Origin of the sequence: Aequorivita aquimaris (assembly GCF_001573155.1) — a bacterium.
GTDB lineage: Bacteria > Bacteroidota > Bacteroidia > Flavobacteriales > Flavobacteriaceae > Aequorivita > Aequorivita aquimaris.
This window is the reverse complement of the sequence record NZ_JRWG01000012.1, coordinates 1-57,671: the sequence shown is the minus strand read 5'-3', so window position 1 is coordinate 57,671 and position 57,671 is coordinate 1. Positions and strand designations below refer to the sequence as shown.

Annotated in this window: 53 protein-coding genes (1 of these 53 running past the window's edge); 26 read left to right on the top strand and 27 right to left on the bottom strand. The window is 39.7% G+C overall.

Annotation, left to right across the window (positions count from 1 at the left end):
* The 4 genes from porL to topA form a co-directional block, all read right to left on the bottom strand.
* Positions 1-449, bottom strand: the 5' portion of a protein-coding gene (porL, locus tag LS48_RS13700; RefSeq protein WP_062623063.1) for a type IX secretion system motor protein PorL/GldL. 199 nt of this gene lie to the left of the window's left edge; 449 of the gene's 648 nt are visible here — the first part of the coding sequence; the start codon lies at positions 447-449; its stop codon lies off the left edge, out of view.
* Positions 450-514: 65 nt separating this feature from the next.
* Complete coding sequence (gene porK / locus LS48_RS13695) at positions 515-1,888, bottom strand: T9SS ring complex lipoprotein PorK/GldK (RefSeq protein ID WP_062623062.1); 1,374 nt, start codon at positions 1,886-1,888, stop codon at positions 515-517.
* Positions 1,889-2,001: 113 nt separating this feature from the next.
* Positions 2,002-3,165 carry a formimidoylglutamase gene (locus LS48_RS13690; protein WP_062623061.1) on the bottom strand — a complete coding sequence of 388 codons (1,164 nt, stop codon included), beginning with the start codon at positions 3,163-3,165 and terminating at the stop codon, positions 2,002-2,004.
* Positions 3,165-5,681: a type I DNA topoisomerase gene (gene topA, locus LS48_RS13685; RefSeq protein ID WP_062623060.1), complete on the bottom strand. Its 2,517-nt coding sequence runs from the start codon at positions 5,679-5,681 to the stop codon at positions 3,165-3,167. The genes LS48_RS13690 and topA overlap by 1 nt, the downstream gene beginning before the upstream one ends.
* Before the next feature lie 141 nt (positions 5,682-5,822).
* On the opposite strand from topA, the gene LS48_RS13680 reads away from it, so the two are divergent.
* The 12 genes from LS48_RS13680 to LS48_RS13625 all read left to right on the top strand — a co-directional run bounded on the left by LS48_RS13680 (position 5,823) and on the right by LS48_RS13625 (position 16,633).
* Positions 5,823-6,458, top strand: a complete 636-nt coding sequence (locus LS48_RS13680; RefSeq protein ID WP_235811040.1) for an inorganic diphosphatase — start codon at positions 5,823-5,825, stop codon at positions 6,456-6,458.
* 113 nt (positions 6,459-6,571) lie between these two features.
* Positions 6,572-8,008, top strand: coding sequence for a tRNA (N6-isopentenyl adenosine(37)-C2)-methylthiotransferase MiaB (gene miaB, locus LS48_RS13675; RefSeq protein WP_062623059.1), 1,437 nt, complete (start codon positions 6,572-6,574; stop codon positions 8,006-8,008).
* An 11-nt stretch (positions 8,009-8,019) separates the two neighbouring features.
* Positions 8,020-8,889, top strand: coding sequence for a hypothetical protein (locus LS48_RS13670; protein ID WP_073213751.1), 870 nt, complete (start codon positions 8,020-8,022; stop codon positions 8,887-8,889).
* Positions 8,890-8,925: 36 nt separating this feature from the next.
* Positions 8,926-10,203 (top strand): sigma-54 interaction domain-containing protein, encoded by a 1,278-nt coding sequence (locus LS48_RS13665; protein WP_062623057.1) that lies wholly within the window; start codon positions 8,926-8,928, stop codon positions 10,201-10,203.
* Positions 10,200-10,748, top strand: a complete 549-nt coding sequence (locus tag LS48_RS13660) for an LptE family protein (protein ID WP_062623056.1) — start codon at positions 10,200-10,202, stop codon at positions 10,746-10,748. Before LS48_RS13665 ends, LS48_RS13660 begins: the two co-directional genes overlap by 4 nt.
* Positions 10,749-10,752: 4 nt before the next feature.
* Positions 10,753-11,655, top strand: coding sequence for a DUF8458 domain-containing protein (locus tag LS48_RS13655; RefSeq protein WP_062623055.1), 903 nt, complete (start codon positions 10,753-10,755; stop codon positions 11,653-11,655).
* The gene (secG, locus tag LS48_RS13650; RefSeq protein WP_062623054.1) at positions 11,652-11,984 is read left to right on the top strand and encodes a preprotein translocase subunit SecG; all 333 of its coding nucleotides are present in this window, start codon (positions 11,652-11,654) and stop codon (positions 11,982-11,984) included. The genes LS48_RS13655 and secG overlap by 4 nt, the downstream gene beginning before the upstream one ends.
* A 149-nt stretch (positions 11,985-12,133) precedes the next feature.
* On the top strand, positions 12,134-12,409 hold the full coding sequence (locus tag LS48_RS13645; RefSeq protein ID WP_062623053.1) for a co-chaperone GroES: 276 nt from the start codon (positions 12,134-12,136) through the stop codon (positions 12,407-12,409).
* A gap of 85 nt (positions 12,410-12,494) precedes the next feature.
* Positions 12,495-14,132: a chaperonin GroEL gene (groL, locus tag LS48_RS13640; protein ID WP_062623052.1), complete on the top strand. Its 1,638-nt coding sequence runs from the start codon at positions 12,495-12,497 to the stop codon at positions 14,130-14,132.
* A gap of 102 nt (positions 14,133-14,234) precedes the next feature.
* Positions 14,235-15,026, top strand: a complete 792-nt coding sequence (locus LS48_RS13635) for a prolipoprotein diacylglyceryl transferase (RefSeq protein WP_078056444.1) — start codon at positions 14,235-14,237, stop codon at positions 15,024-15,026.
* Between the two features lie 15 nt (positions 15,027-15,041).
* Positions 15,042-16,436, top strand: coding sequence for a radical SAM protein (locus LS48_RS13630; protein ID WP_062623051.1), 1,395 nt, complete (start codon positions 15,042-15,044; stop codon positions 16,434-16,436).
* Positions 16,433-16,633 carry a hypothetical protein gene (locus LS48_RS13625; RefSeq protein WP_062623050.1) on the top strand — a complete coding sequence of 67 codons (201 nt, stop codon included), beginning with the start codon at positions 16,433-16,435 and terminating at the stop codon, positions 16,631-16,633. The genes LS48_RS13630 and LS48_RS13625 overlap by 4 nt, the downstream gene beginning before the upstream one ends.
* A 190-nt stretch (positions 16,634-16,823) precedes the next feature.
* On the opposite strand, the gene LS48_RS13620 is transcribed toward LS48_RS13625, so the two are convergent.
* Positions 16,824-18,053, bottom strand: a complete 1,230-nt coding sequence (locus LS48_RS13620; protein WP_062623049.1) for a M20/M25/M40 family metallo-hydrolase — start codon at positions 18,051-18,053, stop codon at positions 16,824-16,826.
* 31 nt (positions 18,054-18,084) lie between these two features.
* On the opposite strand from LS48_RS13620, the gene LS48_RS13615 reads away from it, so the two are divergent.
* Together LS48_RS13615 and LS48_RS13610 are read left to right on the top strand one after the other, a co-directional pair.
* Positions 18,085-19,212 (top strand): TolB family protein, encoded by a 1,128-nt coding sequence (locus tag LS48_RS13615; protein WP_062623048.1) that lies wholly within the window; start codon positions 18,085-18,087, stop codon positions 19,210-19,212.
* A 38-nt stretch (positions 19,213-19,250) separates the two neighbouring features.
* Positions 19,251-20,636, top strand: coding sequence for an MptA/MptB family glycosyltransferase (locus LS48_RS13610; protein WP_062623047.1), 1,386 nt, complete (start codon positions 19,251-19,253; stop codon positions 20,634-20,636).
* Positions 20,637-20,654: 18 nt separating this feature from the next.
* Here the strand turns inward: LS48_RS13610 and LS48_RS13605 are convergent, their stop codons facing one another.
* The 8 genes from LS48_RS13605 to folK form a co-directional block, all read right to left on the bottom strand.
* On the bottom strand, positions 20,655-22,193 hold the full coding sequence (locus LS48_RS13605) for a bifunctional GNAT family N-acetyltransferase/carbon-nitrogen hydrolase family protein (RefSeq protein WP_045079043.1): 1,539 nt from the start codon (positions 22,191-22,193) through the stop codon (positions 20,655-20,657).
* A gap of 22 nt (positions 22,194-22,215) precedes the next feature.
* Positions 22,216-22,674 carry an RES family NAD+ phosphorylase gene (locus LS48_RS13600; RefSeq protein ID WP_062623046.1) on the bottom strand — a complete coding sequence of 153 codons (459 nt, stop codon included), beginning with the start codon at positions 22,672-22,674 and terminating at the stop codon, positions 22,216-22,218.
* Complete coding sequence (locus LS48_RS13595; protein ID WP_062623045.1) at positions 22,674-23,162, bottom strand: Xre family toxin-antitoxin system antitoxin; 489 nt, start codon at positions 23,160-23,162, stop codon at positions 22,674-22,676. Before LS48_RS13595 ends, LS48_RS13600 begins: the two co-directional genes overlap by 1 nt.
* A 66-nt stretch (positions 23,163-23,228) precedes the next feature.
* Positions 23,229-24,206, bottom strand: a complete 978-nt coding sequence (locus LS48_RS13590) for a deoxyhypusine synthase family protein (RefSeq protein ID WP_045079040.1) — start codon at positions 24,204-24,206, stop codon at positions 23,229-23,231.
* On the bottom strand, positions 24,196-25,131 hold the full coding sequence (gene speB, locus LS48_RS13585) for an agmatinase (RefSeq protein ID WP_062623044.1): 936 nt from the start codon (positions 25,129-25,131) through the stop codon (positions 24,196-24,198). The genes LS48_RS13590 and speB overlap by 11 nt, the downstream gene beginning before the upstream one ends.
* Positions 25,121-26,518, bottom strand: a complete 1,398-nt coding sequence (locus LS48_RS13580) for an arginine decarboxylase (protein WP_045079038.1) — start codon at positions 26,516-26,518, stop codon at positions 25,121-25,123. Before LS48_RS13580 ends, speB begins: the two co-directional genes overlap by 11 nt.
* Before the next feature lie 309 nt (positions 26,519-26,827).
* Positions 26,828-27,757 carry a pseudouridine synthase gene (locus LS48_RS13575; protein WP_062623043.1) on the bottom strand — a complete coding sequence of 310 codons (930 nt, stop codon included), beginning with the start codon at positions 27,755-27,757 and terminating at the stop codon, positions 26,828-26,830.
* A gap of 98 nt (positions 27,758-27,855) precedes the next feature.
* On the bottom strand, positions 27,856-28,983 hold the full coding sequence (gene folK, locus LS48_RS13570) for a 2-amino-4-hydroxy-6-hydroxymethyldihydropteridine diphosphokinase (RefSeq protein WP_076692483.1): 1,128 nt from the start codon (positions 28,981-28,983) through the stop codon (positions 27,856-27,858).
* Positions 28,984-29,133: 150 nt separating this feature from the next.
* Between folK and LS48_RS13565 the strand changes: the two genes are divergently transcribed.
* Positions 29,134-31,785, top strand: coding sequence for an AsmA family protein (locus tag LS48_RS13565; RefSeq protein ID WP_062623042.1), 2,652 nt, complete (start codon positions 29,134-29,136; stop codon positions 31,783-31,785).
* Here LS48_RS13565 and LS48_RS13560 read toward each other — a convergent pair.
* On the bottom strand, positions 31,782-32,576 hold the full coding sequence (locus LS48_RS13560; RefSeq protein WP_062623041.1) for a DUF2797 domain-containing protein: 795 nt from the start codon (positions 32,574-32,576) through the stop codon (positions 31,782-31,784). The genes LS48_RS13565 and LS48_RS13560 overlap by 4 nt on opposite strands.
* A 144-nt stretch (positions 32,577-32,720) precedes the next feature.
* Here LS48_RS13560 and LS48_RS13555 point away from each other — a divergent pair, with 144 nt between their 5' ends.
* Entirely contained in the window at positions 32,721-34,241 is a 1,521-nt protein-coding gene (locus LS48_RS13555; protein ID WP_062623040.1) for a GH3 auxin-responsive promoter family protein, read from the top strand.
* A 170-nt stretch (positions 34,242-34,411) separates the two neighbouring features.
* Positions 34,412-34,594, top strand: coding sequence for a hypothetical protein (locus tag LS48_RS13550; protein ID WP_062623039.1), 183 nt, complete (start codon positions 34,412-34,414; stop codon positions 34,592-34,594).
* A gap of 68 nt (positions 34,595-34,662) precedes the next feature.
* Here LS48_RS13550 and clpX read toward each other — a convergent pair whose 3' ends face one another.
* From clpX to LS48_RS13510, 8 genes are all read right to left on the bottom strand, one after another.
* The gene (clpX, locus tag LS48_RS13545) at positions 34,663-35,895 is read right to left on the bottom strand and encodes an ATP-dependent Clp protease ATP-binding subunit ClpX (protein ID WP_062623038.1); all 1,233 of its coding nucleotides are present in this window, start codon (positions 35,893-35,895) and stop codon (positions 34,663-34,665) included.
* Positions 35,896-35,923: 28 nt separating this feature from the next.
* A complete protein-coding gene (clpP, locus tag LS48_RS13540; RefSeq protein ID WP_045079330.1) occupies positions 35,924-36,598 on the bottom strand; it encodes an ATP-dependent Clp endopeptidase proteolytic subunit ClpP in 675 nt (224 codons plus the stop codon).
* A gap of 129 nt (positions 36,599-36,727) precedes the next feature.
* Positions 36,728-38,047: a trigger factor gene (gene tig / locus LS48_RS13535; RefSeq protein WP_062623037.1), complete on the bottom strand. Its 1,320-nt coding sequence runs from the start codon at positions 38,045-38,047 to the stop codon at positions 36,728-36,730.
* Positions 38,048-38,132: 85 nt separating this feature from the next.
* Positions 38,133-38,474 (bottom strand): phage holin family protein, encoded by a 342-nt coding sequence (locus tag LS48_RS13530; protein ID WP_062623036.1) that lies wholly within the window; start codon positions 38,472-38,474, stop codon positions 38,133-38,135.
* Positions 38,475-38,555: 81 nt separating this feature from the next.
* Entirely contained in the window at positions 38,556-40,088 is a 1,533-nt protein-coding gene (locus LS48_RS13525) for an SGNH/GDSL hydrolase family protein (RefSeq protein WP_062623035.1), read from the bottom strand.
* A 20-nt stretch (positions 40,089-40,108) separates the two neighbouring features.
* The gene (locus LS48_RS13520) at positions 40,109-41,359 is read right to left on the bottom strand and encodes an OmpP1/FadL family transporter (RefSeq protein WP_062623034.1); all 1,251 of its coding nucleotides are present in this window, start codon (positions 41,357-41,359) and stop codon (positions 40,109-40,111) included.
* Between the two features lie 98 nt (positions 41,360-41,457).
* Positions 41,458-42,219, bottom strand: a complete 762-nt coding sequence (locus tag LS48_RS13515) for an alpha/beta fold hydrolase (RefSeq protein WP_062623033.1) — start codon at positions 42,217-42,219, stop codon at positions 41,458-41,460.
* The gene (locus tag LS48_RS13510; RefSeq protein WP_062623032.1) at positions 42,219-42,932 is read right to left on the bottom strand and encodes a pyridoxine 5'-phosphate synthase; all 714 of its coding nucleotides are present in this window, start codon (positions 42,930-42,932) and stop codon (positions 42,219-42,221) included. The genes LS48_RS13515 and LS48_RS13510 overlap by 1 nt, the downstream gene beginning before the upstream one ends.
* Positions 42,933-43,020: 88 nt before the next feature.
* On the opposite strand from LS48_RS13510, the gene LS48_RS13505 reads away from it, so the two are divergent.
* From LS48_RS13505 to murI, 8 genes are all read left to right on the top strand, one after another.
* The gene (locus LS48_RS13505) at positions 43,021-43,677 is read left to right on the top strand and encodes a CBS domain-containing protein (protein ID WP_062623031.1); all 657 of its coding nucleotides are present in this window, start codon (positions 43,021-43,023) and stop codon (positions 43,675-43,677) included.
* Between the two features lie 47 nt (positions 43,678-43,724).
* Positions 43,725-44,609, top strand: coding sequence for an NAD kinase (locus LS48_RS13500; RefSeq protein ID WP_062623030.1), 885 nt, complete (start codon positions 43,725-43,727; stop codon positions 44,607-44,609).
* A gap of 99 nt (positions 44,610-44,708) precedes the next feature.
* The gene (gene porG / locus LS48_RS13495; RefSeq protein WP_062623029.1) at positions 44,709-45,401 is read left to right on the top strand and encodes a type IX secretion system protein PorG; all 693 of its coding nucleotides are present in this window, start codon (positions 44,709-44,711) and stop codon (positions 45,399-45,401) included.
* 6 nt (positions 45,402-45,407) lie between these two features.
* Positions 45,408-46,151: an undecaprenyl pyrophosphate synthase gene (gene uppS, locus LS48_RS13490; RefSeq protein WP_062623028.1), complete on the top strand. Its 744-nt coding sequence runs from the start codon at positions 45,408-45,410 to the stop codon at positions 46,149-46,151.
* Entirely contained in the window at positions 46,132-48,732 is a 2,601-nt protein-coding gene (locus LS48_RS13485) for a BamA/OMP85 family outer membrane protein (RefSeq protein WP_062623075.1), read from the top strand. Before uppS ends, LS48_RS13485 begins: the two co-directional genes overlap by 20 nt.
* A 39-nt stretch (positions 48,733-48,771) precedes the next feature.
* Positions 48,772-49,653 (top strand): OmpH/Skp family outer membrane protein, encoded by an 882-nt coding sequence (locus tag LS48_RS13480; protein ID WP_062623027.1) that lies wholly within the window; start codon positions 48,772-48,774, stop codon positions 49,651-49,653.
* 55 nt (positions 49,654-49,708) lie between these two features.
* Positions 49,709-50,218, top strand: coding sequence for an OmpH/Skp family outer membrane protein (locus tag LS48_RS13475; RefSeq protein ID WP_062623026.1), 510 nt, complete (start codon positions 49,709-49,711; stop codon positions 50,216-50,218).
* Between the two features lie 88 nt (positions 50,219-50,306).
* Complete coding sequence (gene murI, locus LS48_RS13470; RefSeq protein ID WP_062623074.1) at positions 50,307-51,098, top strand: glutamate racemase; 792 nt, start codon at positions 50,307-50,309, stop codon at positions 51,096-51,098.
* Position 51,099: 1 nt separating this feature from the next.
* On the opposite strand, the gene LS48_RS13465 is transcribed toward murI, so the two are convergent.
* The 3 genes from LS48_RS13465 to LS48_RS13455 form a co-directional block, all read right to left on the bottom strand.
* Positions 51,100-51,612, bottom strand: a complete 513-nt coding sequence (locus LS48_RS13465) for a gamma carbonic anhydrase family protein (protein ID WP_062623025.1) — start codon at positions 51,610-51,612, stop codon at positions 51,100-51,102.
* A gap of 267 nt (positions 51,613-51,879) precedes the next feature.
* Positions 51,880-52,611 carry a LytR/AlgR family response regulator transcription factor gene (locus LS48_RS13460; protein WP_062623024.1) on the bottom strand — a complete coding sequence of 244 codons (732 nt, stop codon included), beginning with the start codon at positions 52,609-52,611 and terminating at the stop codon, positions 51,880-51,882.
* On the bottom strand, positions 52,611-54,806 hold the full coding sequence (locus LS48_RS13455) for a tetratricopeptide repeat-containing sensor histidine kinase (protein ID WP_062623023.1): 2,196 nt from the start codon (positions 54,804-54,806) through the stop codon (positions 52,611-52,613). Before LS48_RS13455 ends, LS48_RS13460 begins: the two co-directional genes overlap by 1 nt.
* A 213-nt stretch (positions 54,807-55,019) precedes the next feature.
* Between LS48_RS13455 and LS48_RS13450 the strand changes: the two genes are divergently transcribed.
* Positions 55,020-56,174 carry a vWA domain-containing protein gene (locus tag LS48_RS13450; RefSeq protein WP_062623022.1) on the top strand — a complete coding sequence of 385 codons (1,155 nt, stop codon included), beginning with the start codon at positions 55,020-55,022 and terminating at the stop codon, positions 56,172-56,174.
* A gap of 57 nt (positions 56,175-56,231) precedes the next feature.
* Here LS48_RS13450 and LS48_RS13445 read toward each other — a convergent pair whose 3' ends face one another.
* Positions 56,232-57,233: a PorP/SprF family type IX secretion system membrane protein gene (locus LS48_RS13445; protein WP_062623021.1), complete on the bottom strand. Its 1,002-nt coding sequence runs from the start codon at positions 57,231-57,233 to the stop codon at positions 56,232-56,234.
* A 9-nt stretch (positions 57,234-57,242) separates the two neighbouring features.
* On the bottom strand, positions 57,243-57,671 hold a 429-nt coding region (locus tag LS48_RS13440), incomplete at its 5' end, for a T9SS type B sorting domain-containing protein (RefSeq protein ID WP_131807732.1).

The window sequence follows — 57,671 nt, the reverse complement described above, 5'->3', positions numbered from 1 at the left end:
AATGCCATTTCCTCGCTATATTTTTTAGTAGAGTTCATTGCTTCAGCAGTAGGCGCCATACTTTTTGTGGCACCTTCAAAAGAACGGATGCTGGTTGAAAGACTGTTCATTAACTCTGAATCGATACGAGCCTCCTTAAGCATTTCATCCAACTTTTTAGAAAGAAGTCCTTGTGCATCTTCAGGCTCTTTCTTTTTTCTTTCTTGTGCGGTTCCACCAGCCAATTCAGGATAAACCAATGACCAATCTAAATCGTCATCTACTGGCTCAAAAGCAGAGATTGCGAAAATAATTGCCTCGGTAATAAGCCCAATTGCCAAAAGAAGACCTCCATTTAAGGGACCTAATTCCCAGTGAAGAATTTTGAAAAGCGCTCCTAAAATTACAATAGATGCCCCAAGGCCATAGGCCATATTAAATAATTTTTTTGATGATCTTGATTGTGCCATAATACTTAAATTTTTAGTTGAGAGTTTTTGATTAAGGTTATTTTAGTTTAGTAAATAAGGGAATATTAGCGAGCATCGCCAAAGTTTTGGTTAAGAACAACATCAGTTCCCATGTAATCCTGTACAGTCCTGAAACCGATATAGCTTCTGGCAGAGTCTGCATATTCATAATCACGGGTACTTACTTGTAAGAAATATGCAACATCTTTCCACGAACCACCGCGTACTACTTTTCGCATATTATCGGGATCATTAACGTTTGGATTCATAGTGGAGGTGTAGTCATATGAAGCGGGATCATACGAAGAAGCCACCCATTCCGAAACGTTTCCTGCCATATTGTATAAGTTGTAATCATTAGGCTCATAAGATTTAGCCTCAACTGTATATAGCGCCTGGTCTGCAGCGTAATCGCCACGTAAAGGCTTAAAGTTTGCCATAAAACAACCTCGGTCATTTTTAGCATACGGCCCACCCCAAGGATAGGTTGCCGACTCCAGACCACCGCGAGCAGCGTACTCCCACTCTGCTTCACCGGGAAGACGGAAAGAGTTTACGAAATTCTTCTTTTTAGATTTTTGGTATGAATTCTTATACAAAGTTCTCCAAGCACAGAATGCTTTTGCTTGCTTCCAGCTAACGCCAACAACAGGGTAATCGCCATAAGCCTCGTGCCAGAAATAATCGTTGTGCATTGGCTCGTTATATGAATAGTTGAAATCCTTAATCCACACTGTAGTATCTGGATAAATATTCAATTCTTCTTTTTTGATGAAGTCTTTTCGTCTCTTGGTTTTGTCTCTTGCTGCAGATTCAATATCCATATAGGTATATTGGAAATTCAACTTACTAACATCAATGGTACGTTGACCATTATAGGCTTCTTCCGTAGGAATATACATTGTATCCATTACTTCAGAATAGTATTCGTCTGGGTATTCTGAAGTGTCCCAAATCAAATCTACTTTATCGTTCAGTTTTCTACCGGCGTAATAATCTTCACCCATCCCAAAGTAATTGTCATACATATACTGTTGGTATGGCGTCATCTCTTCATTCTCTTGATCAACAAAAGCAAATTCACCGATTCCTCCATCTCCAGGGGTTGCACCCACCTCATCGGCCATAATAGCAAGACGCAATCTTACTGTAGAATCTCTAACCCAGTTAACAAATTGGCGATATTCAGAATTGGTTATTTCAGTTTCGTCCATATAAAATGAACGTACGGTAACCGTCTTTGTTGGCGCATCGTTCACGGCAACAAAATCATCATCACTTTTACCCATGATGAAGGATCCACCTGGGATAAGCGTCATTCCGTAAGGCTTTTGAGGATACCATTTTTTACCTTTTGCCCCCACCAGTTCTCCTCGGTCTCCGGAGTTACAACTGAACAAAAAGGCAACGATCGCAGTTAATGCAATAAACTTCTTCATAGGTATTTAGGTTAAATTTCGAGATTCAAGGGCGTAAACCTATCTATAAAATTTCAAAAAAACAATTTTTTTTTGAAAAACCCTTGATCCCCGTTTTTACTTGTGTTGTTTGATTATACTTCATTTTTGTGGCGGGCCTTTAACCACCGTTCAGGAATTTCCTGATTGCATGCACCCAAATATTCGCCATAAGTGCAAGGTAATAACGTTCGTCTTTTTAATTTATTATTAACATTTGAAAGAAAAGGCAAAACAATCCACCATCTTTCAGTTTTATTACTTTTCTTAAATTCCAAAACTTCATCTTCTATCGGTACTTTATAAGTGGTGAAGAGATTTTCGTTATCAAAATCATCATCTTCAACCCTAAAATTATAGCCTTCAATAAAATACCAAAATATTTGCGCTACAAGCATTGCGCCGCTCTTACTTTCAATGGAATCGCTCAATTCATAAACGCCAAAAGATTTCACTTTATTGCTGATTCCGGCATATCGGGAAATGGCGCAAATTTCTCGTCCATCAAAACCATTGGGGCTATCGTTATTTTTATAACTTAATTCTGCACTTTTTATTGCGGAAACATCTAAGGTTACCATATCTGCATCGCGCATTATTGGTTCTACCACTGTAATGTCTGTACAAACTTCACCTAATCTGTAGGCATCGAAGAACAATTTGTCCATCAAAGCAATCTCCTGTGGGGCGTTAAAAAATGATTGATAGCCCAAAACACTGTAATTAAAAAGATTATAGGGCTGTTCAACTACCATTTTTCCTACATAGGATTTATTTGAAATTGGCAGCTCAGCATTTCCAAGGTCAAAACGGTTATCAACATTTACCACATTGACCATTCCTTCCAAACCGTCATACGCCCGATATTGTGCAAAAGCCAAATCCTGGCTTCCACCAAGGACCAATGGTACAATATTTTTTTGTAAAAGGGCAGCTATTACTTCTTTGGCAGCAAAGCGAGTATCTTCGGCTGTCTCACCTCTTTCTATATCGCCAAGGTCAATTATGTTATAATTCCAATTTCCGGGATATAATGAATAAAGAGCTTTTCTATATGGGTCAAAAGATATCTTTCCTCCAATGAAATTCTCATCGGCACGGTTTTCCTTTATGCCGAGAATTGCAAATTTTACGGCTTTCAAGTTAGGTAGCTCCCCTGTTTTGGAGTGGGCCGTAATTTGTTTTCCCAATGTTCCGGGCGGCAGAATTTCCCGGTGTGCCAAAACTTTTTTTGAAACTGGGGTTAAAAATTCTATCATTATTTTTTCTTGGCCGTAGCTTTTTTCTTAGTTGCGGTTTTCTTTTTGGCCGCGGTTTTTTTCTTTGGGCTTTTTTTATCAAGCAAATCCTTGGCCTCTTCCAAAGTTATCTTGTCGGCCTCAGTGCCTTTGGGCAGCTCAACCTTTGTCTTACCTTTTATAATATTGAAACGGCCCCATCGCGCTTTTTCAATCCGTATTTTTTCATCTGGCCATTCGTTGATGAGCTTGTCAATTTCTTTCTGCTTTTTGTCCTCTATCAATTCTTCAATATCTTCATCCGAGAGATTGTCAAAATCATACTTTTTGTTCACGTTGATGAACATATTGTTCCATTTTATAAAAGGGCCAAAACGTCCAACCCCTTTTTGGACTGGCAGATCCTCATACATATATATAGGTGCATCTGCTTTTTTCTTTTCTTCAATCAGCTCCTTTGCAAAAGCCATATCCACGTCTAAAGGATCCATTCCCTTGGGAAGCGAAATAAAGGTTTTTCCAAAGCGTACATACGGGCCAAACCGACCGTTGTTCACCTCAACTTCTTCTTTTTCATAAATGCCCAAAGTCTTCGGAAGCTTGAAAAGGTCCATCACTTCCTCAAAAGTAACCAAATGTAATTGCTGGTCTGGACGGAGACTCGCGAATTTCTTCTCCTCATCCTCCGGCGCACCAATCTGTGCCATGGGGCCGTATTTTCCGAGGCGTACCAAAACGGTTTTGCCCGTTTCGGGGTCTTCGCCCAAAATGCGCTCGCCACTTTCGCGGTCTGCATTTTCTTCAACGTGCTCTACCCGTGGATGGAATTTTCCGTAGAAATCCTTCATCATCTTGGTCCACTCCTCTTTGCCTTCGGCTATGTCGTCAAAATCCTGTTCTACTTTTGCGGTGAAATTGTAGTCAAGAATATTTTCGAAATGTTCTACCAAAAAGTCGTTCACGATCATCCCGATATCTGTGGGAACCAATTTCCCTTTGTCGGATCCAACGGTTTCGGTCAAGGTTTTATCTTTTATGTTTTCCTTTTGAAGCGTTAACTGAAGATATTTTCGCTCTACGCCTTCCACGGTTCCCTTTTCAACATAATTTCTGCTGATGATGGTTGAAATAGTCGGTGCGTAAGTTGACGGACGGCCGATGCCGAGTTCCTCCAATTGCTTTACCAACGACGCCTCCGTGTATCGGTACGGCGGACGCGTAAAGCGTTCGGTAGCGGTGATGTAATTGTTTTCAAGTGAATCGCCGTTTTTCATATTTGGCAACATTCCTTCCTGCTCTTCTTCCTCAAAATCGGTGCCTTCCAAATATACTTTTAGGAAACCGTCAAACTTTATCATTTCACCATTTGCAGTGAAATTTTCTGAAACTTTTTCTTTGGAAAGCACGTCAATCTTCACATTGGTACGCTCCAATTGCGCATCGCTCATTTGCGAAGCCAAGGTTCGCTTCCAAATTAAATCGTACAAACGCGCTTGGTCGTGGTCGCCAGAAATACTGTGTTGCGTCATATCCGTCGGGCGGATGGCCTCGTGTGCTTCCTGCGCTCCCTTGCTTTTTCCCTTGTAATCGCGGGGTTTGCTGTATTCCTTTCCGTAAGAGGAAATAATTTCCTTTTGCGCCGCGTTTTTTGCGTCGTTGCTAAGGTTTACGCTGTCGGTACGCATATAGGTAATCAATCCGGCCTCGTACAAGCGTTGCGCGATGGTCATCGTTTTTCCAACCGAAAAATACAATTTCCGGGCTGCTTCCTGTTGTAAGGTCGAAGTGGTAAAAGGTGCCGCTGGGCTTTTGCTGGCGGGCTTTTTCGTTAAATCTGAAATTTTATAGGAAGCTCCCAAATTCTTCCGAAGAAACTCGCGCGCTTCTTCTTCCGTATCAAAATTCTTTGGAAGTTTCGCCTTGAACTTGCTGCCTTCAAGCGTTGTAAATTCGGCATCGATTCTATAGGAACCTACGGGCGTAAAGGCTTCAATCTCGCGCTCGCGCTCCACGATCAACCGAACGGCAACCGACTGAACGCGCCCTGCGGAAAGTCCACCTTTCACTTTTTTCCAAAGAACCGGTGAAAGCTCATAACCCACCAAACGGTCGAGAACTCGACGGGCTTGTTGGGCGTTTACCAAATTATAATCAATCTGCCGTGGGTTTTCAATCGCTTTTAAAATGGCAGACTTGGTTATTTCGTGAAAAACAATGCGCTTGGTCTTGTTTTTGTCCAGCTTCAATTCTTCGGCAAGATGCCACGCAATGGCTTCTCCCTCGCGGTCCTCATCACTTGCCAGCCAAACCATATCGGCTTTTTTGGACAGCGACTTCAATTCTGCCACCAGCTTCTTTTTGTCGCTGCTCACTATATATTTAGGTGTAAAATCCCCTTCCACGTCCACGCCCAATTCTTTGGATGGAAGATCTGCAATGTGCCCAAAACTGGAAGAAACCTTGAAATCCTTTCCAAGAAATTTTTCAATGGTTTTTGCTTTTGCCGGGGACTCAACTATCACTAAATTCTTTGCCATATACTTATTTGTTATGCGTACAAAAGTATATGAATTTTTTAATACGCAATTTTTGACACCTAAATTTAGTCAACTCTTAACATCGTACTACCTTTAAATTATACTATTTTTAGAAGGCCTGAAAAAAGAAAAATTATTTTTATGAATTTATATTCACCACAAACAATGGTTTTTGTGCGAAACATAGTTTTGTTTCTCTTCCTAATATTATTTCAAAATTGTAACCCCACCTATAAAGTTTTTAAAATAGAAACTTTTTCAGAAGAAAAAAATGTGAATTGCATTATAGAAATTCCAGCGGGAACGAGCAAAAAGATTGAGTTGGACAAAACCTCAAAGAAATTTGCAGTGGATGTTCGCAATGGAAAAGAGCGCATAATAGAATACCTGCCCTATCCCGGAAATTATGGCTTTATTGCTTCCACTTATTCTAATCGCGATGAGGGTGGCGATGGCGACCCGTTGGATGTTTTGGTGCTTTGCGAATCTTTAAAAACTGGGACTATATTAGAAACAAAACCCATTGCAATGCTCCGCCTTTTGGACAATGGAGAAGAAGATTTTAAGGTAATCTGTATCCCCTCAGATAGAAAACTGCAAACAGTTTCTGCGGAAACATTTACTGAATTTTCAGAAAAATATCCCAGCGCAATTGAAATTATTGAAATGTGGTTTATAAATTATAATCCTTCAGATCGTGTAAAAATCATAGGATGGAGCGACGAGAAAGAAGCCCTATTAGAGATTCAAAAACTTTCAATTCCTTTAAAAAATTAAGTGGTTTTGTGATATTTCGAAAATAAATCTGCCACTTTGACAGCGTGACAAATTAATAGTATCTTTGCAAGTTCAGTGAAACCCTTTTGAATTTGCATTGAACAAAGATTTTTATGGATAAGATTATTGACGAAAAAACACAGGGAAACACGCTAACGCTGGAAGCACGCGAAGGCAATTCCCGCAAACTATATATTGAAAGCTACGGCTGCGCTATGAATTTTAGCGATAGCGAAATAGTGGCTTCCATACTTGCCGACCAAGGATATAATACAACAAATTTACTGGAAGAAGCCGATCTGGTTTTGGTAAACACCTGCTCCATTCGCGATAAAGCCGAGCAGACCGTTCGCAAGCGTTTGGAGAAATACAACGCTGTAAAAAGAATAAATCCAAAAATGAAGGTTGGCGTTCTGGGCTGTATGGCGGAACGTTTGAAAGAAAAATTTCTCGAGGAAGAAAAAATCGTCGATTTGGTTGTTGGGCCAGATGCCTATAAAGACATCCCGAATTTGCTAAAAGAAGTTGAAGAAGGCCGTGATGCCGTGAACGTTATTCTTTCCAAAGAAGAAACCTATGGCGATATTTCCCCGGTGCGTTTGGGCGGCAACGGAATTACTGCTTTTGTAAGCATCACCCGAGGTTGCGACAATATGTGTACTTTTTGCGTAGTGCCTTTTACCCGTGGCCGCGAACGAAGCCGTGACCCGCAAAGTATTATGGAGGAAGTGAATGATCTGGCTGAAAAAGGATATAAGGAAATTACCTTGCTCGGTCAAAACGTGGACAGCTATTTATGGTATGGCGGAGGCTTGAAAAAGGACTTCAAAAAAGCTTCGGAAATGCAACAGGCAACTGCAACAGATTTTGCACAATTATTAGATTTGGTAGCAACGGCACATCCAAAAATGCGCATTCGCTTTTCAACCAGCAACCCGCAGGATATGCACGAGGAAGTGTTGTATGTTATGGCGAAACACGAAAATATCTGCAACCACATTCACCTTCCCGTTCAAAGCGGAAGCACACGTATTTTAAAGGAAATGAACCGTCAGCACACGCGGGAGGAATATATGAAGTTGATAGACAGGATTTGGGAAATCATTCCCGGTTGCGCCATTTCACAGGATATGATTGTGGGTTTCCCAACGGAAACCGAGGAAGACCACAAAGAAACCTTGAGCTTGATGGAATATGTGAAATATGATTTTGGCTATATGTACAAATATTCCGAAAGGCCCGGCACCATGGCCGCCCGGAAGCTGGAAGACGACGTGCCCGAAGAAACAAAAAGCCGCCGATTGACTGAGATTGTTGACCTTCAGCAAAAACACAGCGCCATTCGCACCGCGGAATTTTTAGGAAAAACCGTGACTGTTTTAATTGAAAAAGAGTCGAAGAAAAACAAAGACGAATGGAGCGGAAGAACGGAACACAATAATGTTGCGGTATTTCCGAAGTCAACTTATAAACCTGGCGATTTTGTAAAAGTAAAAGTAACCGATTGTACCACTGCAACGCTCATTGGCGAAGTAGTGGAGCATTCATGAACCAATAAATTATGAAACGTATTCTATTTCTTTTTACAGCAAGTCTATTGTTTTTGGCGTGTTCCAATGACGATAATAACGGTTCAGAAAACCCACAAGAACTGAAAATCAAAAAATATACAAGCATCTCTTTTGATGCTAACGGAACTCCAAATGGAGAAATGGTTGAGTATTTTTTTGATGAAAACGGCAAAAAAACAAAAGACCATATTATTGACGCTTTTTACGACTATTTCTGGGAGTATGCCTACAACGATTTTGGGCAAATTACAAGAAAAGCCCACAATCACTTGAATTACCCTGTTGATTTTGTTGAAAACTACTATTATGACCAAAACAGCAGGCCCTGGGTAGTTTTTAGGGATTGGGACGCAGATGGAATTGATATGGATTCCATAAGCTTTAGCTATCAACCGCAACAGATCAACGTGCAATGGTTTACCCCGACACAAGAACGAACAGAATTTTATTATAATACTACAGATGTACTAACCGCAGTAAAACATATAGGTGACCTGGGAATCGTTAGCGATGAAATCATCACTTATGATAGTACTCTGAACATCACCAACCTTAACCTTACCACAGATTATTTTAATTTGGAAATAAACCATACGTATGAATATGACGTAAAAATAAATCCATTCTACGAAGAGTTTCATAACTACCCCTTCAACACTTATTATTATGGGTATCTTTTCGACCATTCATTATTTATATCGCCGAGCAATGCCACGAAAATAACCCGAACAGGGACTGATACTTCGGAAAATTATGTTTTGGAAATTACATTTCAGTATAACGATTCCGATTATCCCATAAGCTCCGAAACAAAAAAGGATGGTGTTTTATTTTCGAGAGCAACCTACGAATATTATTAATTAAAATTTAGTTCCCGCACTTTGCTGGGATAAAATATGGAAAGCATACAAGCAACAAAACAACGATTCGGAATAATAGGCAACGACCCAAAACTGAACCGTGCCGTGGAAAAAGCAATTCAAGTTGCGCCTACAGATATTTCGGTATTGGTTACTGGCGAGAGCGGCGTGGGAAAAGAAAGCATTCCAAAAATTATCCACTCCCTTTCGCACCGAAAACACGGAAAATATATAGCCGTTAACTGCGGCGCAATTCCCGAGGGAACCATTGACAGCGAACTTTTCGGTCACGAAAAAGGTTCATTTACGGGCGCAACCGCAACCAGGAGCGGTTATTTTGAAGTAGCCGATGGTGGAACAATTTTCCTCGATGAAGTGGGCGAATTGCCGTTGCCCACACAGGTACGCTTACTCCGTGTTTTGGAAAATGGCGAATTTTTAAAAGTAGGTTCTTCCCAAGCACAGAAAACCGACGTTCGCATCGTGGCCGCCACAAACGTGAAAATGGCAGAAGCCATCCAAAAAGGAAAATTCCGCGAAGATCTTTATTACAGGCTGAGCACTGTGGAAATCAACTTGCCGCCATTGCGTGAACGGGAAGAGGACATACATTTACTTTTCAGAAAATTTGCGGCAGATTTTGCACAGAAATATAAAATGCCAACTATTAGGTTGACAGATCAAGCAACGGATTTGTTGCTGAAATATCGCTGGAGCGGAAACATCCGCCAATTGCGGAACGTTGCCGAACAGATTTCTGTTTTGGAGCAGAACAGGGAAATTTCTTATGAAACCCTAAAACATTATTTACCCGATATGGGCAGCAACCTGCCCGCAATTGTAAATGCAAAAAAATCTGAAAGCGATTTCAGCAGCGAGCGCGAAATACTTTACAAAGTGCTTTTTGATATGAAACGCGACGTAAACGATCTTAAAAAGCTTACGCTGGAATTGATGAAAAGTGGAAATGCTGCTAAAGTAAAGGAAGAACAATCCTCACTTATAAATAAAATTTATTCCGAAGAAAACGAAGCAGAAGAAGAACTAGCCTCAATAATTGAAGAAGAAACAAACGGAGCACAAACCGACGTCGAGGTTTTCAGTATTCCGGAACACGCTTCCGAACAGCGAAAAGACAAATACGAATACGCTGAGGAAATTGAAGAAGAAGAAAACCTTTCCCTTCAGCAAAAGGAATTGGAACTCATCAAAAAATCACTCGAAAAATACAACGGAAAACGTAAGGATGCTGCAGATGAGCTAGGCATTTCAGAAAGAACTTTATATAGAAAGATTAAGCAGTACGATTTATGAAAGATTTTCGATATACGATTTTAGAATTTAGATTTGCTTTCCTGTTAAAGTTTTCACTTTTGATACTGTCCGTGTTTATTTTGCAAGGTTGCGGCCCATATTCCTTTACGGGAGCCGATATAAACTACAGCACAACAAAAACGGTACAGGTAAATTATTTTCAAAACAATGCTCCGATCGTAGAGCCTGGCATCGCTAGAGATTTTACACAAAAACTTCAGGATTTACTGCTGAACCAAACTAGTTTGGACCTTGTGAACAGTAATGGCGATTTGGTTTACGAAGGTGAAATAACACAATATTATATTGCGCCAATTACTGCTACCGCAAACAGCACTGCGGCTCAAAACAGATTAACCATTGCCGTAAATGTTCGGTTTTACAACACCAAAGATCCGCTGAAGGATTTTGAACAGCCCTTTAGTTTTTATTACGATTATCCGGGAACAACACAATTAACAGGCTCGGCACTTGATGCTGCGGTTGATATTATTTTTGAACGATTGACACAGGATATTTTTAACAAATCGCTCGCAAACTGGTAATATTTTGAACACTTCAAACTTTACATATCTACTCGCCAATCCGCAGAAAATAACTTCGGAGGATATGGCTGCGTTGGATTTGATAATAAAAAAATACCCCTATTTCCAAAGTGCGCGGGCCTTGCAGTTAAAGGGTTTGAAAAACCAAGAAAGTTTTCTGTACAACGACGCATTGAAGCTTACTGCCGCCCACACTACCGATCGCGATATTTTGTTTGAATATATTACTTCGGAAAAATTTATCCAGAATGAAATTTCGCAAACTATTTTGCAGCACGATGCTTCCGTAGGGGAAATAAAAGTTGTGGCCGAAGATGTTTCGGAACAAATAAGTCTTGAAATAGACAGGCAATTAAAGGCCGAAATGCAAAAGGCGGAGGATATTTTGAATCCGGAGCTTTTTCAAAGAAAAGTTGCATCTGTTTCCAATTTGGTTGAAAATAAAGAAGAAAAACCCGAAGACATATTGCAACCGGACAAACCTTTGGAATTCACCAAAAACGATACCCACTCTTTCTCAGAATGGCTAAAGCTGACAAAAGCAAAACCCATTGAACGTTCGGAAGAAACTTCAAAAGAAGAGTCTGAAAAGTCAATAAAAGAGGATGAGAAGGAGCGAAAATTTGAATTGATAGACAAGTTTATCCAAGAGAACCCAAAAATAATTCCTTCGGAGATAGAGAATAAATCCCAAAAAGAAGAAAAAAACAATCTTGCAAAACCTTATACCCAAGCCACTGATTCACTAATGACGGAGACTTTGGCAAAAGTTTATTTGCAACAAAAGAATTATAAAAAGGCAATTCAGGCATATAAAATTTTAATTTTGAAAAATCCCGAAAAAAGTGGTTTCTTTGCAGACCAAATTCGGGCAATAGAAAAATTGATTAATTCAGAACAATCATGAGTACGTTTACAATATTTTTAATTTTAATAATGATAGTGGCCTTTTTGTTGGTCGTAGTAATAATGGTGCAAAACCCAAAAGGGGGCGGACTTTCATCGTCTTTCGGCGGTGGCGGAGGCGCACAGATTGGCGGCGTGCAGAAAACGAGCGATTTTCTTGATAAAAGTACTTGGACACTTGCAACTATTATGTTGGCGTTAATTTTGTTTTCAAACATATTTATTATGGGCGGCAACGTAGTGCAATCGAAAACTTTTGACGAAAGTGCAATTCCTGCGGTTCCAACCACAGAAACTCCTGCTCCAACTACAACAGACCCAGCAGAATAATTACTTTATAAAATATTTAAAAATGCCAGCTTCTGACAAGCTGGCATTTTTGTTTTGTAAACTGTCAGTTTATGGGCAGTGGCACAGTTTCTGCCAATTAGCAATCAAACATTTAAACCCAAGTTTAACAACTAAAAAATAAAATTGAAATGGCATTAAAAATTCAACCACTTGCAGACCGTGTTTTGGTTCAGCCACAGGAAGCTGAGACTAAGACCGCTTCTGGTATTTACATTCCAGATTCCGCAAAAGAAAAACCGCAACAAGGCAAAGTAGTAGCTGTGGGTAAAGGTAAAGAAGACCACAAAATGACCGTAAAGGTTGGCGATACCGTTCTTTACGGAAAATATTCCGGCAGCGAATTGAAATTTGATGGCAAAGACTACCTCATCATGCGCGAAGATGATATTTTAGCTATCATTTAAGTTTTCCAAAAAAATAAATTTATCTAAAAATATAGTTTAACCCAGGCTTAGAGCATACAGCTTAAAGCTTAAAGCATTTAAAAAAATGGCAAAAGATATAAAATTTGATGTAGAAGCCCGCGACAGTATCAAGCGCGGCGTTGACGCATTGGCAAACGCAGTAAAAGTAACCTTGGGCCCAAAGGGTCGTAACGTAATTATCAGCAAATCCTTTGGTGCGCCACAAGTGACAAAGGATGGTGTAACAGTTGCAAAAGAAATTGAACTGGAAGACGCCCTTGAAAATATGGGCGCACAAATGGTAAAAGAAGTAGCGTCCAAAACCAACGACCTTGCCGGTGACGGTACAACAACCGCTACCGTTCTTGCACAGGCAATCGTAAAGGAAGGCCTTAAAAACGTAGCCGCCGGTGCTAACCCAATGGATTTAAAACGTGGAATTGACAAGGCTGTGGAAGCCATTGTTAGCAACCTTGAAAAACAAGCTACCAAAGTTGGCAATTCTTCTGAAATGATAAAGCAGGTGGCTTCCATTTCAGCAAACAACGACGATGTTATTGGCGAATTGATTGCCAAAGCTTTCGGGAAAGTTGGCAAAGAAGGGGTTATCACCGTTGAAGAAGCAAAAGGAACCGAAACATACGTAGACGTTGTGGAAGGTATGCAGTTTGATCGTGGTTACCTTTCACCCTATTTCGTGACTGATACCGAAAAAATGCAGACTGAATTGGACAACCCAATGATTTTGCTTTACGACAAGAAAATTTCTTCAATGAAAGATTTGCTTCCAATACTTGAGCCAGTGGCACAACAAGGAAAATCTTTATTGATTATTGCAGAAGATGTTGATGGCGAGGCTTTGGCTACTTTGGTAGTAAACAAACTTCGTGGCTCGTTAAAAATTGCAGCTGTTAAAGCTCCAGGTTTTGGCGATAGAAGAAAAGCAATGCTTGAGGATATCGCAATTTTAACTGGCGGAACTGTAATTGCTGAAGAGCGCGGTTTCACTTTGGAAAATGCAACCATCGATATGTTAGGTTCTGCGGAAACTGTAACAATTGACAAAGACAACACTACAATTGTAAACGGTGCCGGCAAGAAAGACGACATCAAAGGTCGTGTGAATCAGATAAAATCTCAAATAGAATCTACAACCAGCGATTACGACAAAGAAAAATTGCAGGAGCGTTTGGCTAAATTAGCCGGTGGTGTTGCGGTTCTTTACGTAGGTGCTGCTTCTGAAGTGGAAATGAAAGAGAAAAAAGATAGAGTTGACGATGCACTTCACGCAACCCGTGCGGCTGTTGAAGAAGGTATTGTTGCTGGTGGAGGCGTAGCTTTAGTTCGCGCTATTGAAGTACTTAAAAAGCTTACAACCGATACGCTTGATGAAGCAACTGGAATTAACATAGTAGCTAAAGCAATTGAATCTCCTTTGCGCACTATCGTTGAAAACGCAGGTGGCGAAGGTTCCGTAGTAATCAATAAGGTTTTGGAAGGCAAGAAAAACTTCGGTTACGATGCCAAAACTGAAAAATATGTTGATATGCTAAAAGCAGGAATCATCGATCCTAAAAAAGTAACCCGTATCGCGCTTGAAAATGCTGCTTCGGTTGCCGGAATGATTTTGACTACCGAATGTGCTTTGGTTGATATAAAAGAAGAAAATACCGGTGGCGGAATGCCAGGCGGTATGGGCGGTGGAATGCCAGGGATGATGTAAAATCCCAAAAGTGATTAATAGTTAAAGCCTCACAAGTCTTCAAGATTTGTGAGGCTTTTTTATTTCTGAAATTGACTACATTTATAACCAAACAGTCAAAAATTGGAAATCCCTTTCGAACCCATTCTCTTCGGAATAAAAGTGAATATTCATCTCATTATGGAATATCTCGCTTTTATCGTGGGTTTCCGTTACTATGTTTTTCTTCGGAAAAGAAGTACGGATGAAATTTCCTTAAACAATAGACTTTCAATTATCATCGGCGCTACCTTAGGCGCGTTGATTGGCTCGCGTATTATTGGATTTTTGGAATATCCTTTTATAAACTTTTCTGAAAATACTTGGATTGAATTACTGAACGCAAAATCAATTATGGGCGGTCTCTTCGGCGGACTTTTGGGCGTTGAGATTGCAAAAAAGATAATCGGTGAAAAACGTTCGTCGGGCGATTTGTTTACATTTCCAATAATTCTGGGAATTTTTATTGGCCGTATTGGTTGCTTTCTTTCGGGCACAAATGAATTCACTTACGGAATAGAAACTAAATCTATCTTCGGAATGGATTTGGGCGATGGAATGCTTCGACATCCGCTTGCGTTTTACGAACTGGTTTTTTTGGTACTTTTAGTAATAGCGCTGAAACAAATTCAGAAGAAAAAAATATTGAAAAGCGGCGAATTATTCAAATGGTTTATGATATCCTATTTTGGTTTTCGTTTTTTAATAGAATTTTTAAAACCGAATGAATTTTTCGTTTTGGGATTAAGCAGCGTTCAAATACTTTGTATTATTTGTCTACTGTATTATTATAAAACGATATTTTTCACAAGAGATAAAAGAAGAAAGAACAAAGAAAAAAAACAGCAGCAAGCTCGCATAACGCTTAACCCTTAACTCTTAACTAAAAAGATGCCCGTAAGAAAATATACCTATTACGATTTCACCTTAAGCCTTTGCCCAGAATGCTTAAAACGAATCGACGCCAAAATAGTTTTTGAGGAAAACAATGTTTTTATGTTGAAACGTTGCCCTGAACACGGCAACAGCAAGGTCTTAATTGCCGACGATGCCGAATATTACAAAAACATCCGAAACTATAACAAGCCCTCGGAAATGCCCTATACATTCAACACCAAAACGCATTACGGCTGCCCGTATGATTGCGGCCTGTGTCCGGACCACGAGCAGCATTCGTGCCTGACGATTATTGAAGTTACGGACCGTTGCAACCTAACCTGCCCCACTTGTTACGCGGGTTCGTCGCCAACGTATGGACGGCACCGAACTTTGGACGAAATTAAAAAAATGATGGACGCGGTGGTTCGGAATGAAAAAGAGCCCGATGTGGTGCAAATTAGTGGTGGCGAACCCACAATCCATCCGCACTTTTTTGAGATTTTGGATTATGCAAAAACGCTTCCCATAAAACATTTAATGCTCAATACGAACGGAATCCGGATTGCGAAAGAGAAGGATTTTGCAGAAAAATTGAAAACATACGCGCCCGATTTCGAAATATATTTGCAGTTTGATTCTTTTGAAGATTCTGTTTTGCAAACCCTTCGCGGTGCAGATTTAAGCAAAATCCGCCAGCAAGCGCTCGCAAATTTGAATGAAGTGAATCTTTCAACAACTTTGGTAGTTACGCTTCAAAAAGGTTTGAATGATGGCGAAATGGGTAAAATTATCGACTTCGCCTTAAAACAAAAATGCGTTCGTGGGGTAACTTTTCAGCCTACCCAAATTGCAGGTAGATTGGAAGATTTTAATACTGAAACCGATAGAATCACTTTGACGGAAGTCCGAAGAAAAATCCTGGAACAGACCGATGTTTTTAATGCAGAGGATTTACTGCCCGTTCCTTGTAATCCTGATGCTTTGGTGATGGGTTATGCATTAAAATTGGACGACGAAGTTTTTCCGTTGACGCGTTATATCAAGCCACAGGATTTGTTGGACAACAGTAAAAACACGATAGTTTACGAACAGGACGAAATGCTAAAAGGAAAAATGATCGAGCTTTTCAGTACGGGAAATTCGGTAGAATGCGCTGAAGAAAACTTAAAATCGATTCTATGTTGCCTCCCAAATATTGATGCTCCAGAATTAGGGTATGACAATCTTTTCAGAGTAATAATTATGCAATTTATTGATGCATACAATTTTGATGTTCGCAGCATAAAAAAATCCTGCGTCCACATTGTGAATAAGGATAATAAAATCATCCCCTTTGAAACGATGAATCTTTTTTATAGGGACGACAAAAAAGAGTATTTGGAAAAACTTAAAACCGAAGCGTTATGATATTTTTAGAAGTTGGTGATTTAACAGGATTAGTCGTTATTATTTTAGCAATTATGTTTTTACCTGCAATCATATTATTTATTATTGGTGTGGTTTTACTTGCAAATCAAAAGAAAAAAGCAGGAAAAATACTTATGATTCTTGGGGTAGTTTATCTTTTAATAAGTCTTGGGATTTGTGGAAGTATGATGATGTAATATTTAAATCAAAAAAATGATCTTATTTCTTTTATTTGTTTTCGCTCCGTTCGTTACTTTTATTTGGGGTCAAGTTCTTATAAGAGCAGAAGCAACCGATAAAGAAAAGAAAACAGGCAAAATCTTAATTATTATTTCAATCGTTTCCGTAATAATAGGCCTTGGTTTTTGTGGGATGATGCTGTAAAAATTAAAATGTTACCTCAACCTCCTTCAATTCCCCACCCCTTTCGATAGTTACTTTTGCTGTCTGCCCCTTTTCAAATTTTGAAAGGCTCTTCATATAACTCATCATATCGGTTACTTCAAAATCGCCCATTTTTACAACAATGTCGCCTTTTTGAAGTCCTGCTTTTTGGGCTGGTTTGTCTTCACTTACACCATCAATTCGCATCCCTTTTCCGCTGAAAAGATAATCGGGAACCACGCCCAACGTCACTTTAAATTCTGGCACCACTTCGCTTTCATTTTTGGTTTTTTTGAAAGGAAGTTTGGGCTGGTTATCCAAATCTTTTATTATGCTGAAAATGTAATTTGAAACTATTTTCATTCCCTCAAAATTCACCTTTTCAGCGTCATCGCTGGGTTTATGGTAGTCTTCGTGCTGCCCAGTGAAAAAATGCAACACGGGAATATTTGCCAAATAAAACGAAGTGTGGTCGCTCGGACCTACACCGCTTTCGTTTTCGGCAATTTTTAATTCCCTGGCATTCGCATTTACGGCTTGTTTAAAAATAGGCGAAGTTCCCACGCCGTAAACTGCTAAAGTATTTTCAGAATTAAGCCTTCCCACCATATCCATATTCAGCATATAAGTTACTTTTTTAGTATCAATAGTTGGATTTTTAACGAAATAATTTGAACCCAATAACCCCTCTTCTTCCCCAGAAAAAGCAATGAAAAGGTAGTTGTTATTTTTCGGGGAACCTTTCTTTTGAAGCGAATCTGCCAAATGCAGCATCATCGCAACACCACTCGCGTTATCGTCCGCACCGTTGTGTATTGCTTTGCCTTCGCGATACAGCGAACCTTCGCCGCCCATTCCCAAATGGTCGTAATGGGCGCCGATTACTACGGTATTTTCCGCTTTGTTATCTAAAAATGCAATCACGTTTTGACCCGTCTTGGTACTCTCGTTATTTTCTGCAGTAAATTCGGCCTCCTGATGTGGATTTTTACTGGCCTTATAAGTGAATTTTTGAAAAAACCCTTCCAAACGTTTGGGTTGCAACCCTAAATCTTCAAACCGCTTGGCTATGTAGTCTGCAGCCTTCCTTTCGCCATCAGAACCGGTCTTTCTTCCGTTTAAACTATCGTTGGCCAAGATGGCAACGTCTTCTTTCATAGATACGGAATTCACCTGAGTTTCTTTACAGGAAAAAACTACTATTGCTATTAATATTACTAAAATTGCACGCATATCATTACTTTTGCTCAAAAGTACATTAAAAATGAAAATATTCTATACCCTGCTTATCGTTTCAGTATTTGCGAGTTGTAAAAAGGAAGTGAAAAGAGCAGAAAATGAATCGGCCGGTTCAGCTGAAAAAACCTCGACCGTAGTATTGGATCCCACTTCAAATGACACGCTAATTTATCCCGAAGAAAAGCATTTCAAAAGTATCCGTCAAGTTACTTTTGGTGGAGATAATGCCGAAGCCTACTGGAGTTTTGACGACAGCAAGGTCATCTTCCAAAGCAACTATAAAAACTGGGGCGTAAACTGCGACCAAATGTTTTTGATGAGAGCTGACGAAACTTTTAAAGACAAACAACCCCCAATGATAAGCACCGGCAAAGGCCGAACAACGTGCAGCTATTTTCTACCCGATGGAAAACATATTGTTTACGGAAGCACACATTTAAAAGATGAAAATTGCCCGGAAGTTCCACTTAAAAGGGATGGCAAATACGTGTGGCCAGTGTATGACAGCTTCGATATTTTTGTTGCCGATTTGGAAGGAAATATAACTGCCCAACTCACTAACGAACCGGGTTACGATGCCGAAGCAACCGTTTCGCCCAAAGGCGATAAAATTGTTTTCACTTCCATGCGCAGTGGCGATTTGGAATTGTACACTATGGATATCGATGGAAAAAACGTAAAACAGATTACTAACGAATTGGGCTACGACGGCGGCGCCTTCTTTTCACCGGATGGTTCAAAATTGATTTTTCGTGCATCGCGCCCCGAAACTGAGAAAGAAATTAAGGAATATAAAGATTTGCTCGCCCAAGGTTTGGTGCAGCCCACTGAAATGGAGCTGTTTATCTGCAATGCCGATGGCAGCGAGCTTCGCCAATTGACTCATTTGGGCAACGCCAATTGGGCACCGTTCTTTCATCCTTCGGGCGAAAAGATTTTGTTCTCCAGTAATTTTGAAGCGGAACGAGGATTCCCGTTTAATCTGTATTTAATTGATATTGATGGAAAAAACCTGGAACGCGTTACGCACGGAAGGACTTTTGATGCTTTTCCAGTTTTTTCGAATGACGGGAAAAAGTTAGCTTTTTCTTCAAATAGAAATAATGGCGGCGGGCGCGACACCAATCTTTTTATTGCCGAATGGCAGGATTAATTATTCCTGCGAAGGCAGGAATCTTATAAATTAGAAACTTGAATTTCATTAAATTATATAAGATCCCGCTTCTATTTGCGATACTATCAGTCGCGTTTTACATCAGTTTTGGGTATGATTTGGAGCGAAGTGATTTTACAAAACTCATTTCACTCTACGGTGCACTTTTCATCATCACCTATCTTTTTATTGAAAAATTTATCCCGAAGTCTCGGGACTATTTTTGGTTTTTAGCCAGTTTAGGAATTGTTTTTAGATTAATTCTTATTCCTGCAATTCCGAATCTTTCACAGGATTTCTATCGGTTTCTGTGGGATGGGCGGTTATTGATTCAGGGGGTTAGTCCGTACTTGTTCACACCCAGCTCCTCGCCTGCGCTCGGAGTGACAATTGAACAATCCCAACAATTAATTGACGGAATGGGTGCTCTAAATGCAAGTCACTTCAGCAATTACCCACCAATTAACCAATTGTTTTTTGCAGTTGCCGCACTGTTTGCGGGGAAAAGTATTATGGGCTCCGTGATTGTGCTGCGCGTGCTGATTATTTTGGCAGATGTTGGAATTCTTTACTTCGGAAAGAAACTTTTAGAAAAGTTGAACCTTCCAATTAAAAACATCTTTTGGTATTTTCTAAATCCTTTTATCATCATTGAGCTTACTGGAAATCTTCATTTTGAAGGGGTAATGCTTTTCTTTTTTGTTTGGGCACTATATTTATTATTCAAAGGAAAATGGTTTTGGGCAGCCGTTTTGATTGGAATTTCTGTTTCCGTGAAATTGCTTCCGTTATTGTTTTTGCCTTTGTTTTTGAAATATTTCACTAATGAAAAAACCCAAAAGGTTTTAGAAATCTTTGGGGTTTCGATTAAAAAACTCGTGGGATTTTATTCAGTTATCGGATTTACCGTAGTACTTACATTTCTACCCTTTCTTTCTTCAGAATTTATTCAGAATTTCTCCTCGACCATCGGACTTTGGTTCCAGAATTTTGAATTCAATGCGAGTGTGTATTATATAATCCGTTGGATTGGGTTTCAAGTTGTAGGATGGAATATTATAGGAACTACTGGAAAGATCTTGCCTGTTTTAGTATTCCTTTTGGTTTTAGCGATCGCTTTTTTCAGAAAAAATAAAACGCCACAGGAATTGATGACCGGGATGCTTTTTGCAATTTCGTTTTACTTTTTACTTTCCACCACTGTGCATCCGTGGTACGTTGCCACTCCACTTTTACTTTCAGTTTTTACAAAATATAAATTTCCGATAGTTTGGAGTTTTATGGTAATACTAAGCTATTCCGCTTATGGCGAAAATGGTTTTGATGAAAAACTTTGGTTGGTGGCTTTGGAATATTTAGTCGCAATTGTAGTTGCTCTTTGGGAAATTTCGATTTCCAAAAAATTTAACCCTGCAAGGTTTTAAATCTTGCAGGTTTGATGTCTACTTCTTCACCCTTTCCAATCGGTAAAAATCCTTTCTTCTATCCTTCAAATTACGAACAGCTCCGAAAGTGTGCAGTTCCCGAAGCAAATCTATGTCCACATCGGCCACCAATATCATTTCGGTGTTTGGGGTTGCTTCGGCTTTAATTCCATTGTTGGGAAAAGAGAAATCACAAGGCGTGAATACTGCGCTTTGGGCGTATTGTATATCCATATTATGCACCTTGGGCAGGTTGCCCACGCTTCCTGCAATAGCTACGTAACATTCGTTTTCTACAGCTCGTGCCTGGGCGCAAAGTCTTACGCGAGAATAGCCGTTCTGGGTATCTGTAAGAAATGGAACAAATAAGATATCCATTCCCTCATCAGAAAGCAATCTTGAGAGTTCGGGAAATTCTGAATCATAACAAATCAGCACCCCAATTTTTCCACAATCAGTATCGAAAGTTTTTAGGGAATTTCCGTTTACCATTCCCCAAACGCGTTCTTCGTCTGGCGTAACGTGAATCTTTTCGTAACGTTCCACACTTCCGTCGCGACGGCATAGATAACCTACGTTGTAAAGCTTCCCGCGGACCATTTCGGGCATACTCCCAGTTATAATATTGATATTGTACGAAATTGAAAGCTGTGAAAGTCTTTCAGTAATTTCCTTAGTATATTTAGCCAATTCGCGAATGGCATCTGGCTCGCTCATATGATTGTATTTTGCCATAAGCGGAGCGTTGAAGAACTCTGGAAACATAGCAAAATCGCAGCGGTACCCAGCCACAGAATCTATAAAATACTCTGCTTGGTGCATCAACTCCTCCATGCCGGAATAGCTACGCATTTGCCACTGGATTAACCCCAACCTAACAATACTTTTTATCGCAGAAGGCTTTGGTTTTTTCTCGGGTTTGGTATAGTAAATATTGTCCCATTCCATTAAAACCGCAAACTCCCCCGAAGCCTTGTCGCCTTCCAAATAGCCTTTTAATACGCGCACTGGGTGAAAGTCGTTGGAAATTTGAAAGTTTAAAACGGGATCGTCAATCTGTTTGCGCTTTACTTTTTCAATGTATTGTTTTGGCGAAAGTTTATCTGCGTGTAAATGATAATTTGGCATTCTTCCCCCGAAAACGATGCTTTTCAGATTTAGGTTTTCGCAAAGTTCCTTTCTATAATCGTATAATCTTCGTCCTAGACGCAATCCCCGAAAATCTGGACGGATAAAAACATCTATTCCATAGAGCACATCGCCTTCGGGGTCGTGTATTTTAAAATTGGGATCGTCTGTAATGTCTTTGTAGGTATGTTTTTCTCCCAATTCATCAAAGTCAACAATAATAGAGAGGGCACAACCGGCAATCTCGCCATCGGCCATAATAACCACTTGTCCTTCTGGGAAAATGTCTATTAAGTTTCCTATTTCGTTGATCTTCCAATAGCTATTTGGCATACCCCCATAAGATTGAATAGTTGCCTTTTTCAGGGCTTCATAGTCTTTTATGGTTAAAAACTTAAGTTCAATATTTTCAATCTTTTTAGGTTCCATATAATTTTTGGGATGTGTGTTTCTAATTAAAAATCCTTTCGTCAAAAGGAAAGTCGGTGATTTCTATAATTTTAATCTTTTTAATGTCTTTATGATTCGGGTTGAGCAAATAATTGAAATCCCCTTTCACCACGGCCGAAGGCACTTTGAGCACGCAATTATTATTGGCCCGTATGAATTCATCGCCAATATTTTGTGTGTTTAGCTTGGGCGGGTTTGTATTCCAACCGGTGGCCAAACGTCGGGTAGGCAAAGTTTCTATTTCGACGTTTCTAGGAATTTCTATTTCAATCATCATATAGTCGTCGGGGAGGGAAGCTATGCTTAAATGTACAATTACTTCTGCCATTGCAAGCGCCCTACTCTCGGCAGTATACAGCATCTCAACGCCTTTACTATTCCAGCGGTTCCCAAATTTGGCAGCACCCTTTCCACTTAGATCATTGGCATATTTTTTTCTGGATAGCCTAAAAACCCTCATTAGGCAAAAATACCGTGCTCTATACGGTTAAGCTCTGCCATGACCATTTCCTTACCATAGGAATCTTTTAAAAGCTCACCGGGCTTATAACCGTTTAATGCAAACGAAGGCGCATTTAACCAGCTATAGAATTTTTCGGAAGAGCCAAAAACCTCGATTCCAAAATTGGTAACCTCAGCCAGTTCAAAAATCTTTTCAGTATGAATAGATTTAAAATGAAAATCTTTATCATCGCGATACCGCTGCAAGGTCTTAGTGGACAAATCTAGATATTCTGCCCAATCTTCGTCTGTAAAGGGCGTAAACCTTTTTATTTGTTGAAAAATTTTATATGGCAGTCCTGTCCTTATTGCTTGAATGATAAGCATTTTATCGAGAAAAAAATCTGCAAAAGAGATACTTCGCGATATACTGCCGATATGCTTCACATAGGCGGTTAGCGATTCATTTACTTCGTTAATTGCGATATTCTGTTCATCATAACCCATAATAAATACATTTGTCTACAAATTTAAGACATTTGTCTGGGGTTAAAAAACATTTAACGCAATTTTTTACATATCAAGCAGATAAGCAAAAATTAACGGTGCCACAATGGTGGCGTCACTTTCTATAATAAATTTAGGAGTATCCATATCCAATTTGCCCCATGTAATCTTTTCATTGGGAACTGCGCCCGAATAACTTCCAAAACTGGTTGTAGAATCACTGATTTGGCAGAAGTAACTCCAAAACGGAGTGTCGGTTCTTTCCATATCCTGATAAAGCATCGGAACCACACAGATTGGGAAATCTCCCGCAATTCCACCGCCAATCTGGAAGAAACCGATTCCTTTTTTCGAATTCTCAGTGTACCAATCGGCAAGGAAGGTCATATACTCAATGCCGCTTTTCATGGTTGAAGCTTTCAATTCGCCTTTTAAAACGTAGCTGGCAAAGATATTCCCCATGGTGCTATCTTCCCACCCTGGGCAGATTATTGGCAGATTCTTTTCGGCAGCGGCGTACATCCACGAATCCTTTAAATCTATTTCGTAATGTTCTTCCATCACGCCACTCAAAAGAAGTTTATACATATATTCGTGCGGAAGGTAGCGTTCCCCCTTTGCTTCAGCCTCTTTCCACAGTTTTACAATGTGCTTTTGGATTCTTCGGAAAGCTTCTTCTTCGGGGATACAAGTATCCGTTACGCGGTTCATTCCTCTTTCAAGCAAATCCCACTCGTCCTGTGGTGTTAAATCGCGGTAATGCGGTACACGCTCGTAATGGCTATGCGCCACGAGATTCATAATATCTTCCTCAAGGTTTGCGCCAGTACAAGAGATGATATGCACTTTATCCTGACGGATCATTTCGGCAAAAATCTTTCCCAATTCAGCAGTACTCATAGCACCGGCAAGGGAAACGAGCATTTTTGAACCTTGGTTCAACTGTGCTTCATAACCTTTTGCGGCATCCACAAGGGCGGCGGCATTAAAGTGTAGATAATATTTTTCAATAAATTGGGAAATAGATCCTTTGCTAGTACTCATCTTCTTCTGTATTAAATTTTGAAATGCCTTTTTTGGTTTCGTTAAAATTGCTTTCGTATTCGTCTTCTTCGTCCGTGCCTGCAAATTTGTAGGTCAACATTTTGTAGTAAAGCTTTGCAGCTACAAAATCAGAGGCTCTTTCTTCAGGATTTGGACAAAGCTCTACAATGTCAAAACCTACCACATTTCTTTCATCAAAAACCTGCTTTAGAAAATCCAGGGTTTCGTACCAAAATAGTCCGCCTGGCTCCGGAGTTCCCGTTGATGGCAAAATTGAAGGATCCAAGGCATCCAAATCAAAAGTGATGAAAACATTGTCGCCCAAAGCTTCAATAACTTTATCCATCCAGTATTCATCCTTTGCCATATCGTGGGCAAAAAATACTTTTTCTTCATCCATTACGGTAGTCTCTGCAACATCCATACTTCTAATACCTACCTGCACTAAATTTGTGGTCTGGCTTGCTTCATAGACTGCGCACGCGTGGTTGCATTTACTTCCGTGGAATTCCTTGCGCAAATCGGCGTGGGCATCAATATGAAGCACAGTTAAATTGTCAAAACACTCATTGAAAGCTCTAATTGTACCTATGGAAATACTGTGCTCACCACCAAAAATGGTTACAAACTTATTTCTTTTAATGTAATCCTTGGTTACTTTGTGTACTTCGGAAACTACGGCTTCCGGAGAGGAGTTTTCAGTAATTGCATCGGCAAGATAGACCCCTTGTTTATAAACCTCTGTTTGGGTTTCAATATCATACAGTTCCATATTTTCGGAAGCGTCCAAAAATGCTTCGGGACCTTTGTCTGCACCTTTTTGCCAAGTGCTGGTTCCATCATAAGGAACCGGGATTAATACAATTTTTGATGTTTCTAGGGCCGCATATTTTTGCGGGATGCCTGCGTACGTCTTAGTGCTCATAACCTAAAATGTTTAGCAATTGCTCGCTTGTTTGTTGTTCTGAAAAAAGTTCGGTTGTTATTTTATTGTTTTTATCTCTGTCAATCAAAATATGTTTCGGCGAAGGAATCAAGCAGTGCTGCAAACCTCCAAAGCCCCCAATGGTCTCTTGATAAGCCCCTGTATTAAAGAAGCCAATATACAAAGGTTTTTCCTTTCTGAATTTTGGCAAATAAATAGCCGCCATGTTTTGCTCGCTGTTGTAATAATCATCACTGTCACAAGTCAGCCCACCCAATAGCACTCTTTCATATTCATCGTGCCAACGATTAATGGCGAGCATGATGAAACGTTTGCTGATAGCCCAAGTGTCTGGCAAAGTTGTGATGAACGAAGAATTTATCATATTCCACTTCTCGCGGTCGTTCTGTTGTTTCTGGTACAAAATTTCGTAAATGGCACCCCCGCTTTCGCCCACAGTGAAACTTCCAAATTCGGTAAAAATATGCGGCACTGGTACCTCAGCTTCCGCACAGGTTATATTTATTTGGTTCAATATTTCATTGACCATATATTGATAATCGTACTCAAAGGCCAAGGAGTTTTTTATCGGAAAACCCCCGCCAATATTCAAACTATCCAACGATGGACAGATCTTTTTTAGACGAACATATACTTTTAAACATTTTACCAATTCGTTCCAGTAATACGCCGTGTCGCGAATGCCCGTGTTAATGAAGAAATGCAGCATTTTTAGATCAACGCGTTCATTATTTTTTATCTGTTCTTCATAAAAAGGGATGATGTTTTTATAGCCAATCCCCAATCTGGAAGTATAAAATTCAAACTTTGGTTCTTCTTCGGAAGCGATACGGATACCTACATTAAAATGATTTTCAATGCTATCTGACAGTAATTCTATTTCCTCGTAATTATCAATAATCGGGATACAGTTTTCGTGACCATTATTGATTAACCTGGCTATGTTTTCTATATAACGCTCGCGTTTGAAACCGTTGCAAATTACATAGGTTTTGTCGGTTACTTTTCCTGTTTTCTTTAAACGCTCCACGATGTCAATATCAAAGGCCGAAGAGGTTTCAATATGAATATCGTTTTTTAAGGCTTCGTTCAAAACGTGCTTAAAATGCGAACTTTTTGTGCAATAGCAGTAGTTGTAAGTGCCTTTGTAGTTGTTCTTTTCAATAGCCTCGGCAAACCACTTTTTTGCCAAGTTTATATTTTCTGAAATTTTCGGGAGATAGGTAAATTTAAGTGGTGCGCCATATTGCTCTACGAGCCCCATTAAATCTACACCGTGAAATTCAAGCCCGTTATCGCCCAAACGAAATTCTTCCTGCGGAAAATAATACGTTTGGTTAATTAAATCTATGTATTTGGTATTCATTTTATCTTTTTGGTTGAAGGGGTAAATTAAAAATTCTTGTCGCGTATTCCCTGGAAAAAGGAGGGTATAACAAAAAATTAACTTGAAGTTTAACTGCGAATAGGCATAGCTTTTAAAGTGGGACTAATGCCTATAATATGCTGCAAGGCAGCTGCTGGAAGTAAAAATGTGTTGTCCATTTAGAATTTGTGTTTCTGAAATTTTCAAAAACCAACCATTTCAAAAAATACTAGCTGTTAAAATATTTACAATACAAAAGTGCCAAAAAAATTCCAATAATTTATATTAGACAGTAATTTTTCGTTCGCATTAAATCATGCTGAACATGTTGAGTTCCTTTTCGGTAAGTGTTCTCCAGCGGCCCCGTGGCAAATCCTTTTTGGTCAATGGGCCCAGGGTAACACAATCCACGCGGACTACGTCATATCCCAAATGTTCAAAAATGGTGCGAATGATGCTGTTTCCGGTATGTTTTATCTTTAAGCCTATCTCGCTTTTGGGTGAATTATCAACATAACTTATTTCCTCAACAGTAATTTCCTTTCCTTCAATGGTAAAACCTTCCTTTATTTTTTTAAGATGCTCTGCTTTAAGATTTTTGTCAAGTTCTATATGAAATAACCTCGGAATACCTTTTTTGGTAAACTTCTGAACAAACTCATCGTCATTCGTGAACAATAAAAGTCCAGTTGCATTCCTGCCCAAACGGCCGAAAGGTTTTATTTTGGCAGTGGTAGCGTTTGCTACCAAATCCATTACGGTCATTCCCTTTGCATTGCTATCGGTTGTGGCGAAACCTTTTGGTTTGTTCAGCAATATGTAAGTATTGGGCTCTGGATTTAATCGACGACCATCAAAGCGTACGTCATCGGTTAATTGGACCTTGTAGCCCATCTCGTTGACAATTTTTCCGTTGACGGTAACCAAACCTGTGGCAATGTAAGTGTCGGCCTCGCGGCGGGAACATACGCCACTGTTCGCAATATATTTATTTAGGCGGATTCCATCTTCGGGATTGCTCTTTTTTACCTCCCTAACAGGCTTCTCCCTGCGGCCAATTTCCTTTCCAGTTTTATCAAATTTCAACTTAGGTTTCGCGGGGTCTTGCTGCCTTCCGGTATTTTTCTTTGGGCTCTCAGATTTCAATGGAGCATTTCCACGAGCCATACTTTTCTTTCGTGCATTTTTCCCCTGCTTGTTGGAACTTCTTCCTTTATCGTAATTGTCTTGTGCGCTCATCTTTAATTTTTTGCAAAGGTAAGCAAATTTAGTAGGCAGTCGCAGTTTTCAATTTGCTGTAAAATAAGGATAAGTTGCAATTGGCAACTCCTGTTTTCTTAGGAAACAATTTCCTCCAAAATCCTCAAATAATCTCCCCGGTTCTTCAAAAAATCCATTTCTGAAATATCGATGATCTTAATATTTTCGGAATGTTGGTTTTTTATGAATTCCAAATACCCCGTGTTCAGTTTTTGCAGATAGGCAGCCTCAATGCTCTGCTCATATTTGCGGCCGCGCTTCTTTATATTTTCCAGCAAACGCTCCGTATTTTGGTACAAATAGATATACCTATCCGGTTTGGGCACATCTTTGTGCATTACCTGAAAAAGCTTTTTGTAAAGCGCATATTCCTCCTCGGGCAGGGTGATGCTTGCAAAAATCAACGATTTGTTTACGTCATAATCTGCAATTACCGATTCTTTAAAAAGATCGAACTGTGTAATATCGTCAACCAATTGCTGATAGCGATCGGCCAGAAAGGACATTTCCAAAGGGAAGGCGTAACGTGCGGCGTCTTCGTAGAATTTTGGCAGAAATGGATTGTCCTTAAAACGCTCCAGTATCAATTTGGCGTTAAAGTCGTTTGCAATTTTTGTAGCCAAGCTCGTTTTGCCAGCCCCGATATTTCCTTCAATGGCGATGTAATTATATTGTGAAATGTTATAAAACTTCATCGGGCTGCTGAGCCATTTGGATTGCTTTTGAAGCAGGCTTTTATCGGCTGTTTCAGCCAAAAGCTTTATAATTTTTTTATTCGAAATGGGATGGATCAATTCTGGATTTATTTCTGCCAAGGGCTGGAGCACGAACTTTCGGTTTTGCATTTCGGGATGGGGAACTATCAATTTTTCGGTCTGTAAAATTTCCCCATCAATAAAAATAATATCGATGTCAATAGGACGTGAGGTATAGGTTTTTGAAACATTTCGCTTGCGCCCCATTTTTTTTTCAATATCCAAAATAGACTTTAAAACCTTGGACGGTTTCATGTCCGTTTGCAGCCAAACAGCGCAGTTCAAAAAAGGGTCGCCCTCAAAACCCATTGCCGGGGTTTCATAAACCGAGGAAATTTTCACAATGCTTCCCACCTCTTCAAAAAGCGCATTCACCGCATTCTGAAGATGCTCAAAACGGTTGCCCATATTGCTGCCAAGCGAGAGATATACGTTATGCAGGGGTTGCAATGGATTCAAATTTTAACATTTAAGACGAAATTAAGGAAAAGAAAAAGACTACCAAGTAAATTTGTGCGTAGATATAAATTTTACGGAAATGCCGCTTTTTAATAAGCTGTTTCCAAAGGAATTATCACAAAAGAAATTTTCAAATTTTTTATGAAGAAAGCACTCAAAATAATAGGGATTATTCTCGGAATTTTAATTCTATTGCTGATCGCGGCTCCTTTCATTTTTAAGGGAAGCCTTGAAAAAATGCTGAAGCGAACCATCAACGAAAACCTCAACGCCACCGTGGCTTGGGAAGATCTTGACTTGAGCCTTTTCAGCAGTTTTCCCGATGCATCGCTGCAACTAAAAAATTTCAGCGTAATCAACAAAGCACCTTTTGAGGGCGATACGCTGGCGAGCGGCAAGACGCTTTCACTGGATATGGGAATTATGCAGCTTTTCAAAAAAAGCAATGAAGCCATAAAAGTTGACGAAGTGAAAATTGACGAAGCTTTCGTGAATATTAAGATTGACTCCCTGGGAAATGCAAATTACGACATTGCCGTAAAAGATGACGCGCCCGCAGTCACCGAAGGGGAAGAGAGCGCTGGCGGCTTCACTTTTGATTTGAAAAATTATGAAATAACCAATTCGCGCATCAATTATTTGGACGAGGCCACAAATACCTATTTGATGCTCACCGAAGTGCAGCACGAGGGCAGTGGCGACCTTTCACAGGAAATAAGCAATCTGGACACAAAGACTGAAGCATTCGCTTCTTTTAAAATTGACAGCACCGAATATTTGACCAAAAACAGAATTTCCCTCGACGCAATCTTTAAACTCGATTTAAAAAACCAAAAATATACCTTCCTTGAAAACGAGGCCAAAATCAACGAACTGCCACTCACCTTTGACGGTTACGTAAAAGTAAACGAAACCAATAACGAAGTGAACCTTACTTTTAAAACGCCGTCCTCAGATTTTAAAAACTTTTTGGCCGTAATCCCCGAAACCTACGTAAAGCAAATTAACGATGTAAAAACCACGGGAAATTTCACCGTAAATGGTATGCTGAAAGGAATTGTGGACAGCACGCACATACCAACGATGGATATAAAAATAGCGAGTGAAAATGCTTCCTTTAAATATCCTGATTTGCCGAAAACCGTTGACAATATTACTATCGACGCACAGTTGATAAATGAAACAGGTTTGCTAAAAGACACCTACCTCAACATTCCAAAATTGACATTTAGAATTGACAACGAACCTTTCCGAATGAACGGAAGCATCAAGAATATGACCGAAAATCCATTGGTGAATATGGAAATGCAGGGAACGTTGAATTTGGCAAATATTGAAAAAGTGCTGCCCGTTGAAATGGAACAAAAACTCAGCGGGATTTTTAAAGCAGATGTTATCGCAAATTTCGATATGGAATCGGTTGAGAAGGAGCGATACGACCAAATTGACGCCCGCGGAACGGCAAGCCTTACCAATTTTAATTACGACGCAGGTTTTAAAAACGAATTGAAGGTGGTCAATGCCAACCTCACCATGCAGCCCGGCACCATTACGCTAAAAGAACTAAACGCGAAAACGGGTCAAACCGATATTAAGGCTTCGGGCAACATACAGAATCTCATCCCATTTTTGATGAGCAAACAGGATTTGAAAGGACGCTTCGCAGTACAATCAAATACTTTTAACGTGAATGATTTTATGGCTTCGGAAGATTCCGCTTCGGAAAATAATTCTAAAGAAAAAGGAACTGCTTCCCAAAAAACGACTTCTTCGGAGACTGTGAAAATTCCAGATTTTCTGGATGCCACCTTAGATTTTAATGCGAATAAAGTAATCTATGACAATTTGGAACTGAAAAATGCCAAAGGAACTGCGGCGATTGCAAAAGAAACTATAACGATCAGCAATTTCACCTCCGATATTTTCGGCGGAAATATTGCGCTTTCGGGAAATGTTTCAACCAAAACTGAAACTCCTACTTTCGCAATGGCTTTGGATTTGAGCAAAATTGATATTGACCAATCCTTTGAAAAGCTTGAAATGTTTCAATTTTTGGTGCCGATAGCAAAGGCGTTGCACGGAAATCTAAACACAAAATTTGAGTTGACCGGACAGCTTACAAACGATCTTTCGCCAAAACTTTCCACGCTTGCCGGCACTGCCTTAGCCCAAATTATCACTGCCGAAGTGGATTCGCAACAAGCTCCCTTACTTGCGGCTTTGGGTAATAAAGTTTCATTTTTGAATTTGGATCGTTTGAGCCTTCGCGATGTAAGCACGAACTTTACGTTTAATAATGGAAAGATAGAAGTGAAACCTTTTGATTTTGATATAAAAGGAATCAATGTTGCCGTTGCCGGAACGCACGGGCTGGATAAATCTATTGATTACAATGTAACGATGGACGTGCCAGCAAAATATTTGGGCAGTGATGTTACCAAATTGCTTCAAAATTTAAGCCCGCAGGAAGCTGATGCAATGAGCGTGGCATTGCCCATTGGCTTGAAAGGAACATTTACAAATCCGCAGGTTTCTTTAAACGCAGAAACAGCCATCAATGCGTTGACCAAACAGTTGCTGGCAAAACAAAAAGACAAATTGATAAATCAGGGCACGGATATTTTAGGAGGAATTTTAAGCGGGGGAACCAAGCAAGATTCCACTAAAACGAATACCAATACAAACCAACAGCAAACTACCCAACAACAGAATACCCAAATTATAAAAGACGTGCTGGGTGGCATTTTGAGCGGAAAGAAAAAGAAGACCGATACTACGAAAACGGGAAATTAATTTACGGTAATTGAAACCACATAACCTTCATTTCCCCGAATATTGAAAACGGTTTGATCTTCAAACATCAGGTATTGTCCCTTAATTCCTTTCAGAATTCCTTCATAAAATGGATTTTTTTCGAGATTGAGCGATTTTGGCTTTTCGGGATATTTCAAAACTGGAAATTGCAGGTTTGTTTCGGCATTATTTTCCAAATAATATTCGGCAGCTTCGGTGGGAATGAACTGCTTCAGTTTGTTGCGCCATTCCACCAAATCCTCATCTTTTATTTCGTTTTTAAGCATTGTGCGCCAATTGGTTTTATCGCTTACGTGGTCTTTTAGCGCCACCTCCGTTATTCCAGCTAAATATCTATTTGGCACTTCTACAATTTCAATGGCCTCGTGTGCGCCTTGATCAATCCATCGGGTAGGAATCTGGGTTTTGCGAGTAACTCCTACTTTTACACTGCTACTATTGGCTAGATAAACCACATGTGGCTGTATCTGTACTTTTTCTTCATAAGCAAGATCGCGATCCTCCATCCCTAAATGCGCTTTGCTCATTTCTGGATTTATTATCCAATCGGCCGCTTGGGGAATTTCAAAAAAGCAATCATAACAATAACCTTGACGGTAAATTTTCTTCTGAAGGCTACAATTCAGGCATTGATAGCGCAGAAAATTGATTGAAACTTTCTTATCCAGCAACTGGTTCATATGCAAAAAATCATTTTCAAAAACCAGGTAATACTGAATGGGCGATCCATTTTCAGTCTGCATTTTTGTAAGCACTCCTTCGTAATTCATTTACTCAAAAATATTTAGGTGATACTGTTTTCTGAAGAAAAGCCGTTAAAACATCACTTCAAAAAAAGTTAAAAACCTACCTTCCAGCAGGCAGGTCGTAATTATAAAATCGTTATTTTTATAGCATAAAGATAGCAGAAAAACATGCCAATCCCCATTGTAAATTCTATTGCTTCTTGGTTCCTTAAAAAAAGATTTCATCAAATAGACCTTTTTTTGAAATATCCTATTGAGGTTCAGGAAGAATTGCTTTTCAATTTACTCCAAAAAGCAAAATATACTGAAATTGGCCGCGAATACAATTTTTCAACCATAAAGACCTACCGTGAATTTTCCGAAAGGGTACCCGTAACCACTTACGAAGAAAATGAGGCCAGAATTGAACGCGCCCGCCGCGGCGAAAGCAATATTTTTTGGCCCACGCCCATAAAATGGTTTGCCAAATCCAGCGGCACTACCAATGCCAAGAGTAAATTTATTCCCGTTACAAACGATTCCCTCGAAAACTGCCACTATGCCGCAAGTAAGGATTTGCTGTGCATGTACCTGAACAACAATCCAAATGCCCAATTATTTTTGGGAAAGAGTTTACGGCTCGGGGGAAGCAAGCAATTGTATGAAGAAAACGGAACCGTGTTTGGCGACCTTTCCGCAATTTTGATAGACAATATGCCTTTTTGGGCCGAATTTAGCAGTACGCCCAGCAACGAAGTTTCATTAATGGGCGATTGGGAAACCAAAATGCAGGCAATAGTTAACGAAACCATCAAAGAAAATGTTACCAGTCTGGCCGGCGTGCCCTCGTGGATGCTCGTATTGCTGAACCAGGTTATTGAAACTACCGGCAGAAATAATCTTTTTGAAGTTTGGCCAAATTTGGAGGTATATTTTCATGGCGGTGTAAATTTTGACCCGTACATTGATCAATACAATAAATTGCTTCCCAAAAGTAATTTTAGGTATTATGAAATTTACAATGCTTCGGAAGGTTTCTTCGCAATCCAGGACCGAAACGAAAACAAGGAGTTGCTGTTGATGCTTGATTACGGAATTTTTTATGAATTTATCCCTATGGATAAATACGGTACTCCGGACGAAAAGGTAATTCCGCTGAGCGAGGTGGAAGAAGGGAAAAATTATGCCATTGTCATTACTACCAACGCAGGCCTTTGGCGGTATAAGATTGGCGATACCGTCCGCTTCACCTCAACGGACCCATACCGCATAAAAGTTACGGGAAGAACAAAACACCACATCAATGTTTTTGGCGAAGAGTTAATTATTGAAAATGCCGAGACTGCACTGCGAAAGGCTTCGCAACTTACCAACGCCGAAATCGTGGATTATACAGCCGCGCCCATTTTTATGAATGGAAAAGAAAAAGGCGCGCACGAGTGGATAATTGAATTTAAATCGCCGCCCGATGATCTTCAATCGTTTACCAAACTTTTGGATACTGCTTTACAGGAAGTAAATAGCGATTATGAGGCGAAACGTTTCAACAATACTACTTTAAACGCCCCAAAAATCCATCACGCGCGGGAACGTCTTTTTTATGACTGGTTAAAGGAAAAAAACAAACTGGGCGGGCAGCACAAAGTGCCCAGACTTTCCAACACGCGGGATTATTTGGAAGAATTATTAACGCTCAATCGTTCCTTTTAATACTTTTCTAGTTTTACAAAGGGTTGTAAATCGTATATTTCAAACACTTTAACGACTACTTTTTTCAAAAAATGTATTTCAACGACTTTCTATGTAAGTTCAACTAAAACTTTTGTGGGCACTGTGGTTCCATGGTACTTTTGAGGCATCAAAATCATTGATATTTCAAAATGAAACAAGTTTTATACATAGTTTGCTTTTTAGTTTTTACCGTTTTGTTTTCGTCATGTGCATCTACAAATGCAGCTAAAAATGACGGTGGAGTAGCCGGTTATAATTTAAAAAGCAAGAAAGAGCAAATGCACAATAAAATTCTTTACAACAAGAATAAATCTTTGCTCGCTACCCCTTAAGTGTTAATTAGTAAGCATAAAAAACCCCGATTTTCATCGGGGTTTTGCTTTTATAAAAACTTCGATCCTTAAGAAACCGCTTTCAACTTTTTGATCGTTGATTTGCTCATCTTTTCTTCAACGTATTCCTTTGTTACGTGCAGTTTTGTTTCGTCCGTTCCCGGGAGATCGTACATGGCATCGGTCAACACGGCTTCGCAAAGCGACCTGAGTCCACGTGCGCCCAGCTTGTATTCAATGGCCTGATCAACGATAAAGTCCAATGCCTCTTCAGTAATCACAAAATCGATTCTGTCCATTTCAAACAGTTTTTTGTACTGTTTTATAATGGCATTTTTAGGCTCGGTAAGAATTGCGCGCAATGTTTCCTTATCCAAAGGATTCATATAAGTAAGCACGGGAAGACGGCCGATTATTTCGGGAATCAAGCCAAAATCCTTTAAATCCTTCGGAATAATATAGCGAAGCATGTTATCCTTTTCCATTTGATTTTCCTTTAGGGAAGCTGAAAATCCGACAGCCTGCATATTCAATCTTTTTGAAATATGACGCTCAATGCCATCAAAGGCACCACCAGCAATGAAGAGGATATTCTCCGTATTTACCTCAATAAATTTTTGATCCGGATGTTTTCGGCCTCCTTTTGGCGGCACGTTTACCGTAGTTCCTTCCAAAAGTTTCAATAACGCCTGCTGTACACCTTCGCCACTTACATCGCGGGTAATTGACGGGTTGTCGCTCTTACGGGCAATTTTATCAATTTCATCAATAAATACAATTCCGTTCTCGGCTTTTTCGAGATTGTAATCTGCGGCTTGGAGCAAACGGGTTAGAATACTCTCCACGTCCTCACCCACATAACCAGCCTCGGTTAAAACCGTAGCGTCGACGATAGCCAAGGGAACGTTCAACATTCGGGCTATGGTTTTTGCAATCAAGGTTTTTCCGGTTCCGGTCTGCCCCACAATGATGATATTACTTTTCTGTATTTCAATATCGTCATCGCTTTTTGGCTGTAACAATCGTTTGTAGTGATTGTAAACGGCAACCGACATTACTTTCTTGGTATGCTCCTGCCCTATTACGTATTCGTCCAAAAATGCATTGATGAGTTTTGGCTTTTTCAGCATTAAATCTTTGGAAAGATCTGTGTTTCCTGAATGCAACGCCTCCTCAACCACAATTCCGTGGGCCTGTTCAATACAACGGTCGCAAATGTGGGCATCCAGACCCGCAATGAGCAAGTTGGTTTCCGACTTTTTGCGGCCACAAAAGGAACATTCTAAATCTTCTTTCGACATATTATCTTTTTTCAAAAAAATCTGTTTTTTAGCTTCGTGTCAATATTTCATCGATCATGCCGTACTCCAAAGCCTTATCGGCCTTCATCCAATAATCTCGATCGCTGTCGTCATACACTTTTTCATAGGTTTGTCCCGTGTGTTTGGCGATGATTTTATAAAGCTCTTCTTTTAAGGTAATTATTTCACGGGCGGTAATTTCAATATCGCTCGCTTGGCCCTGGGCACCGCCCAAAGGTTGGTGGATCATCACGCGTGAATGCGTTAATCCGCTACGCTTTCCCTTTTCACCGGCGCACAAGAGGACGGCGGCCATGGAAGCTGCCATTCCAGTGCAAATGGTTGCCACGTCCGGCTTTATGAATTGCATAGTGTCATAAATCCCCAAGCCCGCGTACACGCTACCGCCGGGAGAGTTGATGTAAATTTGAATATCGCGAGCGGCATCGGTGCTTGCCAAAAACAATAGTTGTGCCTGCACAATATTTGCCACTTGGTCGTTGATTCCCGTGCCGAGAAATATGATTCGGTCCATCATCAACCGCGAAAAAACGTCCATTGCCACGGCGTTCATCTGGCGTTCTTCAATAATATTTGGCGTCAAGTTGGTAGGGTACATACTACTTATAATTTTGTCGTAGTACATATTGTTGATGCCTTGATCTTTTATAGCAAAGTTTCTGAATTCGTTACTGTAGTTCATAAATGTTTGTTCGTTTTTTAGATTTACGAAAATTAATTTAGAAAGCCTAAGGATTCCCATCTGCGCGGGAATTAAAAAGGCGTTAAATTAAATAATTCAACGCCTAAAGATAACTATTTCTTCGCTGAATTAGGCGTAGGCTTCCTTAATGAATTGATCGTAGGTAACCTCTTTGGTCTTCAATTTTGCGTTTTCCTTAAAGAAGTTAAGTAATTTGTTGGTGTTCAACTGCTCGCTCAGACGTTCTACTTCTTCCTTATTTGAAAGAATGCGGGCCGCGATTGACTCCAATTCCTCATCTGAAGGGTCCGTTTGGCCAAATTGTGCCATCTGCGCTTTTATCATATTTTTTGAATAGTCTTTCAATTCCTCAAAGGTTACCTGCAGATTGTTTTCCGCACGAAGTTTTCCTTCTATCAATTGGTAGCGCAGGCCCTTTTCGCTTCTTTCGTATTCGGCTTTTGCATCTTCCTCTGATAGTCTTTTTTCGCCCGTCATTGCAATCCAGCGCTGTAAAAATTCCTTCGGAAGATCGAATTTTGTGTTTTCAATCAAGGTCTCAACTACATCATTCAATAATTTTTGGTCGCTTTGTTGTGCAAATTGTCCTTCGGCATCCTCCTTTATTTTGGTCTTCAATTCCTCTTCGGAAGTAACCACGCCCTCCCCGAATAATTTATCGAACAGTTCTTGGTTCAATTCGGCCATTTCGCGTTTGTTCACTTCTTCAATTTTGAAGGAAACCTCAATGTCCAAACCGTGGGCATCGTCATGCGAAACGCCAAAATACTTTTGGTTGTCGTGGTCATCGGCAAACATTCCCTTTGTTTTCAATGTAACCGTGTCGCCAACTTTTGCCCCAATTAGGCTATCCAATTGCTTTTTACCGGCAATCTCCTCTGTGGAAAGGGTTGTTTTCTTCTCTATTTCTTTTTCATTTGAAGTAAAAGTTCCGGTAATTTCATCACCTTTTTCCACTTCTTTTTTGGAAATCAACTTGCCGTATTGCTTGCGGATGGTCTTTACTTGGTTGTTCAGCATTTCATCACCGGCAATGATTTTATATTGAACCACCTCTTTGCCCTTTACATCCACATCGAACTTCGGTGCAAGGCCCAATTCAAACTCAAAGGAATAATCGTCTGCATCCCAATTGATTTCCGCTTCATTCTTCGGAAGTGGGTTGCCCAGCACGTCAAGTTTTTCTTCGTTGAGGAATTTGTGGAGTGCATCCTGGAGCAGCTTGTTCACTTCTTCCACCAATACAGCCTTTCCGTACTGCTTCTTTACCATTCCCATAGGCACATGCCCTTTTCGGAACCCGGGAATATTGGCGTTTTTACGATAATCGTTAAGAACCTTTTCAACTTTACCTGAATAGTCCTCTTTTGAAACCTCTACCGTAAGCACGGCGTTCAGTTTATCAATGTCTTTTTTTGTAATGTTCATTTTTTCTCTTCTAAATTTCGGGTTGCAAAAGTACGGCTTTTTGGACAACACAACAAACAATTACAAACTGTTGTTCAGCAATTTGCTAATCTTCCTTTATAAGCGAAAAAAGAAGGGATTGAAAAAGCGAAAGCAACAAACTGAAAAGTAGTGCCCACCAAATGGTAGCCACCGCAAACCCGCCAACAAAATAGTCGGCCATCATTATAATGAAAGCATTGATTATCAGTAGGAAAATCCCAAAGGTAATAATGGTTATGGGCAGCGTCAATAGTACCAAAATTGGCTTCACTATAAGCCGCAATAGTGCAATCACAATTGCAACTATGATGGCCGAACCATAGCCTTCAACAGCTACGCCAGGCAAAATTTTTGACAATATCACAACTGCAAGGGCAGTGAGTAATAATTTGATTATTAGTTTCATTTTTGTGAGGTTTAAGTTGAATTTAAAGATAAAAAAAACCGCCCATACTAGGCGGTTTTTCTATAAAGCAATTATTTAATATTAATTATTTGTAACTGTAATAGTTGCATAGTTACCAATGTGCACCGTAGGAATAGTTGCATCGTAGGTATCATTAATTGCTTGAATAATCAAGTTTGCGGTATAGGCATACCCTCTTGGCGTTGGGTGAACGCCATCCAAAGAAAACGCCCCGCCTGTTACAAACTGTGAAGTAAGCACGCCACCATCATAAACAACACCTCCATTTGCAACTCTCGCCAAAGCAGCCTTTGCATCAACAAAAGCCAATCCTTTGGCTCCGGCAAGGGCTTGGATAGTGGCATTGTACGCAGTGCTTGCTGCAGTGATGCGTGCCTGTTCAGAAACCGCTAAAACATATTGGTCTGTTAAAGGAATTGAAACTCCAATAACACCTTGTGGATTGTTTGGGTCTGGAGTTGTACCCAATACCGATGAAGCAGTCAAAACAATAAGATCATCAGACTTTACTTGACGCAATTGGCCCAACAATGCTGCTAATTGGGGCGGAAGACTAAAAGGCGCCCCCTGCAAAATGGTTGTTAAATCGGTAAGATCATCATCTGTCATAATGGGGAAATTTTGTCCCGCAGAGAAATTGATCATACGCAGTGCAGCTTCTTCAGGAGTAATTACTCCCATAGCCGTCAAACCTGGCAATATTTGGGTATTATATGCTGCAAATTGTGCATTCAATTGTGCCGCAGTTGCAGCATCTAATGGAATTGCATTTGTTGGAACGGTAGTAAAATAAGGTATGGAAGTTACTTCCGGAATATTCACCAAAACACCTTTGGCGCCACTTGCAGTTAAAGCATCTACTTGCTGGCTATAAACAGAGGCAAAAACGTTAGGATCTGTAATGTCGTTACCGCCATAAGTTGATGGGTCAAAATTTCCAGTTTGATCAACTCCAGCTCCTCCGGATGTTGCATAACTTAAAATATCGTTATTTCCGATCCACAGACTGAAAAAGGTTGGGTTTTGCGCAGCGGCGTCGCCAACTACGGTTGCATTTTCACTACTGGCAAAGCGTGCAAAATAAGGATTAGCTGAACCTGTAGGCACTCCTGCTACATTACCATAACCTGGAGCAACTAAATGAAAACTTTTTGCACCGGGAACACCCATATTGTTAAAAGACCCACTTAATTTATTTGAAATATCAGTAGTGGGAGTTCCTTCCAATCGAACTGGTCCTGGATTACCATTTGCATCAACGGCAAGCACGAATCTGTTTTCAGTAATTTGTGTCCCACCTAACAATAAACCACCCATGTTGTCATTCATCAACGGTTGGTTAAATTCGCCACCGCCCACAAAGGCAAATTGTTCTGCCATAATGTTTGGATAGCTGTTTTTTTGGCCCGTAATATAAAGTGCCCCATCAGCATAACCAGCTGTCAAGGAATTTCCAACGGAAACATATTTCGAAAGATTTGCCGTTCCGCTGCTGTAAAAACCATCGTCAGTTACAGGGCTATCAAATTCTGGTTCGCAGCTTACAAAGCCAACAGCCAAGACCGCGAATGTATATTTTAGTATATTTTTCATCTTTAAGATTTTTTTTTCAATTATAATTTATAAGTAAGCCCCAGTCCTGGAACAAAAGCATTGGTTTTATAGGTTCCCTTAAATGGAACCGCTACACCGTTCTCGAAGTAATAATTGTAAGAGGCATCCACTTCCTTAAAGTGTGAATAAAGGAAAGAGGCATCTATCTGAAGGTGCTCTCCAAGATTTACGGTAAGACCGGCGGTAAAGTTATTACTATCGTTGCGAGGTGTTTCAGGAGCGAAATAGCCTTCGCGAACAGGAGATTCATCAAAATAATAACCCGCTCTCAATGTGAACATTTTGGTGGCGTCATATTGCATCCCAAAACGATATATGGAAGAGTTCTTATAATTACGAGCATTTTTTGAATCTGGAATAGCTTCGTTTGCAAAATCGATATCCAAAGAATTGTAAACATCCCAAAAAGTTCTATTGTAATCAAAAGCGAAGGTCCAACTTTCGCAGAAATCGTAGGACATCCCAACGGTCATTTCAGCAGGCATTGGCAAAGAGGCCTTGATGGAAGTATTTTCAAAAGGCGTTAAAGGAGAGTTTGGAATATTTTCAAACTCGGCAGTACCATCTTCAGCATCAAGGATAATTTCTGAACGGTACGTAGCACCTATGTGAAGATCATCCGTAAGATTAACCATTGTACTGGCTACCCATCCCCAGCTACTTACACCAGAAGCATCAATTGTTACATTTGCACGATTTCCATCAAGATCGGTAAGCGTACGGTTTAGGTTTCTGTTAAAGTTAACGGAACCGGTAACATAAATTGGTCCACCACCAAAACTCAATTTGTCGTTAATTTTAAAAGAAACTGTTGGCTGTATATAGATTGCCTGTAAATCAATATTATTTACAAGGTGCGATCCCGCCCAATCGTCTTCATATTCTACAGAACTTCCGTAGGGAGTGTAAACGCCAAGACCAAAAGCCAACCAATCTGTTGCCTGGTATGACGCATATAAATAAAGTGGAGTTCCTACGGGACTATCGGTACGCGCATTTGCACCAGTTTCGGAATCTTGATAGGCAATGTTTGAAAACACCCCGTGCACACCTGCTGAGATACTGAATTTATCTTCCAGATATACCAATGCGGCAGGATTAAAAAACACCGACTCGCTACTGTTTATAACCGCAACGCCCGTGTGCCCCATCGCGAGGGCTTTATTGCCCTGCAAACTTACGCGGTAACCGCCCGCATAAGTAACCGCACTTGCTAACGCAAAAACGGCAAGTAGTAATACTTTCTTCATAATTGTTTATTTCTTTAGAGTTAATTCTTAGTTTTAAATTAGTAAGGAATTATTTATAAGGTATTTATTATGCACGCATAAGAAACCTTCTTACAATATTATAAAAAATTCATAACATTATCATAAAATTCGTCGGGATTTTCTGCGTGCAGCCAATGGCCGGCGTTTGATATTGTAACTATTTTTGCTTTCGGAAAATGCTTTTTAATCAAAATCTCGTCCATCGGTTCTATGTAGCCACTTTTCTCGCCTCCTAAAAAAAGCGTATCGCCTTCAAAAACAGTTTCATTGGCAAGCGCAACCCCCACTTCTTCAATTTTTTCTGAAAGAACGGGTAAATTTATGCGAAGCGCCAGTTCGTTTTTATTTTTTCGGTATAAATTTTTAAGAAGAAAAAGTCGTGTGCCTTCGTCTTTTATATATTCTGAAAGGACATCCTCAGCCTCGCCGCGTGATTTTATTTGTGAAAAATTCAATGACGAAAGCGCTTTCAAAATATCTTGATGGTGTGACGGATAAGCCTTTGGACCAATATCTGCAACAACCAGCTTCGAAACCATTTCGGGATAAATTACGGCAAATTGCATTGCAACTTTCCCGCCCATGGAATGACCGAGCAGTATTATTTCTTTTAAATTGTGCTCTTCGCAATAATTTTTCAAATCTTCCGCCATTATTTTATACGAAAATTCATCGCTGTGAAAACTTCGTCCGTGGTTGCGCTGGTCTAAAAGATGAACTTCATAACCGGCTTCTGCCCAGCGAGTGCCGAGGGTTTTCCAGTTATCACTCATGCCGAGGAAGCCGTGAAGGATTACGAAGGGTTTACCGGAACCTAATATTTGTGAGTGTAGAGTCATTAATTAAGTTTTTTTAAATATTCTGAAATTACCTTTTCCAATCCATCATAAAGCGCCTCGCAAATAAGTGCATGCCCAATGCTCACTTCTAAAAGATTTGGAATGTTTTGCTTAAAAAAAGCAATATTCTCCAATGAAAGATCGTGCCCTGCGTTAATGCCCAAACCTAATTTATTTGCAAGAATTGCACAATCAGTATATGGTTTGACGGCTTCTTTGTTTGCCAAGGAATATTGTTTTGCAAATTCTTCGGTGTAAAGTTCAATTCTGTCGGTTCCGGTTTCGGCGGCACCCTCGATCATTTTTAAGGTTGGATCTACGAAAATTGAAGTACGGATTCCGTTTCGCTTAAATTCAGAAATTATTTCCTTTAAGTAATCTCTGTGCTTCACGGTATCCCAGCCGGCGTTGGAAGTGATTGCATCCACAGCGTCGGGAACCAAGGTTACTTGTGTAGGTTTTATTTCCAAAACCATCTTTGTGAAATTATCCATCGGATTCCCCTCAATATTATATTCCGTGGAAACGATTGATTTTAAATCATACGTATCTTGATACCGAATGTGACGTTCGTCGGGTCTGGGATGGATTGTAATTCCCTGTGCTCCGAAATTTTCCACATCTTTTGCAACCTGTAACAAATCAGGGACGTTACCGCCGCGTGCATTGCGCAGTGTGGCTATTTTGTTTATGTTTACGCTAAGTTTTGTCATTTCTTTGTGTTATAATTAACAAAAATACAAACCTTCCAAACGCTAATGACGCTTTATTTTAAGTAATTTGCGTTAAAAATAATTTGCAATGGAAACCAGGAATTATATCATAAACGATATTGAACCGTTTGACATTTCTTCTAATGTAAAAGATGTGCAAGTGGTATTCAACCAGCTCACCTATTCACATGTCCCTGTTAAAAAGGACGGTCATTTTATTGGTTGTGTTTCTGAAAATGATGCGTACTGTTTTGACAATACCAAAACACTTAATGATTTTCAATATGCCTTAGAGCCCTTTCACGTGCTTGAAGATACGAATTGGTTAGACATCCTGGAAGCTTTTGCACTTCACAACAGCAATATTATGCCTGTTTTGGGTGCTGAAAACAAGTATTTGGGATATTATGAATTAGGTGATATTATGAGCCTTTTTAACAATACTCCCTTTCTGAACGAAACCGGTGGAATTATTGTGGTTGAGAAGGGAATCCAAGATTATTCTTTCAGTGAAATCTGCCAAATTGTAGAATCTAACGGAACGAGGATTTTTGGAGTATTTATTTCAAAAATTCAAAATGAAACTGTACAGATTACCTTAAAAGTGGGCCACACCGCTATGAACAGTATTGTTCAAACGTTTAGAAGGTATAATTATAACGTAATAAGTCATCACGAAGAAGATAAATTTTTGGAGGATTTAAAGGAACGTTCCGATTATCTGGACAAATACCTTAATATATAACAGTAGTCAGTAGAAACAAAAGTACCCATAGCGTCAAGATTATTTAAATGAAAATAGGCATCTACGGACAATTTTATCACGAAAATTCTGAAATTTATATTCAGATGTTGCTCGATGCGCTTCAGAAGAGAGAGGCCGAAGTTGTTATTGAGGAAAACTTTTTGGGCATCATCAATCAAAATCAAGATATCACCAAAAATTTTTCTGCCTTTTCCACCTTTACCAAGTTAGACGCTAGTTTTGATCTTTTTTTCAGCATTGGAGGAGACGGAACAATACTCAAAGCCGTAACATTCGTTGCAGATTTGGGCATTCCCATAGTGGGCATCAATACAGGAAGACTTGGGTTTTTGGCAACAATCCAAAAGGAAGAAATGACCGAAAGCCTGAACCAGATTTTGGAGGGCGAATATTCCATATCTGAAAGAAGCTTGCTTACGGTTGAAACTTTTCCAAAGAGCGAAGAAATTCAACCATTAAATTTCGCATTAAATGAAGTAGCCGTAAACCGAAGAAATACAACCTCCATGATAAAGGTTGAGACATTGGTTAACGACAAATACCTTACCTCTTATTGGTCTGATGGTCTAATTGTAGCAACACCCACTGGCTCAACTGGATATTCCTTAAGTTGCGGCGGTCCAGTAATAGACCCCGATGCAAATAATTTTGTACTTACTCCTATTGCCCCTCATAATCTAAACGCGCGACCTTTGGTTATTCCAGATTCCAGCACCATTTCATTAAAAGTTTCGGGACGCGAAAACACTTTTTTGGTCTCTATGGATTCTCGTATTGCAACGCTAGAAAACGAAACTGAGATCATCATTAAAAAAGCTCCTTTTACCATTAAATTGCTTCAGTTACACGATGACAGTTTTATAAAAACACTTCGTAAAAAACTTTTGTGGGGCGAAGACAAGCGGAACTAAACAATAAAATCCATCTAAATTTGTTAATCAACTGAGACAAATTGGCTTCCCACAATGTCAAGCCAAGTTTATTGTTATATTTGCAAACTTTTAAAGTATATGAAGTATTTCGCGACTGTATTTTTAATACTCTCAACGGCATTCTATGCACATTCCCAGACCTATGAAATAGGTGGAATGATTGGAGGCGCAAACTATATTGGTGATGTTGGGAAAACCAATTTCATAAACCCAAACAGCTTTGCCGTGGGCGGTATTTTTAAATGGAACCGCAGCGCAAGACACGCTTTTAGGGGCTCGGTATTGATTGCAGATATAAAAGGAGACGATTCCAAAAGTCCTAACAGCCGTAGAAAACAACGCGGTTATTCATTTGAAAACACAGTAAAGGAACTTTCCATAGGGATTGAATACACCTTTTGGGATTTTGACGTTCATTCCCAAAAAGCTATTTCAACCCCTTATTTATATACCGGTCTCACAGGTTTTAGTTATACCGCTTTGCGCAAACGAGCAAATGGTGATATAGTAGAATATGATAATGCAATGAGCGTTGCAATACCCATGGTTGTAGGCTTTAAAGCCAATATGGGCCAAAATGCAATGGTAGGTTTTGAAATTGGCGCACGTTATACTTTTACGGATGATTTGGACGGTAGCAACCCCGTAAAAGGGCTGGCAGACGAAGAAGGCCTTAAATTTGGAAACACAAACAGTGACGATTGGTATGTTTTTACTGGTATAACCGTTACTTTTGCCTTCGGAAGAAAGCCTTGTTATTGCAATTTTTAATTATAAATGGACTATAAAGACCAAATAGACAAAGACAAACTGCCCCAGCACCTTGCCATTATTATGGACGGTAATGGCCGCTGGGCAAAACAAAAGGGTCTTTTTCGGTCTATTGGTCATGAAAATGGCACCAAAGCAGTACGTGAAATAGTAGAAGGAAGCGCAGAAATAGGAGTTCCTTTTTTAACGCTATATGCTTTTTCAACCGAAAACTGGAACCGCCCCAAAATGGAAGTGGAACTATTGATGAAACTCTTGGTTTCCTCACTTAAAAAAGAAATAAAAACCCTTACCGATAACAATATAAAACTAAATGCCATAGGCAATCTGGACGCGTTACCAAAAAAAGCGCACAAAGAGCTGCTAGACGTTATTGACAAAACAAAACACAACGAGCGAATGACCCTCACCCTTGCCTTAAGTTATGGTTCTAGGGAAGAAATTACAAAAACAATAAAAGAGATTAGTCTTAAAGTTAAAAATAACCTAATTTCGCCGCATGATATTGATGAAACGGTAATAAATAATCATCTTTACACGCAAAATTTACCAGATGTAGATTTATTGATCCGCACTAGTGGCGAGCAGCGCATTAGTAATTTTCTACTTTGGCAAATAGCGTACGCCGAATTGTATTTTACTGAAACACTTTGGCCCGATTATACAAAAAACCATCTTTTTGAAGCAATATTAAATTATCAAAACAGAGAAAGAAGATTTGGAAAAACCAGTGAACAACTTAATCAATAGTTTCCTATTGCATACATACAGAAAATCTTATTGTATTTTATTATTTACAATACTTTCCGTTTTTACACTACAGGCACAGCAAAAAGAACTTGACAGCGGAAGAAAATACACCATAAACGAAATAAAAGTTACTGGAGCACAGAGCTTTAACGAGCAGACCGTAATAGCCTTTACAGGTTTAAAAAAAGGTGACAGAATCTACATTCCGGGCGAAAAACTGAGCCAAGTAACCAAAAAACTTTGGGAACAAAATCTTTTCAGCGATATCGCTTTTTACGTTACAAATATTGAAGGTGACAATGTTGATTTAGAGCTCTATATTGTTGAGCTACCAAAACTTAATGAAATTCTCATTAACGGCAAGGGAATAAGAAAGGCCAAGAAAAAAGAAATCATTAAAGACAATGATCTTAAAGCTGGTGCCAAGATTACGGAAAATCTTCTTACTACTACCAAAAATTACATTACAAATAAATATAAAAAAGACGGTTTTTTTAATACCGAGGTTACCATCAACACAATCCCTTATACCGATTCAACAGGTGTAGAAGTATCCCGAAATATGGTTATTTCAATCGATAAAGGAAAACGCGTAAAAGTTAAAAAAATCAATTTTGAAGGAAATGAGCATTTTACCAATGGCAAATTGCGACGGTCCATGAAAAAAACCAAGCGCAAAAACTTTATACGTTTCTGGAAACGATCAAAATATACGGAAGAAGGTTTTGAGGAGGACAGAGAATCAATTCTAAAAAAATATAAGTCAAATGGTTATCGCGATGCCCGAATAATTAGTGATACACTTCGGGTTCTTGACAAAAAGAACGTAGCCTTAGACATTAAGCTTGAAGAAGGCGATAAGTATTATTTTGGCGATATTAAATTTATCGGAAACAGTGTATTTACCGATAACCAATTGCGCCAAATCCTGGGCATAAAAAGTGGCGAAGTCTATAACGGAGTTTTATTACAGGAACGCATTGCAGACGAAAGCGACCCAGAAGCAAACGATCTTACAAACCTTTATCAAAACAACGGATATCTCGCAGCAAGAATAAACCCAGTTGAGGTAGCTGTGCGCAATGACACCATCGATTTTGAGATACGTATTATGGAACGCAACCTGTTCTATTTTGACCACGTAACAGTTGTAGGTAACGATCGCACAAACGACCATGTGATCTATCGAGAATTAAGAACACGTCCCGGGCAAAAATACAGCAAGCGCGATGTGGTGCGAACCATTCGTGAATTGGGCCAATTGGGTTTCTTTGACCCCGAACAACTTTCACCAAATTTCAAAAAAGTAGATGAAAACAACGGACTTGTTGATTTGGAATATTCCGTAGTTGAAAAAGGATCAAGCCAGGTTGAGCTTCAAGGAGGTTATGGCGGAGGTGGTTTTGTTGGAACGCTTGGACTTTCCTTCAATAACTTTTCGCTTAGAAATATTTTCAACCTAAATTCTTACAAGCCTTTGCCAATGGGTGATGGCCAGAAGCTATCCATCCGGGCACAAGCCAGTAGTTATTACCAAACTTATAGCATATCTCTTACAGAACCATGGTTAGGTGGTAGAAAGCCCGTACAATTGTCTACGTCGTTCTCTCACACTATTCAGAATTTCTACGATTACAACAATAGAAGAGCAGATAAATCCAGAAGTTTTACTATTACCGGAGGATCGGTAGGCCTTGCTAAAAAAGTGAAGTGGCCCGATGATTACTTTGTATGGTCTAATGCTGTTAGCTTCCAGCATTACAATCTGAATAATTACAACACTGGCTTGTTTACATTTGGTGATGGATATTCAAACAACTTGGCATATACTATCGGTATTAGCCGAAACAACACGGCCACCAACCCAATTTACCCAACGCAAGGTTCCGACTTCAGCATTACTGCAAAGTTGACCCTACCTTATTCAGCGTTTAACAACGTTGATTACAAAGCGCTTTCTAATGAGAGAGACCTTCTTGAGCTTACACCGCAAGACGATCCTGAGTATATTGATGACAGGAAAAGAATTTCTGAAATAGACCAAGAGCGTTTTAAATGGCTGGAATATTACAAAATTAAATTTAAAGGAAGTTGGTATACCAGACTTATTGGAAAAATGGTTCTTAAAACTAATACCGAGTTTGGATTCTTGGGAGCTTATAATCAAGATCGTGGTGTACCGCCATTTGAAAGATTTTTTGTAGGGGGTGATGGACTTGGTGCGTATAGCTTGGATGGCCGCGAAGTAATTCAGCTTAGAGGTTATCCTAACCAATCTTTATCTGATGCAGACGGAAATACGATTTACAATAAATTTTCGTTAGAGGTAAGATATCCCGTAACTTTGGCACAGATGGCATCCATCTATGTGCTTGGGTTTGCAGAGGGAGGAGCTTCTTATGATGGCTTCAGAAATTATAATCCTTTTGAACTAAAACGTTCCGCTGGCGCAGGATTGCGTATATTTATGCCTGCGTTCGGACTTTTGGGTATCGATTTCGGATATGGCTTTGATCCTGTTTTGGGCGGAACCGAGAAGAATGGATGGGAAACCCACTTTATCATTGGACAACAATTTTAAAAATTGGCACGATATTTTCTTAAACAACAACCAAATAATATGAAGACAAAAAAAATACTATTTTTTACCCTTTTCCTTTTTTGCTTCACCTTTATGGCAGAAGCTCAAAGAGGCGTTCGCATAGGATATATTGATATGGAATATATCCTAGAAAGTGTTCCCGAGTACAAGGAAGCCTCCATTCAATTGGAAGGCAAGGTACAACGCTGGAAACAGGACATTGAAAAGAAGCAGAAAGAGATAGACCAAATGAAGCTGAACCTTGCTAATGAAAGAGTGCTGCTTACTAAAGAACTTATTGATGAGCGCGAAGAGGAAATAAAAATCAAGGAAGACGAAATGCTTCAATACCAGCAGGATCGTTTTGGGCCAAATGGCGATTTGATGATCCAAAGAAGACAACTGGTTCAGCCCATTCAAGATCAAGTTTTCAATATAGTCCAAGAAATTGCAGAGAATAAAAAGTATGATTTTATTTTTGACAAATCTGCAGACGTGGTTATGCTTTTCGCAGCAAAAAGAAATGACATCAGTGATTTGGTACTGCGAAGTATTGAACGTGCAGGCAGAAGAGTACAGGCTGCAAATAAAAAAGAGCAACGCGAAATAGAGCGTCGCGAAGCACTCTCATCTGAAGAAGAAGGTGCTATTACTGAAAGAGAAAAAGCAATTCAAGAAAAACAGGAAGAGCGCGAAAAACTGGTTGAAGCCAAAAAAACAGAGCGTGAAGAAATGATGGCCCAACGCCAAAAGGAACGTGACTCTATCCGTGCTGCCAAAAAAGCCGAATTTGAAGAACGCAGACGACGCTTGATTGAAGAAAGAGAACAAAGAAGAGATTCAATAATGAAGGCCCGTCAAAACAGAAATAATCCTTCTGAAGGAAGAAAAGAAGGCGATGAAGGTGATGATCAAGAATAGAATAGTTTTATAATAATCAAATAAAAAGATAACACTTAAATTAAATACACTTACAATGAAAAAAATGAAAATAGTTTTAGTTGCAATGGCACTATTCGTGGGGGCTACAAGTTTTGTAAACGCACAGTCCAAAATTGCACACATCAATGCTCAAGAACTAATCGAGGCAATGCCCGAATATAAGGCTGCGCAAAGCCAATTGGAAAAAGTGCAGAAAACCTATGACACTGAAATTAAGGCAATGGCCAAAGAGCTAGAAACCAAAATGAAACAGTACGACACTGAAGCTGCAGGCAAAAGCGATGAAGAAAACCAAAAAAGATTCCAGGAAGTTCAAGGAATGCAGGATAATATACAAGCGTACAGACAACAAGCACTTCAGGATTTAGATAAGAAAAGAACAGATATATTTAAGCCAATTCTTGAAAAGGCCCAAAGTACCATTCAAAAGGTTGCAAAAGCACAAGGATATCAATATGTGCTAGACTCAACCTTAGGTAGCGGCGTAATCCTTGCCGATGGAAAAGACCTAATGGCCGATGTAAAAAAAGAATTGGGAATGTAATTCTTTCTTCAAAGAAATTTAAAAACTGCCCGCTTCTGCGGGCAGTTTTTTTATGTGCCATTTTGAACATATTGGCTACATTTACGATATGAAAAAAAACAATCCCATTGGTATATTCGATTCGGGCGTGGGCGGTTCTTCCATTTGGAAGGAAATCCACAAACTTTTGCCGCTGGAACATACTATTTATCTCGCGGACAGCAAAAATGCGCCCTACGGCAACAAGACGGCAGAGGAAATTACAAATTTGAGCATTAAGAACACCGAGAAATTATTGGCGTTGGGCGCAAAAATAATTGTAGTGGCCTGCAATACCGCTACTACCAATGCCATTGCTACTCTTCGGAAAAATTATGACATTCCAATTATCGGAATAGAACCAGCCATAAAACCCGCCGCGTTACAGACCACCGCGAAAAGCATCGGCATTCTGGCCACCAAAGGAACCCTGAGCAGCGCCCTTTTCAGCAAAACTACCCGGGAATTTACCAAAGATATAAACGTGGTCGAAATTATAGGCGAGGGTCTGGTGCCGTTAATTGAAGCGGGGAATCTTGACGGTCCCGAAATGGTTTCGCTATTAAAGAAACATACCAAGCCGATGATTGCCGCAAATGTAGATTATTTGGTTTTGGGTTGCAGCCATTATCCCTATATAATCCCGCAGTTGAAAGCGATCCTTCCCGATAACGTAACAATAATCGATTCGGGAGAGGCAGTGGCCAGACAAACCAAAACCGTACTGCAAAGTATGGATATGCTTCGGGACGAGAATACCGCGCCCAATCTTCAATTTTTTACAAATGCCGAAACCGACACCTTAAAATTTCTTCTGAAAAACTATTCTGAAAAAATTTCCGTGGAGAAAAAAGAGTTTTAATTCACTCTTTAAACCAAGAGGAATACATTACATAATTATTGGCTATGCGCTCTATTTCGCCTTTGGTAAGTTCGGGACTTATGTTTTTAATTTTCTTGGCGGGAATACCGGCGTAAATGCTTCCACTTTCAACTTTAGTGTTCTTTGACACTACTGCACCAGCGGCTATAATGGTATTGCTCTCCACCACACAATCGTCCATGACGATGCTTCCCATTCCGATCAAAACATTATCATGGATTGTGCAACCATGAACAATAGCGTTATGCCCAATGGATACGTTGTTGCCTATGGTAGTGGGAGAGGTTTTGTAGGTGGCGTGAATTACCGCACCGTCCTGCACGTTTACCTTATTGCCCATTTTAACGAAATGCACATCGCCGCGAATCACAGCGTTAAACCAAACGCTGCATTCATTGCCCATTACCACATCACCAACAATAGTGGCGTTTTCAGCAATAAAGCAATCTTTGGGAATTTCTGGATGTTTTCCATTTACGGGTTTTAATATCATCGGTTGTAATTTGTAGTTCTTTGTAAAATTAGAATAACTTAATTGTGACGTTTTTATAGGGTATTTAGGGAGTATCTATGAGGTAGAGTCGGCATAACGTCGGCTTAGAGACGGCATAGGGTCGGCATAGGGTCGGCATAGAGATGGCTTAGGGCTGAAAAAAATTAAATTTCAAATCTCTTGGAAAGGCACTAAAGCGTGAAGTATATTCGGCTTCCAATTGAGCTATAAATATACAGCATCACACTTGTGTTTCCAAATAAATTTTTAGCCAAAATAAGCTAGCAATTCCTTCTTTCGCGAAGGGCTAACCATTATTTCCTTCCCGCTGGAAAGTACTACGCTCCCGCCCTTTCCTTTTTTGTATTCGGTTATTTCGTTCACGTTTACCAAATAAGATTTGTGAACGCGAGCAAAACCGTTTTCCGCAAGGGAATCTTCAAAATATTTTAGCGTCTTGCTTACCAATCGTTTTCCTTTCTTTAAATAGATCTGCGTATAGTTATCATCTGCTTGACAATAAAGGATTTCTTCCATTTGAAGCACTTCAAAACCGTTTTGCAGCGGAATGGTTATTTTGCCAGCCACTTGTGTTTGCAGTGGCTTTAAAATTGAATTTTGAAGACTGTTTTCCTTAGCTTTTATTTCTGAAACATAATCAACGGCCTCGATCAACTTATCTATGGAAATGGGCTTCAGCAAATAATAGGAAGCGTGTGCATTCAGCGCATCAATAGCATAGTGGTTGTACGCCGTTACAAAAACGGTCTCAAACTGGCGGTCGCCAACCTTGTCTAACAAATCGAACGCATTGCCAAAGGGCATCTCCACATCGAGAAAAACCACATCTAAATCATTATTTCGAATCAAAACCAAAGCTTCATCCACATTTCCGGCCTCGCCCTTTAGAGCAATGCAGGGACAATACTTTGCCAGATAATTTTTAAGGATTTCCCGGCTGGTTTCCTCGTCTTCTACTATTATTGCGTTTAGTTTCATCAATCTTTCTTTAAAATAAGTTCTACTCTGGTACCTTCACTGTTTTCAAAAACATTTTCCACTGTTACATCTACTTTGTCTTTATACATTTGGTTCAAAATAGCTATACGTTTTTGGGTATTGCCCATTCCCTTGGACTTCTGCTTTTTTTGGTTTTCGGTTTTGAATTCTTTCGACTTAGTACGGCCAATACCATCATCTTGAATAGTAATCTTTACGGTTTTGGCATCTATCTTTTTAAAACCAATCTCCAATAAGCCTTTTTCCTCCTTATACCGAAGTCCGTGCCATACTGCGTTTTCCACATAGGGCTGAAGTAACATTGGTGGAATTACAAACTCATTTAAATTGATGGCTTCATCTACTGAAAATTTATAGTCGAACTTATCCTTAAACCGAAAATGTTCAAGTTTCACATAGAGTTCCAAGAGTTCAATTTCTTTTTCCAAAGGAATAAAATCCTCTTCACTGTTCTCCAAAACAGAGCGCATCAAGAGTGAAAAATCGGTCAAATATTTATTTGCGGCACGTTCGTCATTCACCGCAATAAAGCTGTTTACTGAGTTGAGGGCATTAAAGATAAAATGCGGATTCATCTGCGACCTAAGCGATTTGAGAGCCAAAAGATTATTAGCGAATTTTTGCTGTTTTACGTTTTTGTACTGTGTATAAGCTGCAAAAACAAGTAACAAAACAATAATGGCCAACGAAATGATAACCCACTTTTGTATTTGGCTATTTCGCTCTATCAATTCTTGGTTTTCAAAGGCTAGTTTATAACGGCTTTCATTTAGCTTTCGGTCGTTTTCCAAACTGGCAATACGGTTTTGTTTTAGTGTGATTTCTTTTGTGAAGCGTGCCGCTTGACTAATTTCCTGTTCTTTCTTCACATAAAGTTCATCCACAACTTCCACATACCGTTGGTAGCTTTCGGTGGCTTTATCATATTCACCGATGTCGCGATAAATTTCTGAAAGTTTTCGAGTAGCATCTTTTTGTACTATCAAATCTTCCTTTTTATCGGCTTCAGCTATACTTTTTTCAAGATATGGAATGGCCTGTTTGTACTTTTCCTGTGCCACAAAGGCATTGGCTATTTTATAGTTTTGACGTTGTGGGGTAAGCGCTTCGTCTTCTACAGTAGTACCCTTGCCCATCGTGTTCAGTTCTTCCAAGGTTTCCTCACGAAGCTGTATTTCTTTGTCATACTCTCGATTTTGGTTGTAGAAATCTGCCACCTTATTTTTTTCAGAAACTGCACGCTGTTTATTTTCCCTCTTGGCCAATTTTAGGGAGTTGTCAAAATATTCCTCGGCTTCATTAAGCGCCCCACTCTGGGCGTATGCTTCACCAATTTTGGAATTTAGGTTGGTGATTTTTGGGGTGATTTGGTTTTCCTTGGCTACATCCAGTGCCTTTTGATAATTGAAAACACTTTTCACGCCATCGCCAATAGCCTTATAGGTATCGCCCAAGCTCTCGTAAACTTCTACTCTTTGGTAAGCTGAGAGGTTTCCTTTTGATAAATTCTGAAGTGTTGTAATACTTTCTTGATAATTTTTATTCTGCGCAAATGCCTTTGCCAATTTTATGGAAACTTCTGTATTCAGTGTGTTTTGGAGACTTCGTTTATAATTATCGATCGCCAGATCGGGCTGGTTCCAAAACAAGTTGATATCGCCCAAAGTCTCAAAAGCTTGACCATTTTCCTTTTTTGAAATTGTTTTATTTTGTCCCGGTTCCAGGGCACGGGTTACATATTCAATACTTTTCTGCGCATCTTTTTTCAGAAAAAACCTAGCAGAATCCAAATAAACCTTAAAGCCAGCCTGCATAGTGTTTTTTGGACTTTTAGCAACCACAGGTTCGGTTTCCCCCTTGGCTTTTTCCACGCGAACGGTAATAAAGTCATTTTTGGTTATCGTATAATAAACCGTTACAAAATCATCGCTTTTTATAATTAGCTCATCCCCTATTTTTGCTGAAATGGAGAAACGTCCCGAAAGATTTGTGGTAGTGTACTGGCCGCCCAATATTTCAACATTCACTTTTGGGATTGGCATATTGGTTTCGCCGTCCACCACTTGACCCTTCAGCATAAAAGGTCTGTTTTCCGATTGCCGGTTTACTTGTGAAAAGCATGCAACGGAAGAAAATATGGTAAGCGCCGTAAATAGAAAAAGAAAGTTTTTCATTTTAATATTAAAACGGTAAACATACGCACTTTACCGCAATGCTTAAAATTACGTTTTTCTGAAATAGCTTCAACTTATGTGAAAAAAGAATACTTCACTCATCCAAATATACGCTTCCCTAAGGCAGATAAAGTGCTTCCTCAAAGCAGTTTTTTTTTAAACAAAGTCTACACTAGGTTTATACTGTTTAAAATCACTTAAAAAATATCAATTATGAAAAAGTTACAGATTATTTTACTCTTCGCGGCTTTCACCATGACCCTTTCGTGCAAAGCCGAAACTAAAAAACCTTACGACCAATTACTTGCTACAGTCGAAAATCAAAATTTGAAAAAAGAACACTATATAAAAGTTGCCCTCCTGTTGGACACGAGTAACAGCATGGACGGACTCATAGACCAAGCTAAGGCACAGCTTTGGGAGATAGTGAATGAATTGAGCTACGCCAAATGCCGAAATGAAAGACCAAAACTTCAAATTGCTTTATACGAATATGGAAATGACAACTTGAGTTCGCGCGACAATTACATCAGAAAAATTTTAAACTTTACGGAAGATTTGGACGATGTTTCCAAAGAACTTTTCTCCTTAACAACCAATGGCGGCAGTGAGTATTGCGGTGCTGTTATTCAAGAATCATTGAATAAATTGGATTGGGGCAATGAGGATGACGATTTAAAAATGGTTTTTATTGCCGGAAACGAACCTTTTACGCAAGGAAGCATCAATTACAAAGATGCTGCAGCAAATGCCAAGGAAAATGGGGTGGTTGTAAACACGATTTTTTGTGGAGATTACCGCCACGGAATTGACAGCTATTGGAAAGATGGCGCCCAACTTACCTATGGCGACTATATGGCCATTAACCAAAACCAACAAACCGTTTATGTTCCATCTCCATATGATGATGTAATAATTCAACTAAATATAAAACTGAACAACACCTATGTACCTTACGGAACCCGTGGAGAAATGAAAAAGGCGATGCAAAATGAGCAAGATTCAAATGCTGAAGAATATAGCAAAGCAAACGCAGTAAGCCGAACAGTATCAAAAGGAAGCCATTTATACACTAACAGTACTTGGGATTTAGTAGATGCCGAAAAAGAAGAAGACTTTAGTTATGATAAATTGAAAAAGGAAGAATTACCGCAGGAATTGAAAGGAAAAAGCACTTCGGAAATAAAAAAATATCTCGAAACCAAACGTTCCGAAAGAGAAGCGATTCAGAAAGAAATCATGGAGCTAAACGAGCAACGCCGAAAGTACATCGCCGAGCACTCCAAAGAAACAAACAATGGTTTGGAAAATGCTATGGTTGAAGCCATAAAAAAACAAGCCAAAAAGAAAAATTATACGTGGCAATAATATTCTCCATACAAAAAAGGGCCTGAGTAAATATCAGGCCCTTTTTTTTACACTTTATTAGTTAATGGCAGGACAATTACAATCGTACGGTTCGGGTCTTCCACCCAAAAAGTCATAACCTAGTGTGATTTGATGAAAACCACCACTCTCAAACTTTACATTTCCCGACTGGTAAGAGTAGTTGTACCCAAACATAAAGTTTTTATAATTTACTCCTAAAATTGGCGTGAACCATTGAAGTTTTTGTGCCTTTATCTCTTCACCATTAAGGTATTCTGCACCATCAAGACTTCTTCGGTATGATAATCCGCCCCACAATTGCCCAAAATCCATTTTTCTATACGCTTTAAAGTTTACGTCCACAGCCTGCTCACCAGTACGCTCGCTCCATTGAAAAAGAAAAGAAGGCTCGTAGCTCCAATCCGCTCCATATTGACCGATAGCGTATGCAGCTGAAATCAAATACTTTCTTTGGTTGTTTGATTCATACTTTTCAGTATAGATTGATCTATTCTGAAAGATGATATTCTTTACTGTGAAATGTGCCGAAAAATCCAAAAAGTTATACGAAAGCCCGGCATCTACATTAAAGTATGAAGTACTCTGAATAATTCCTCCAATCACAGGATCAAAATCTGTGAGGTCAAATTGAGTCTCATCCAAACGTGATTGTGTTAATCCGGCGCTCAATCCAAAAGATAGCTGATTTAAATCTGCTTCACTTCTAGAAAACATAATATGGTGGGCATATGTTATATATCCTCCTGTTTGGGAATGATAACCATTTTTATCATTATAAAAAATAACACCAACCCCTGAGCGTTCTCCAAGACGTGCATTAAAATTAAGTGTCTGAAGGTTCGGAGCTTCATCTTGATCAAACCATTGCTGACGTGCCGTCAAACGAATTTGATTGTGCGTTGCCGCTCCCGCCATCGATGGATGCAGTATATATAGATTATCAGCTAAATATTCTGAATATACGGGTATACCGTCTTGTGAAAATCCATAAAGAGATGAAAACAAAAGTAGGATGAGGGAGATTTGTTTAATATTCATAATTTCTATTTATCGTTTTAGGGTAAAGTGTCCTTTGAATTCTTTTTGGTTTCCGTCCTCGGTGTACTCCACGCGGAACCAGTAGTCGCTCGACGGCATGGGGCTTCCCCCGTAGGTGCCGTCCCATCCCTGGCCCAGCGGGCTGAGCTGCTTGAGCAGCTTCCCGAAGCGGTCAAAGATATAGATTTTCGCCGTAGGGTCGCCGCTGGCGATGCCGATGATGTTCCAGGTGTCGTGGTAGCCGTCGCCGTTGGGCGTAAAGTACGGCGGGTAGTCGATGACCCCCACGTCGAAAGTCACGCTGCCGCAGCCATAGACGTCCCGGATGGTCACCGTGTGGTCGCCCGGGGCCACGCCCTCAAAGATGTTGCTGTCCTGGAAGGGGCCGTTGTCCAGCTGGTACTCGTAGGTGCCCTCGCCCGTGGCCACCACCTCGAT

Bases quoted from the DNA above. Each gene is read 5' to 3' on its own strand.
- porK (WP_062623062.1), bottom strand. From the start codon at position 1,888: ATGAAGAAGTTTATTGCATTAACTGCGATCGTTGCCTTTTTGTTCAGT.
- LS48_RS13690 (WP_062623061.1), bottom strand. From the start codon at position 3,165: ATGATAGAATTTTTAACCCCAGTTTCAAAAAAAGTTTTGGCACACCGG.
- topA (WP_062623060.1), bottom strand. From the start codon at position 5,681: ATGGCAAAGAATTTAGTGATAGTTGAGTCCCCGGCAAAAGCAAAAACC.
- LS48_RS13680 (WP_235811040.1), top strand. From the start codon at position 5,823: ATGAATTTATATTCACCACAAACAATGGTTTTTGTGCGAAACATAGTT.
- miaB (WP_062623059.1), top strand. From the start codon at position 6,572: ATGGATAAGATTATTGACGAAAAAACACAGGGAAACACGCTAACGCTG.
- LS48_RS13670 (WP_073213751.1), top strand. From the start codon at position 8,020: ATGAAACGTATTCTATTTCTTTTTACAGCAAGTCTATTGTTTTTGGCG.
- LS48_RS13665 (WP_062623057.1), top strand. From the start codon at position 8,926: ATGGAAAGCATACAAGCAACAAAACAACGATTCGGAATAATAGGCAAC.
- LS48_RS13660 (WP_062623056.1), top strand. From the start codon at position 10,200: ATGAAAGATTTTCGATATACGATTTTAGAATTTAGATTTGCTTTCCTG.
- secG (WP_062623054.1), top strand. From the start codon at position 11,652: ATGAGTACGTTTACAATATTTTTAATTTTAATAATGATAGTGGCCTTT.
- LS48_RS13645 (WP_062623053.1), top strand. From the start codon at position 12,134: ATGGCATTAAAAATTCAACCACTTGCAGACCGTGTTTTGGTTCAGCCA.
- groL (WP_062623052.1), top strand. From the start codon at position 12,495: ATGGCAAAAGATATAAAATTTGATGTAGAAGCCCGCGACAGTATCAAG.
- LS48_RS13630 (WP_062623051.1), top strand. From the start codon at position 15,042: ATGCCCGTAAGAAAATATACCTATTACGATTTCACCTTAAGCCTTTGC.
- LS48_RS13625 (WP_062623050.1), top strand. From the start codon at position 16,433: ATGATATTTTTAGAAGTTGGTGATTTAACAGGATTAGTCGTTATTATT.
- LS48_RS13620 (WP_062623049.1), bottom strand. From the start codon at position 18,053: ATGCGTGCAATTTTAGTAATATTAATAGCAATAGTAGTTTTTTCCTGT.
- LS48_RS13615 (WP_062623048.1), top strand. From the start codon at position 18,085: ATGAAAATATTCTATACCCTGCTTATCGTTTCAGTATTTGCGAGTTGT.
- LS48_RS13605 (WP_045079043.1), bottom strand. From the start codon at position 22,193: ATGGAACCTAAAAAGATTGAAAATATTGAACTTAAGTTTTTAACCATA.
- LS48_RS13600 (WP_062623046.1), bottom strand. From the start codon at position 22,674: ATGAGGGTTTTTAGGCTATCCAGAAAAAAATATGCCAATGATCTAAGT.
- LS48_RS13595 (WP_062623045.1), bottom strand. From the start codon at position 23,162: ATGGGTTATGATGAACAGAATATCGCAATTAACGAAGTAAATGAATCG.
- LS48_RS13590 (WP_045079040.1), bottom strand. From the start codon at position 24,206: ATGAGTACTAGCAAAGGATCTATTTCCCAATTTATTGAAAAATATTAT.
- speB (WP_062623044.1), bottom strand. From the start codon at position 25,131: ATGAGCACTAAGACGTACGCAGGCATCCCGCAAAAATATGCGGCCCTA.
- LS48_RS13580 (WP_045079038.1), bottom strand. From the start codon at position 26,518: ATGAATACCAAATACATAGATTTAATTAACCAAACGTATTATTTTCCG.
- LS48_RS13575 (WP_062623043.1), bottom strand. From the start codon at position 27,757: ATGAGCGCACAAGACAATTACGATAAAGGAAGAAGTTCCAACAAGCAG.
- LS48_RS13565 (WP_062623042.1), top strand. From the start codon at position 29,134: ATGAAGAAAGCACTCAAAATAATAGGGATTATTCTCGGAATTTTAATT.
- LS48_RS13560 (WP_062623041.1), bottom strand. From the start codon at position 32,576: ATGAATTACGAAGGAGTGCTTACAAAAATGCAGACTGAAAATGGATCG.
- LS48_RS13555 (WP_062623040.1), top strand. From the start codon at position 32,721: ATGCCAATCCCCATTGTAAATTCTATTGCTTCTTGGTTCCTTAAAAAA.
- LS48_RS13550 (WP_062623039.1), top strand. From the start codon at position 34,412: ATGAAACAAGTTTTATACATAGTTTGCTTTTTAGTTTTTACCGTTTTG.
- clpX (WP_062623038.1), bottom strand. From the start codon at position 35,895: ATGTCGAAAGAAGATTTAGAATGTTCCTTTTGTGGCCGCAAAAAGTCG.
- clpP (WP_045079330.1), bottom strand. From the start codon at position 36,598: ATGAACTACAGTAACGAATTCAGAAACTTTGCTATAAAAGATCAAGGC.
- tig (WP_062623037.1), bottom strand. From the start codon at position 38,047: ATGAACATTACAAAAAAAGACATTGATAAACTGAACGCCGTGCTTACG.
- LS48_RS13530 (WP_062623036.1), bottom strand. From the start codon at position 38,474: ATGAAACTAATAATCAAATTATTACTCACTGCCCTTGCAGTTGTGATA.
- LS48_RS13525 (WP_062623035.1), bottom strand. From the start codon at position 40,088: ATGAAAAATATACTAAAATATACATTCGCGGTCTTGGCTGTTGGCTTT.
- LS48_RS13520 (WP_062623034.1), bottom strand. From the start codon at position 41,359: ATGAAGAAAGTATTACTACTTGCCGTTTTTGCGTTAGCAAGTGCGGTT.
- LS48_RS13515 (WP_062623033.1), bottom strand. From the start codon at position 42,219: ATGACTCTACACTCACAAATATTAGGTTCCGGTAAACCCTTCGTAATC.
- LS48_RS13510 (WP_062623032.1), bottom strand. From the start codon at position 42,932: ATGACAAAACTTAGCGTAAACATAAACAAAATAGCCACACTGCGCAAT.
- LS48_RS13505 (WP_062623031.1), top strand. From the start codon at position 43,021: ATGGAAACCAGGAATTATATCATAAACGATATTGAACCGTTTGACATT.
- LS48_RS13500 (WP_062623030.1), top strand. From the start codon at position 43,725: ATGAAAATAGGCATCTACGGACAATTTTATCACGAAAATTCTGAAATT.
- porG (WP_062623029.1), top strand. From the start codon at position 44,709: ATGAAGTATTTCGCGACTGTATTTTTAATACTCTCAACGGCATTCTAT.
- uppS (WP_062623028.1), top strand. From the start codon at position 45,408: ATGGACTATAAAGACCAAATAGACAAAGACAAACTGCCCCAGCACCTT.
- LS48_RS13480 (WP_062623027.1), top strand. From the start codon at position 48,772: ATGAAGACAAAAAAAATACTATTTTTTACCCTTTTCCTTTTTTGCTTC.
- LS48_RS13475 (WP_062623026.1), top strand. From the start codon at position 49,709: ATGAAAAAAATGAAAATAGTTTTAGTTGCAATGGCACTATTCGTGGGG.
- murI (WP_062623074.1), top strand. From the start codon at position 50,307: ATGAAAAAAAACAATCCCATTGGTATATTCGATTCGGGCGTGGGCGGT.
- LS48_RS13465 (WP_062623025.1), bottom strand. From the start codon at position 51,612: ATGATATTAAAACCCGTAAATGGAAAACATCCAGAAATTCCCAAAGAT.
- LS48_RS13460 (WP_062623024.1), bottom strand. From the start codon at position 52,611: ATGAAACTAAACGCAATAATAGTAGAAGACGAGGAAACCAGCCGGGAA.
- LS48_RS13455 (WP_062623023.1), bottom strand. From the start codon at position 54,806: ATGAAAAACTTTCTTTTTCTATTTACGGCGCTTACCATATTTTCTTCC.
- LS48_RS13450 (WP_062623022.1), top strand. From the start codon at position 55,020: ATGAAAAAGTTACAGATTATTTTACTCTTCGCGGCTTTCACCATGACC.
- LS48_RS13445 (WP_062623021.1), bottom strand. From the start codon at position 57,233: ATGAATATTAAACAAATCTCCCTCATCCTACTTTTGTTTTCATCTCTT.